Source organism: Paenarthrobacter sp. R1 (assembly GCF_030264015.1).
Classification (GTDB): Bacteria; Actinomycetota; Actinomycetes; order Actinomycetales; family Micrococcaceae; genus Arthrobacter; species Arthrobacter ureafaciens.
The window spans coordinates 4,165,562-4,223,232 of the sequence record NZ_CP127115.1 but is presented as its reverse complement, the minus strand read 5'-3'; the positions used below and the strand labels follow the sequence as shown (position 1 = coordinate 4,223,232).

The window sequence follows — 57,671 nt, the reverse complement described above, 5'->3', positions numbered from 1 at the left end:
GACGATCCGTCCTCGGCCGTTGCAGTGACCTTCAGCGTCTTGGGCGTGGTGCCGTTGTTGAGTTCGGTCACGCCCTCCACGGAGAAGGTCTCCGTACCGGTCAGGCCGAGGGTCGCAGCGGACTCCCCTGCGGGGAACTGCAACGGAAGGACGCCCATGCCGATCAGGTTGGAGCGGTGGATACGCTCGTAGCTTTCGGCGATGACTGCCTTGACACCCAGGAGCGCGGTGCCCTTGGCTGCCCAGTCACGGGACGAACCGGAACCGTATTCCTTGCCTGCCAGCACAACCAGCGGGGTGCCGGCTGCCTGGTAGTTCTGGGCTGCGTCGTAAACGTAGGCCTGGGGACCGCCGTCCTGGGTGAAGTCGCGGGTGAAGCCACCCTCGACGCCATCCAGAAGCTGGTTCTTGATGCGGATGTTGGCGAACGTACCGCGGATCATGACCTCGTGGTTGCCACGGCGCGAGCCGTAGGAGTTGAAGTCCTTGCGCTCCACGCCGTTAGCCAGCAGGTACTGGCCGGCAGGGGTGTCCGACTTGAAGGAGCCGGCCGGGGAGATGTGGTCGGTGGTGACCGAATCGCCGAGCTTCAGCAGGACGCGGGCGCCAGTGATGTCCTGGACGGGGTCCGGCTGGGCCTTCATGCCTTCGAAGTACGGGGGCTTCCGCACGTAGGTGGAGTCCTCTGCCCAAGCGAAGGTATCTCCGGCGGGGGTATCGAGGGCCTTCCAGCGCTCGTCACCTTCGAAGACACCCTCGTAACCCTTGACGAACATGCCCTTGTCGATGGAGGAGTCGATGACTTCCTGCACCTCGGTGGGGTTCGGCCAGATGTCCTTGAGGAATACCTCGTTGCCTTCGGAGTCCGTGCCAAGGGCATCGGTTTCGAAGTCGAAGTCCATGGTGCCGGCCAGGGCGTACGCGATGACCAGCGGCGGGGAGGCCAGGTAGTTCATCTTGACGTCAGGGTTGATGCGGCCTTCGAAGTTGCGGTTACCCGACAGGACAGCCGTAACGGAGAGGTCGTTGGCCTGGATGGCCTCGGAGATTTCCGGCTCCAGCGGGCCGGAGTTACCGATGCAGGTGGCGCAGCCGTAACCGACGATGTAGAAGCCGAGCTTCTCCAGGTACGGGGTCAGGCCGGACTTCTCGTAGTAGTCCGTGACGACCTTGGAGCCGGGTGCGACGGAAGTCTTGACCCACGGCTTGGACGTCAGGCCCTTGTCCACGGCGTTGCGTGCCAGGAGCGCGGCAGCAAGCATGACCGAAGGGTTGGACGTGTTGGTGCAGGAGGTGATCGACGCGATCGAAACGGCGCCGTGGTCCAGCTCGAACTCGCGGCCATCGGCCGTCTTTACCTGGACGGGCGACGACGGGCGGCCGTTCGCACCGTTGGCCGCGGAGGCGGCGCGTGCGGTCTCGGTGGTGTGCGAGTCCGCGTGCGTGAAGGACGGAGCGTCCGAGGCCGGGAAGGACTCGTCAAGCGCCTCATCCACGCTGCCGTCTTCGATGGTGACGTAGTTGTGGATGTCCTTGCGGAACTGCTCCTTCGCATCGCTGAGCTCGATGCGGTCCTGGGGACGCTTCGGTCCGGAGATGGAGGGAACCACGGTGGAGAGGTCCAGTTCCAGGAACTCGGAGAAGCGGAGTTCGCGGGAAGGATCGTGCCAGAGGCCCTGTTCCTTGGCGTACGCCTCAACCAGTGCGATGTTCTCTTGGGAACGGCCGGTCAGGCGCAGGTAGTCGAGGGTGACGTCGTCGATCGGGAACATGGCTGCGGTGGAACCGAATTCCGGGCTCATGTTGCCGATGGTGGCGCGGTTGGCCAGCGGCACGGCGGCTACGCCTTCACCGTAGAACTCAACGAACTTGCCCACAACACCGTGCTTGCGAAGCATTTCGGTGATGGTCAGGACGACGTCGGTAGCGGTGGCACCGGCGGGGATGCTGCCGCTGAGCTTGAAGCCAACGACGCGCGGGATGAGCATGGAAACAGGCTGGCCGAGCATCGCTGCTTCGGCCTCGATGCCGCCGACGCCCCAACCCAGCACGCCCAGGCCGTTGACCATGGTGGTGTGCGAGTCGGTACCAACGCAGGTGTCCGGGTAAGCGCGGAGCGCGCCGTCCACTTCACGGGTCATGACGGTGCGTGCCAGGTATTCGATGTTGACCTGGTGGACGATTCCGGTTCCCGGGGGAACAACCTTGAAGTCGTCGAACGCGGTTTGTCCCCAGCGCAGGAACTGGTAACGCTCACCGTTGCGCTGGTATTCGATCTCCATGTTGCGCTCCAGCGCGCCGGCGTTGCCGAAGGCGTCGATCTGGACGGAGTGGTCGATGACCATTTCGGCAGGTGCCAGCGGGTTGACGCGCTTGGGGTCGCCGCCGAGTTCCTTCACGGCTTCACGCATGGTGGCAAGGTCCACTACGCAGGGCACGCCGGTGAAGTCCTGCATGATGACGCGGGCCGGGGTGAACTGGATTTCCGTGTCGGGCTCCGCATTGGGGTCCCAACCGGCCAGGGCGCGGACGTGGTCAGCCGTTATATTGGCGCCATCTTCGGTCCGCAGGAGGTTTTCAAGCAATACCTTGAGGCTGAACGGAAGGCTGTCTGCGCCCTCTACGGAGTTCAACCGGAAAATTTCATAATCGGTGCCGGCTACATTCAGTACGCCTTTGGAACCGAAGCTGTCCACAGTGCTCATGGCAGGACTCCTCTCGCAACAGTTTCATCTTTGTCGCGTGGTTGGCCGCAGGCCAGTTAGGCAGCCCTAACTTGGTCCCGCGGCACGTGCTCTTGATCACCCCGGCCCGAAGGCCGGGATCCAACCGCGGCACTGAACGGAGCGGGACTACTTAAAGGCAATCGTAGTGGCTCGAATCACTATTGCCCCACTACTGTGCGGGCCTGTTGCCCCCGGACCTATGCTCCGGGGATGAGCAAGCCCACCGTTTCCATGTGATGGGTGTGCGGGTACAGGTCGAACGCCCGCAGTTCCGACAGCTGCCAGCCACCCCGCTGGAAGTAACCCAAATCACGCGCAAACGATGCCGGATCGCATGACACATAGGCAATTGCACGGGGGCCGCTCTCCATGAGCTGCCGAACCACGGCCTTGCCCGCCCCTGCCCGGGGCGGGTCCAGGATGAGGGCATCAAAGTTCCTCTGCCGCTGGTGGAGTACGCGCTCAACGCGCCCCTGCACGATTTCGACCTGGCTTTGGCCATGGAGGTTCTTCTTCGCGTCGCGGCTCGTTCCCGGCGAACCCTCCACCGAAAGCACCGAACCGGTAATTCCCACGGCATCAGCGAGGGGTGCCGTGAACAGCCCGGCACCGGCATAGAGGTCCGCGACGACAGCACCGGGCTGGAGGTAGACCCCGCCCGAGAGGTAGTCGGTGACCGCATTGACCAACGTGGCGGGTGCATCCTTGTGGATTTGCCAGAACCCCTCCCCCGTCACCCGGTATTCGTGGCCCGCCGCCGATTCCTGCACCCAGGTCCTGCCGCGGAGCCGGACCACCTGTCCGTTGGGTTCGAAGCCGGCAACCGACACGTCCTCCGGCAAGGCGGACGCTATGGAGTGCAGGCGCTTGGGGCTTGTCCCTTCGCGGGGAGCCAAGAGCACCAGAGGCCTCGAACCGTTGGCAGGCGCGGCGACTTCCACGCGCTCGATCCCGGTCAGGTCCACCTCCCACAACCGCAGCTGATTGATGCCGGGGTGGGCAAGCGGCATCTCCCGCACCGGAACCACAACGTCCGAACGGTGGGCGTGCATACCCAGCCGGCCGTTGTCCGTGACCGCAAAGGCGGCACGCGTACGCCAGCCGAGGCCGCCGTCGTCGTCGTTTCCCACAGCCTCGACAGGCACGGACAGTTCCACTCCCGCCAACCGTTTCAACTGTTCGGCGAGAACCTCGGACTTAAGTGAGCGTTGCCGCTCCAAGGCAATGTGCCCGAGCTCAGCGCCGCCCACGGGCGGGCCACCGCGCCGCCAGGCGGAGGGTGAATCGGCGCTCTTCCAGATGTGCGGCACGCGGTCGGGTGAAGGTTCCAGGACGTCGACGACGTCGGCACGCCAGAAGCGCGATTCCGCACCGGAGTCGGTAAGCCGGATACGTGCCTTTTCGCCGGGTATTCCGTGGCGGACGAAGATGACCCGCCCCTCATGCCGTGCCACGAAGTGGCCCCCGTGGGCAATAGGACCGATGTCCACCACCAGTTCTGTGCCTGGAGCGCGCTGGCTGCCCGCTTCGTGGGACCGGGTGGAAGTTTCCTTGGGGGTCATTGGGTATCCTGCAGTGCCTTTGCTTCTTCGGAGGACTTCAGCTGCCACGGAACGCTGGCGACCATGACACCGGGTTCGAAGTGGAGCCGCGTCTTGATTCTCAGTGCGGTTTGGTTATGGACCAGCTGTTCCCACCATTTGCCCACCACGTATTCGGGGATGTACACCACGATCAGGTCCCGCGGAGAGTCTTTCCGCATGTTCTTGATGTATTCCATGATGGGCGTTACCGTCTCGCGGTAGGGACTGGCGAGGACAGTCAAGGGTACGGGAATTTCCAGCTTCTCCCAATCCCGGACCGTATGCTCAGTCTCTTCTGCGTTGATGTCCACCGTGATGGCGTCCAGGCGGGAAGGACGGGATGCACGGGCATAGGCAAGCGCACGAAGCACCGGTTTACGGACATGGGAGACCAGCAGGACTGCGTGCACCCGTGTGGGCAGTGCGCGGGGCGAAGAGTCTTCGTCGACGGCCAGTTCCTTGGCGACGTTGTCATAGTGGGCCCGGATGCTCCACATGATCAGGAACAGGATGAACATGGCCAGGAGGGCGATCCACGCGCCCTGTTCGAACTTGGTGATCAACACGATCACCAGCACCAGCGCAGTCATGCCGAAGCCCACCATGTTGATGGTGCGTGATTTGATCATCCTCCGCCGGAGGGCTTTGTCCCGGACGAGTTTCAACTCGCGGCCCCAGTGCCGCACCATGCCCAGCTGGCTCGCCGTGAACGAGATGAACACGCCCACGATGTACAGCTGGATGAGCTTGGTGACATCGGCATCGAACGAAAGGATCAGCACCAACGCGCCCGCGGCCAATGCCAGGACGCCGTTGCTGAACGCCAGCCTGTCGCCACGCGTGCGGAGCTGCCTGGGGAGGTATCCGTCCTGGGCGAGGATCGAACCGAGGACCGGAAAGCCGTTGAAGGCGGTATTGGAGGCAAACACCAGGATGATGCCGGTGGCTGCAACCACAATGTAGAAAGGAATCGACCCTGCACCGAAGATCGTGTCTGCGATCTGGCTGATGGCAGGGTTCTGGATGTATCCCTCAGGGAGGGGCTTGCCGTCCACCAGGAACTCGGTTGCAGGGTCCAGGACGATGTGCACCTTGGTGGCATTGGCCAAATATAGGATGCCGGCCAGCATGGCTGCTGCGATGGCCCCCAGCAACAGCAGCGTCGTGGCTGCGTTCTTGCTCTTCGGCTTCTGGAAGTTGGGCACGCCGTTGCTGATGGCCTCGACGCCGGTCAGCGCAGCCGCACCGGAGGAGAACGCACGCAGGAGCAGGAAGGCGCCGGCGAGGCCCACCAGTCCTTCGTCGAATCCGGGCTGCGGAACAATCGTGAAGTTGGCTGAGGGAGCCTCACCCAGCTGCCCGGTCAGCGCCTGGAAGATGCCAACCACCGTCATGCCCAGGATGGAGGCCATGAAGATGTAGGTCGGCACGGCAAAGACGCTGCCGGCCTCCTTGACGCCGCGCAGGTTCACCAAGGCAAGGACCACGACGCCGACACTCGCAATGAGGGCCTGCTGGCCGTGCAGTGAAGGGATGGCAGTGGTCAGGTACGTGGCCGCCGATGACATGGACACGGCAACCGTGAGGACGTAGTCCACCAACAGTGCCGACGCCACGGTGAGTCCCGCATACTTGCCCAGGTTGACATTGGCGATCTCGTAGTCGCCGCCACCGGACGGGTAGGCGTGGACGTTCTGCCGGTAGGAAGCAACCACCGTGAGCAAGACCACCATGACGGCGAGTCCCACCAGCGGCGAAAAGGCAACGGCACTGACCCCGGCCAGGGCGAGGGTCAGAAGGATCTCATCCGGCGCGTAGGCCACGGAAGAAAGCGCATCCGAGGCGAAGACCGGCAGCGCAATGCGTTTGGGCAGCAAGGTGTGGGACAAGCGGTCATTCCGGACCGGCCGACCCACCAATACCCGCTTGGCCGCATTCAGTATTGTCAGCACTCCGCAAAGCTACTCTGAATCCCCGGCGATGTCATGACGGCAAACCCCGGCGGTGTCATGACTGCGGTAACGTCAACGCGACGTTCGCACCGGTAAAGTCATACGGAGCGGTTCGGATACATCAAAAAGGAGACACGGTGGCGCACTTCGTGATCATGGGTTGTGGCCGTGTTGGCGCAACCTTGGCACACACCTTGGAAGACTCCGGCCACTCGGTGGCCATCATTGACCAGGACGAGCGGGCCTTCCGCCGCCTCCGCAACACTTTTACCGGCCGCAAAGTAACGGGCGTCGGCTTCGACCGCGATACCCTCAAGCAAGCCGGCGTTGAAGAGGCCTACGCATTCGCGGCCGTTTCCAGCGGCGATAACTCCAACATCCTGGCCACCCGCGTGGCACGGGAAACGTTCCACGTCGCGCACGTTGTGGCCCGCATCTACGACCCCGGCCGCGCGGAAATCTACCAGCGCCTTGGCATCCCCACCGTGGCGGCGGTGCGGTGGAGCGCGGACCAGGTCCTGCGCCGCATCCTCCCCGAGCAACACCTTGCCGGTGACTACCGGGAACCGTCCGGCCGGCTGGTGCTGGCCGAAGTGGACCTCCACGACGGTTGGATAGGCCAGAACCTCGCCGCCATTGAGGCTGCAGCCGGCATCCGGATCGCGTTTCTCACCCGGTTCGGGGAAGGCCTCCTTCCCGGGCCCGGAACGTCCTACCAGGAGGGTGACACCGTCCACGCGATGATCAGCGTTGACAGGACAACCGAGATCAGCCGTGTCCTCGCCAAAGCACCTGCCAAGGAGTCGTAGTGAAAGTTGTCATCGTCGGCGCCGGCAGCGTTGGATCCTCCATTGCGCGCGAACTCCTGGCCCACAACCACCAAATACTCCTCATCGACCTGAAACCCGAGGTCATCGGCCGCAGCGGACTCCGCGGTGCCCGATGGCTGGTGGGCGATGCCTGCGAACTCAGCACCCTGCAGGACGCCAAACTGGAGGACGCCGACGTCGTGGTTTCCGCCACCGGCGACGACAAGGTGAACCTGGTGGTTTCCCTGCTCGCCAAGACCGAATTCGGCGTGGGACGAACCGTCGGCCGGGTCAACAATCCCAAGAACGACTGGATGTTCAACGACTCCTGGGGCGTGGACGTCGCAGTCAATACTCCGCAATTGATGACTGCGCTGGTTGAAGAGGCCGTCGAGATCGGGGACATCGTCCGGCTCCTGACGCTGCAGACGGGCGTGGCGTCGATCGTCGAGTTCACCGTGCCGCACGACTCGCACATCATCGGCAGCACGGTGGGAGACATCGAGTGGCCGGAAGACGCCACGTTGGTGGCCATCCTCCGCGATCAAGCCCCCATCACGCCGAGCCGCGACGACGTCCTGGACGGCGGCGACGAGCTCTTCTTCGTCACCACGATCGCGGCTGAAGACGGGCTGCGCGCGCTGCTCTCCCCGGGATCAACGGACGGCAGCGGCCATCGCGAGGGAGCAGTTCCGGTCCCGGATCAGTCCGTGGAGGATGACGGCTTCGACGGCTGAGGCGCAGGCTTGGTGACCAGCCAGGCAACCCACAGTCCCAAAATGTACAGCGGCGCGCCCATGAGGAGCCTCGTGGTGGCAAGCGCGGTCAGCCCTTCCTCACCCATGAGGTACAGCGGAACCTGCACTACAAGGCGCAGTGCCAGGACGGCCACCACAATCCATGTGCCCAGCTGATAGACCCGCAGGCGTTCGGGGTCCTTGCGCCAGTCCAGCCCTTCGTTCCGGACAAAGCCGAACAGCAGCCCGGCGAGGGGCCATTTGAGGATGATGGACAGGACCATGCCCGCTATGTAAGCGGCATTGGTCAGGAAACCCAGGACATAGAAGTCTTCGGCCTTGCCGGTGCTGTTGGCCAGCCACGCGGAAATACCGACGCCGACCACGCCGGCCAGCGCTTGGGTCAACGGCCGCTTTTGTACCAACCGCACCACCGTGAAGACGGCGGCAGCAGCCAGGGCGCCGACCAAGGAGAGGGTCAGGTCCCGGGTAATGGTAAAAGCCACCAGGAAGACCAGGCCGGGCAGGATACTTTCGGCAATTCCCTGGATTCCGCCGGCCGACTTCAGCATGTCAACATGGCCGGCGCTGTTGCGGTGCAGGCCCGCTTTTTGGGCGTAGCCCGCTGCGAGGTCCGCCACAGTAGGATTTGCGGTTCCGGGTTCAGGGGCAACCCGCCGGTGATCGGCAGCCGGGCCGGCCGAAGTGCCTTCGGAGGGCGGCTGTGGCGGGTTGCCGTCTTTAGGATCGGATCCGTTGGCCACGGTCATGGGTTCTCCTGACGGGAAAGTATTTCGTACCGGGGGTTGAACATGGTGGGAAGCCCGCCGACCGGGGCCACCATGCCGTTCAAACGCAGCTGGACACCGGCTTCGATGCCGGGCACCCGGGTGCGGCCCAACCACACGACGCGCAGCCGCTGGTAGGACTTCCGGGAACTGCCGCCCCTGCCCGCCAACAATGAGCCATGCTCCAACGCATCAACCACGATTGCGGAGAAGAACGGTTGCTCGCTGGGCGGCTGATGGGTGACGGACTCAATAAAACCCGTACAGGTGGCCCTGCCGCGGACCGGCAAGTCCTTAATGCCCTGACCGGAAGGCCCGGAGCGGCCTCCCCGGGGGGGCAGCCCTGGTGATTCAGCCAATCTGGGTGATCTCCGGGCCCCGTTCCGGACGCTGGACCCCGGGTCCACCCTGGGGCGCCGGCGGTTGGGCCGCGGCATCCTTGGGCAGGCGCAACTGGAGCAGTTCCCTTGGCGGCATCGGGTTTCCACCGCGGACCACCACCACTTGGCGGAAGAGATCCTCCAGCGGGGCAGCAGCCTCGCGCTCCAGGGCCGCAGCTCCGCCAAGAACGCCCCGAAGGAACCAGCGCGGGCCGTCCACTCCCATGAAGCGGGCAGCACGGTACCCGCGGCTGCCATCGGCGGCTTCGGCGGGAAGCTTGGCGACCAGTTCGATTCCGAAAGCGCCTTCGATCTCTTCCGATTCACCGCCCTGGCTGGCCACGGACTGGCTGATCTGCTCCCGGATCTCCTCCCAGAGGCCCTCGGAGCGTGGCGCGGCAAATGCCTGGAGCTGGAGGCTCGAACCGCCCAGGTCCATGGTGACTGCCACCACGCGCTGCGTGGCTTCCTCCACCTCGAGCCGCAACTGCAGGCCTTCGGTGGGAGCGATCAGGAGGGCGCCCAGGTCGACGTAGCCGTCGCGGTCCTCCACTTCGTCGATGTCCCACGGGCCCTTGCTCTGGCGGAGGTCGCCCTTGCCGGGTTCTCCCGCTGCGGAGCCGCCGGTGCTTTCCAGCTCGGAGTCTGCGGATTCAGGCCGGTCAGCCTTGGACTTCTTGCGCCCAAAAACCATGTGGGTTGTCTCCTTAGTAGTGGTCTATCCCCCAGTAAACCGCAACCGCGTCAAAGTACGGCAATGCCGGAGGGGCTGCTCTTTCACGCGTGAAATGTATGCCTTGGCGGGTCGCCTGCCCCGGATCAGGCGACGGGCGTGGCGAAGCCTCCGGTGGAACCGAAGCCACCGGCACCCCGTGCCGACCCGCTCAGTTCGTCGACGGCCACGAAGCGCGCGTACTCAACGCGCTGGATCACCATTTGGGCAATTCTATCGCCGCGCTTCAGTTCGATGGCCTTGTGCAGGTCCGTGTTCAGGAGCGTCACGGCGATTTCGCCACGGTAGCCTGCGTCCACGGTGCCGGGGGCGTTGACAACGGTCAGGCCGTGCTTGGTGGCCAATCCGGAACGGGGGTGGATCAGCGCCACGAAACCGTTGGGCAGGGCAATGGAAACGCCAGTGGGAACCAGCTTCCGTTCCCCCGGTGCAAGATAAACGTCTTCACGGGCGCGGAGGTCGGCGCCGGCATCACCGGGGTGGGCGTAGGACGGTGCTTCGAGTCCCTCGTCAAGCATCTTCAACCGGACCTCGAGCGTAGGAGCTCCATAGGTCCCATGGTTGTCGGTTCCCGCCCCGCTTGCGCCGGCGTCTGTGCTGAATACTGCGGTCTCGTTGCTCACAGTCGTCCATTCTACGTGGGTCCACGCCGACGGATAAGCTGGGTGCATGCCTACGCCTGACCAGTCCGCCTCCATGCCTGCCCGGAACGCTTCTTCGGCGCCGGAGTTCCTCTTCAAGGAAAAACTCTGGCCCTCGCCATGGATCTGGGTCATCTCCGTGGGGCTTTCGGGTGCGGGAATCCTGATGTTCTCCCCCATCAGCGCTGCCGCCGGCATCATCGCCGCACTGGTCCTGCTCACGATCATCGCCACGCTGCTGATCCTGTCGACACCCACTATCACCGTCTCCGGCACCAACCTGCGCGTCGGGCGGGCCAGCATCGAGCGCAAGTTCGTCGGGACCGTTGAATCCTTTCGGGGCGCCGAAGCCACCGCCGAGCGCGGCCCGCGCCTGAACGGACTCGCCTTTATGTGCTTCCGGGGCTGGATCGATCCCGTGGTGAAGATCCAGATCACCGATCCGGCCGACCGGACCCCCTATTGGCTCACGTCGTCACGCAGACCGGAAGAACTGGTGGCTGCCCTGACCGAAACCGGGGCCCTGACCGAAACCCGGGAACAGCGCCCTTAGCCCTCGCACTCCGTGCAGTAGAGGTGCCCGTTGCGCTCCGCAGCAATCTGTGAACGGTGCTTCACCAAGAAGCAGTTGAAGCACGTGAATTCGTCCGCCTGCGGCGGCATCACCTGGATGAGCAGTTCTTCGCCGGAAAGGTCCGCTCCGGGGAGTTCGAAGCCCTCGGCCAGTTCAGTCTCGTCGACATCCACCGCCGAGGATTGTTTTCCCGGCTGACGCGTCTTGAGCTCCTCGATGGAGTCCTCGCTGACGTCTTCCTCGGTCTTCCGAGGGGCATCGTAGTCCGTGGCCATGGTCCTTCTTCGTCCTTAATACAGGCAGTGGTTTTGGGCCGGGCAGTTCGCTGGGCGGCACGCCCGTATGTTCACATGTAACGCCGGGCACCGCGTTTTTGTGCCCGATTATCGGCCAGATTTTCCTCCTCCCGGCAGGCTTTGTCCATAGGGTCCGCAACCGGTCCGAGCACCCGGAAAAAACGGCGCACTTCGCCGCCAAGATCGACTCGATGGGCCGCCAATATCACCGCTTTGAGCGCCAATATCACGGCACGCCCTTTCTCCTAACAGGAAAAGGCCTGCTTGGGTGGCAGAGTTTCGAATGTCAGTTATGCCATGTGGTGGAGGGTGTTATGCAGGATCTACGGCTGGTAGGCGTCCACGACGACGGCGGGCATCTGCTCCTTAGCGGACCCGGCGGTGCGATGTTCCAGCTTCCGATCGACGAGGCCTTGCGTGCCGCGGCGAGCCGGACCCCTGCCCAGGTTGCCGCGCGGGCATCGATCACTCCCGTGGCCATGTCGCCCCGGGACATCCAGGCCCGGATCCGCAGCGGCGCCACTGCAGCAGAGGTCGCCGAACTTTCCGGCCTCCCCCTGGCCAACGTCCAGCGGTACGAAGGCCCTGTCCTCGCTGAGCGTGACTACGTGGCCCAGCAAGCCCGCAAGGTTGAAGTGGCTTCCCCGGTACCCGGCCACGACGCTTACCGCACTGCATTCGGGGACAACCCCGCCACCCTTGAAGAGATGGTCGGGCACCGGCTGTCGGCACACGGCATCGACCCCTCCACCGTTGAATGGGATTCCTGGCGCCGGGCAGACGGTTCGTGGACCGTCGTCGCGCGTTTCGAGGCCGTACCGGCCGCGGCCGGAAGCATCGGGGAGGAACCGCCGGCCATGTGGACTTTCAGTCCGCAACGGAAGGCACTGCAGAACGCCAACCGGTGGGCGCAGCAGCTCAGCGAACTCGAGCCCCTTGATGGCCCCGTCCCGGCCCGTCGCCTGACGGCGGTTTCGGACCGTCCGTTCGACTTCGAAGCCGATGCCCAGGCTGCCGGCCGCGCCGCGGCCAAGGATTCGGATAACCTCCTGGAGATGTTGCGCTCCCGCCGGGGGCAACGCCTGGGCGTGGACGAGGACGCGGACGACGCCCTGGCCGTGTTGCTCAGCAACGTGCCAGCGGCCCACCCGAGGCCCGAGGACGACGGGTCAGCCGAGGAAACCGGCCAGGACGCCGCCGTCGAAATCCCTGCCGAGTCTCCCCCTGCGCGCAAGGACAGCCGCCAGTCAATGTTGAGCAGGCTCAGCCTTGCGCCGCGGCATTCGGACGCGGACGACGCCGACGATTCCCTCCGGCTGCACGACGGCGTCAGTACGGAAACCCGCGAAATCACCGTGGTTGCCGGCCCCCTTCGTCCTGTGGCCCCTTTGGAGGGTCGCAAGGCCCCAAGCGAGCCGCACCCTGAAGAGGAAGCCAAGGACAGTGTCAAGCCTGCTGCTACGGTGAAGCGCCCCGGCCTGGATGAGCTGTTGGGTGGATCGGCCTCTGCGGAAAGCCGGACCTCACGCGTGCACACGGCAACAGAGCACCAGGACACCGAGGCGAAGGAACGCCCTGGAGCAAAAGGCGGCGACGCACCCGTGGAACGGCAGCCTTCACGCCCCAAGCGCTCCAGCATCCCCAGCTGGGACGAGATCGTGTTTGGTGCCCGCGGCGACTAAGCGTGGCGACTAAGCGCGTATGTCGCCCGCGCCGGGCCACAGGCACGCGTCGACGTCGAACGGCAACGTCTGGTCCGAGCCGGCCATGAGGTTGGCACCATGGGCCGTAACCCTCCGCATGTAGTGCCGCCGGCACAGGGTCTCGTACCCCACCAGGCCAGCGGGTTCCACGTCGCTCCCGCTGGAAGCGACGTCACCTACCATCACCTGTTCGCCTTCCACCACCATGATGCCGTTGACTGTCCTGGCGTTCTGGGTAGCACGGCGGCCGCACCAGCAGAGAGCCTCTACCTGCAGGACCTGGACCCTGTCGGCAAGCTCGATCAGCCGCTGGGACCCGGGAAACAGCTTGGTCCGGAAATCGGCGGTGATGCCGAACGCGAAGACGTCCACGTCCATCTCGTCCACGAGGCGCGCCAATTGCTCCACTTGCGCGGGGGCATAGAACTGGGCTTCATCACAGATGAGGTAGTCGACGCGGAGCCCGCTGGTTCTGCGGATTACTACCTCGTCCCAGAAGTCTGTGCTGCCGTGCACTTCAACGGCATCCGTCTGCAGGCCGAGCCTGCTGGAGATGGTGGAGTCACCGGCGCGGTCATTGCAGCTGAACCTCACCCCTCCCCTGCCCCTGGCCCGGTGGTTGTAATCCATTTGCAGGGCGAGCGTGGATTTTCCGCAGTCCATCGTTCCGGAGAAGAAAACCAGCTCAGCCACGGGCGCCTTTTCTGCCGGTCGCCGTAAAGCAAAGGAACGGGACTTCCCTTTCGGCTTTGGTCAGGGAACCATGCTGGCCCACGACTTCCATGGCGGCAGGGCGCACGCGCCGGGCATCGTAAAGAGCGAGGGTGTCCCGGGCCGCGATCATGACATCACCGATCCGGGGAGCAACCTGGGCCTGGACCTCGCCGAAAAGCCCGGCCGCTATGGCCTGCTCGCGGGTGAAGACCCATACGCGCTCCCCGAAGCGCTTCCGCCAGGCAGCGATGAGCTCTTCCTTTACGGTGTTCCCGGCGTCCGGTTCGAGGTACAGATGGACCATGCGGGGTTCGCCGGCTGTGTGCCGGACACCTGCCACCAGCGCGGGCTCTGCCGAATAGTCCAGGCGCTGCGACTCCGGGACATCGAGCATCCCGTGGTCTCCCGTGACCACAATGGTGGTACCGGCCGGCAGGGACGCCGACAGCCGCTTCACGGTGGCGTCGAGTTCTTCGAGCTGATGCTCCCACCGTGCGGACTGGCAGCCGTAGCGGTGGCCTGCCTTGTCCAGTTCATTGACGTAGAAGTACATCAGGGACCGGGGGCTGCCGGCCATCGCCTCGCCTGCGGATGCGGTGCGTGCATGCAAGGTGGTCCCGCCGACGAAGCGGCTGCCCCGCAAAGCGGCCTGGGTCATGGGTGAATTGCCAAACTGGGGCAGGCTCACGGTAACGACGTCGACCTCGTTGGCCACTTGCTCAAAGACCGTGCGGTGCGGCTGCCAAACAGCGGGATCAACCAGGGCATCCCAGTTGCCCAGCAAATTGACAACCTTGTCCTGTGCCGGGTCCAGGACGTCGTACCCCACCATGCCGTGGTGGCCGGCCGGCCTGCCTGTGCCCAGGCTGGCGAGCGATGCTGCCGTGGTGCTGGGAAAGGCCGCGTCAATCCAGGTTGGGACGCTCCCTTGGCCGGCCGCCACGACTGAGCGGAGGAAGGGCGTGTGTGAAGCCTTCTGTTTCAGGAGCCCGCGGCCCAAGCCGTCCGCCAGGACCACGCAAACACGGTCCGCCGCGGGAAGCTTGAGGTGGTTGCTGAACCCCGGTAGGCCCAGGCTTGCCGCCGCGCTGGTGAAGACTTCCGCTATGGATTTACTGCCGAAAAGGGGCGGTGAGGGAAGATCGGGCGCCGCAAGGGGATCGGGTTGGGCAGCCACGCTCAACGCTGGTGCCCGCGGCTAAGCCGGTTGCTGAAGACACCTGAGCGTGGCCGCGGAGCGGGGATGCCGGCGTGCGGAACCGGTGTTTGCTGGCCTGTATTGACAGCGCGCAAAGCCCTCGCGAAAACTTTCGCGTCCTGGACTGCCTGGAGCCCGTCGGCCTCTGCACTGATGCGCAAGACAATGTCCTCCTGGGCGATGGTGCCCGTGTAGCCGTGGTCCGCTTCGCACTGCGGATCACCGCAACTGGCCGGCCCCATGTCCAATCGCTGTCCGCCGGACCAGGCGATGGACACGGTCAGTTCCCGCACGGGGTCCGACGGTTTGTAGTCCTGCGGCTGGGCGTAGATGTAGCTCAGCACCACGGACCGGATTTGCGCCACGGGCACGGACTCCGTGGAAATCTGCGCAACAATCTGCTCACCGGCTTCGTCCAGCTGCTGGTCGTCCACATGGGTGATGACCAGCATGTCCTCGGTGAGCACCAGAACGGTGATGTGGCGCCTGACCTCGGCACGGTCGAAATGGGTTTCCAGGTGCACCAGGTGTGACAGGCAGTCCCTGCCATCCAGGGCGTCGTTCACGACGTCGGCCACAAGGCGGGGGTAGAAGCCCGCCTGCTGCAGCGCCTGGTCCAGGCTTTGTCCCTGTGAGCTGTGGTTATGCCCGGAATGGTGGCCGGTGTTGGACGGACGGGACTGAGGCGTCGGGGACTGGGTGCTCATTCCCTTATTTTCACAGATCGCCTAAGGACTTCCTAACCGTTGTCCCCACCCCCCTGGGCCCGCGCGTCTACCCGCGCATCAAGCAGCAGTCAGCCCCGCATCGCCCGGCGGGCACTGTCAGTGCGTTGGGCCGCGTTGGCGATCCACACATCGGCACCGAGGATGGTGGCACCTGTTGGGCCTGCAAGTACCGGGTTGAGCTCAACCAACGCGATCCCGGGATGGTCGTCCTTTAGCTTGGCCAGGCGGGCGGCGATGTCTTCCAGCGCGCCCACGTCCACGGGCGGCAGGCCTTGGTAGCCGAAGAGTTTCCGGGAGGCCCGCGGGGACCGGATGATGTCATGGAGGTCGGCGGCGGACAACGGGGGCACCCGGTGGGCCCAGTCTTCCAGGAGGTTCACCGCATCACCGGCCAATCCGAAAGACAGCACCGGACCAAGCAAGGGATCTTCCATGGCCCGGAAGGTGCACGCCTGGCCGACCGGCGCCATGGCCTGTAGTTCCAGGGACGGCGATCCGTAGGGCTTCAAAGCCCGGTGCATCTGGTCGATGTTCTGGCGGAGCGAGGCAGCGTCCTGAATGTCCAACCGGACGCCGCCGAGGTCCAGCCTGTGCCTTAGCGCCGGATCGGTCGTCTTGAGGACCACGGGCCAGCCGATCGATTCGGCTGCTGCCACGGCCTCCTCCGGCGTGCCAAACCCGAACGTGGGCACAACGTTGATGCCGTAGCCGGAAAGCAACGTTGCGGCAGCACCGGCGTCGAGCTTCCTCAGCTTTTCGCCTGTGACCCCTGACAGCATCGCGGCCAGTGTTTCCCGGGTCCCATCGGCATCGCACCCTTCGGGCTCGGCGAACAGGCCATGGTCCCTGCCCACCCACTGGGCATATTCGACGATGGCTGCCAGCGCTGCCACAGCCGAGCCCGAATTGGAGTAGCAAGGGAGCCGGGGCTTGCCGGGCCCGCCCACCAAGCCTTCCACATGGATGGAGGCGTCAAGGATTCCGGAGAACGCCGCGACCACAGGCTTGCCTGCCTCTTCGGCGCACTCCGCCAGGACACCGGCCAATGCTTCCACCGTCAATCCCCGCGCAGGCAGCAGCGCGGCCACCAGCGCATTGACGTGGTCGTCCGCCAGGACCGCCCGCACCCGCTCCCGGAAAGCCGGCAGCGCAACGGACATTCCGGCGTCGAGATCCACGTCCGTCACCGTCCGGACAATGTCCAGTCCGGCCGGAACGGCGGTATCGGCCACCACGGTGGCCAAGGCGACCGAATTGGAAAAGACCGCCACTCCGGGACCGTTGGGAAGGGGCTGCGTGGAGACCACTTGGGCAATGTCCATCAACTGTTCGATCGTGTCCACCCGGATGACGCCTGCCTGGCGCATCATGGCATCCAACGCGGCCGAGGGCGCCTGCGTAGTACGCACCTCATGACCCGGCGGGAGGCGGAGTCCGGTGACGTCCGACTTGGCGACGATCACCGGCTTGCTGCGGGACAACCGACGGGCCAGCCGGGAAAACTTGCGCGGATTGCCGATTGACTCGAGGTACAAGCCGACGGCGGAGGTATCGGGATCGTCTTCCCAGTACTGCATGGCGTCATTGCCGGAGACGTCGGCGCGGTTCCCCGCGGAAAGGAAGGAGGATATTCCGAGCCGCCTGCGGCTCGCCGCCGCGTACACGGCCACCCCGACTGCGGCCGACTGCGTGAACAGGCCCAACCCGCCCCTTGGCGGCATGGACGGCGCCATGGACGCGTTGAGGGAAACATCCGGGTTCGTGTTGAGCATTCCGAGGGATTCCGGGCCGACCACGCGCATGCCGTTCGCCCTGGCCTGCCGGACCAGCTCGTGTTGCCGCGCGAGGCCCCGTTCGCCGTCGTCGGCGAAGCCTGCCGTGGCCACGACGAGCCCTTTGACGCCGGCGGCAGCGCAGTCCGCCACCACTGCGGGCACTTCCTCGTAGGGCACGGCGATGATGGCCAGCTGCACCGGATCGGGAATCTCGGACAGCTTGCCGAATGACAGCATGCCCGCCAGTTCGAATGCTTCCGGGTTCACCGCATAAACCGGGCCCTTGAAGCCGCCCTCGATGATGTGCTCCAGCAGTTGGTAGCCGACTGTTCCCCACTTGCGGCTGGCACCGATGACGGCCACCGACGACGGCGCCAGCAAGTCGCGTACGCTGCGCGCCTCCGCGCGGTGCTCACGGGACTCCATGACGGCCCGGGATTTTTCGGTCGGATCGATGTTGAATTCGACGCTGACCACGCCATCGTCGAACTGCCGCGTGAGGTCGTACCCGGCGTCGGCGAAGACCATGAGCATCTTCCGGTTTTCCGGGAGGACCTCGGCGGTGAACCGCCGGATGCCGTTCTCCCGCGCAGCCACGGCAAGGTGCTCCAGGAGGATGGATCCAATTCCCCGGCCTTGGTGCTTATCCGAGATATTGAAGGCCACCTCCGCTTCAGCGGGATCATCGAGCCGGTCGTAGCGGCCCACGCCCATGATTTCTCCGCCGATGGTGATGACGAATGCCACACGATTGACGTGGTCGACTTCGGTGAACCGCCGGACTTCCTTGCCGGACAGCTTGGGCTTGAAGGAGAAGAACCTCATATAGATGGAGGCCTGCGACTGGCCGGCGTGGAATGCCTGCAGTGCATCCGCGTCCTCGGGTCGAATCGGACGAAGGTGGGCGGTTCCGCCGTCGCGCAGGACGACATCGGCCTCCCAATATTCCGGATAAATGCCGGCCCCGGGCTGATCCACCATAGGCTTAGCCTAGCTAAAACATCCGCAGTACACGTTTAAGGATCCACCTGCCCCATGGCCCGCAGCCAAACTTCCGCACGCAAAGGCGAGCCGCTCGGCGATTTCACCGAGACGATCGTCGACATTGACGTCACTTCCGAGATGGAGGGCTCCTTCCTGGAGTACGCCTACTCGGTCATCTACTCGCGGGCCCTTCCCGACGCCCGCGACGGACTCAAGCCCGTACAGCGGCGCATCCTCTACATGATGGCCGACATGGGCCTCCGCCCCGACCGCGGCCACGTCAAGAGCGCACGCGTGGTGGGTGAAGTCATGGGCAAGCTGCACCCGCACGGCGACGCGGCCATCTACGACGCCATGGTGCGCATGGCGCAGGACTTCTCGCTCCGGCTCCCCCTGATCGACGGCCACGGCAACTTTGGCTCGCTCGACGACGGCCCGGCGGCTCCCCGCTACACGGAAGCCCGGCTCGCGGCTGCGGCCCTGACCATGACCGACCACCTCGACGAGAACGTGGTGGATTTCGTTCCCAACTACGACAACCAGCTGACGCAGCCGGAAGTTCTTCCGGCGGCCTTCCCCAACCTGCTGGTGAACGGCACCACGGGCATTGCGGTGGGCATGGCCACCAACATGGCCCCGCACAACCTGGTGGAAGTGATCGCGGCTGCCCGCCACCTGATTGCCAATCCCGATGCCACCCTCGATGACATCATGCGGTTCATTCCCGGCCCGGACCTTCCCACAGGCGGCCGCATTGTTGGCCTGGACGGCATCCGTGATGCGTACGCCACCGGCCGCGGTTCCTTCAAGACGCGGGCCAAGGTGGAAGTGGAGCAACTCACGGCCCGCCGCACGGGCCTGGTGGTGACGGAGCTCCCCTACATGGTGGGCCCGGAGAAGGTGATCGAGCGGATCAAGGATGCCGTCAATGCCAAGAAGCTGACCGGCATCAGTGACGTGGTGGACCTGACCGACCGTAACCACGGGCTCCGCCTGGTCATCGAGTTGAAGAACGGCTTCAACCCCAACGCCGTGCTGCAACAGCTCTACCGCTACTCGCCCATGGAAGACTCGTTCGGCATCAACAACGTCACCCTCGTGGATGGACAGCCCCAGACGCTGGGGTTGGTGCAGCTCCTCCAGGTCTACGTGGACCATCGACTGGACGTCGTGCGGCGCCGGACCAGTTTCCGGCTCGGCAAGAAAAAGGACCGCCTCCACTTGGTGGAGGGCTTGCTCATTGCGATCGTGGACATCGACGAAGTCATCCAGGTCATCCGTTCTTCGGACGAAGCCGCGGCCGCGCGGGACCGTTTGATGTCCATTTACGACCTCACGGAAATCCAAGCCAACTACATCCTTGAACTGCGCCTGCGGCAGCTGACCAAGTACTCACGGATCGAGCTCGAAAAGGAACAGGAGGAGCTGCGCCGGGAAATCGAGGCACTGGAAGCCATTCTTGGTTCAGACCAGCTCTTGCGTGAGCTCGTCTCGGGAGAGCTGGCCGACGTTGCCGAGAAGTACGGGACACCCCGCAGGACTGTGCTCCTGGAATCCGAGGCGGTCTCCCCTACGGTCGCGGCGTCGATGGCTGCGCCCGGCCCCAAGGGCAAGGCAGCAGCACTGCCCCTGGAGATTCCGGATGATCCCTGCTGGGCGCTGCTCAGTGTCTCCGGACAGATCGCCCGGACCTCCAACCAGGAACCCCTGGCCGAGGCTGGTCCGCGCACCAAGCACGATGTGTTCCGCTCAGTGGTCAAGACCACCGCCCGCGGTGAAATCGGTGCCGTCACGTCCCTTGGCCGCATGCTGCGCCTCCAGGTAATGGACATGCCCGTCCTGCCGCCTGTCAACGGGCTGCCCAACCTCGCCGGGGGCGTACCGGCCAAGGAATTCATTACCCTGCTCAAGGGCGAGACGCTCGTGGCGTTCGTCCCGCTGGATGCGGTCCTGGCCATCGGCACGGTGCAAGGCGTGGTCAAGCGCGTCCAGCCCGATTACCCGTTGAACCGGGAAGACTGGGACATCATTTCCCTCAAGGACAAAGATGCCGTCCTCGCCGTCGAGCCCGCGCCGGAGGACGACACCGACCTCGTCTTCATCACCAAGCAGGCCCAGCTCCTGCGCTTCAGTGCCGCCAACGTCCGGCCGCAGGGCAGGACTGCCGGTGGCATGGCAGGCATCAAGCTTGCCGCCGGGGACGAGGTCATCCACTTCGGCGCGGTCCGCGCCGGCGATCCTGCCGCCGTCGTGGTGACCATTGCCGGCACCAACGGCGCCCTGCCGGGAACCGCGCCGGGGACCGCCAAGGTGACGGCTTTTGAGGAATACCCGGTGAAGGGCCGGGCCACTGGTGGCGTCCGCGCGCACCGGTTCCTCAAGGGCGAGGACACCCTGCTGCTTGCGTGGGCCGGGCATGGTCCGGCGAAGGCTTCCTCGGCGGCAGGCGTAGCCAGGGCCTTGCCGGTGGAGCACGGACGCCGGGACGGTTCGGGAGTTCCGCTGTCCCAGCCGGTGGAAGCAATCGGGCCGAGCATGGCCGGGGCTGAATCAGGGGACGCCGCCCACTAGGGCCCGAAGGATGCATGACTGTGGGGCCGGCACATCGCCGGCCCCACAGTCATTTCCGGCTAGCCGGTTTGGTTGATGCTAAGGATGTTCCCCTCGCTGTCCAGGAACCAGGCCGCGGCGCTGCCGTCGGGCATGGTGGCTATGCCGTTTTCCGTTTTCAATCCCGGGAAATCGTAGTCTTCGAAGACCACTCCTTTATCACGCAACTCGGCCACTGTGGCCGCCACGTCGCTGACCATCCAGCCTATTTGCGTGTTCTTGGCCGTTCCGGCGTTCGGTGTTTGATAAACAAGGAAGCCGGTTCCGCCGCCGCACGTGTACTGAAGGTTGTCCTCCGCCTCCGGGTTGTCGGGGTCAAGACCGAGTTTCTCGCTGTAGAACGCGCGGGCCCGGTTCAGATCCTGTGCCGGGAGAACGGCAGCAACTTGTTGATCCTTGAGCATGGTTTTCTCTTTCCGGCTCTCCCCCCGGAACGAACTCTACTCCTGCGGCCACACGAAGCAATCGGCATTGGGCTTGAAATTTTCCGCACTGAAACACCCGGGGCGGGGAAGCCGCATAGACTGTCCGCATGCCGATCATTCCGGATGAAAAAGACTGGACCTGGGTAACGTCAAAGCCCTGCCCCGAGTGCGGCTTCGATCCCTCCACGGTCACCCCTGCCACCGTCCCGGGGAGCGTCCTGAACATGCTCCCCCGCTGGCGTGCCGTCCTCCGGCGCGGCGACGCCATGGTCCGTCCCGACGATCACACCTGGTCCCCGGTGGAATACGCCTGCCATGTGCGGGACGTTTTCAGCCTCTTCAGCCATCGCCTTGACCTCATGCTCACCCAGGACGGCGCGGCGTTCGACAATTGGGACCAGGATCAAGCGGCCCTCGACGGCGACTACGCCTCAGCCGACCCCGCGCAGGTTTCGGATGAACTCGTTTCGGAAGGGGAACAGGCGGCGGAGGCATTCGCCCGGGTCACCCAGGACGAATGGCAACGAACCGGAACCCGGAGCAACGGTTCCGTGTTCACGGTGCTGACGTTCTCCCAATACTTCCTGCACGACGTCGTCCATCACCTTCACGACGTGGACGGCTAGGAACCTACAACTGCTTTTCCCACGTCATGCTGCGGTTCACCGGGGCATAGCCCATCCCTGTGTACAAGGCGAGCGCGCCCGTCGGATTGGCGGAGTCGACGTCCAGGGAGGCTACGTCCATTCCCGCCTCGGTGAAGCGGCGCATGGCTTCGGCCAGCAGAGCCTGGGCCAGTCCCTTGCCACGGTAGGCCCGCCGCACGCCCAGGAGTTCCGTGTACCCCTCCTTGAAGCCGCGGTCCTTTGCGGCGTCGGGGTCGTAACTGGCCAACTGGTAGGCTGCCACCTCGCCCGTGGCGGCGTCCAGGATCACTCCGCTCCAGTCATGCCGTGCCGTGGGCTCGTGCATGGTGAAATGCCACGACTCCTTGTCCCGTGGCTGACTCCCCCAGTGGTCCTGGAATGCCTCGTTGTGGGCCAGGCGGACGGACTCAAAGAGGGCCGGTTCCAGTACCTTGAACTCGAAGCCCGGGGGCACGGGGACGTCGGGCAGGGGGTGCGACAGGGGTCTGTGCATCTCATTGAACCAGCGGACGGTGCCGTATCCCAGGCTCTCCAGGAGCCGCGCCTGATGGCTGTGCTGTTCCTCAGTCCGGATCCGCAGCCGGGGGCGGCCAGTGGCGTGCCCGGCAGCCTTGTCCCGGTCAAAGCGTTTCCGCGTTTGCGCCTCCTGCCAGGCGATCACGGCCGTGCCAATTCCGCGGCGCTGCCACTCCGGGTCAACGCAGCCCATACCGGCTGCCTTGTCACCTTCCGGGTTTTTGGTGATGCGGCCATATGCCCTTGCCACGCCCTCGGTGTCGAGGCCGATCAAGGTATGGATCCTGGCCTCGTTGGTGGTGGACTCCAGGATGTGGACCAGGTCGCCGGGCTTTTCGAACCAGGAGGGATGCTCGACGGCGGCCGTCCGGGCGATGAGCGCGGCCCACGTCTCCAGATGCGCGGCGGAAGCAGGCTCCCAGCGCAGCCCGGTCGCGGCGGGGTCCGGAAAGGCATCGGCGGCAAGCTGTTGGTTGGGGACGGTCTGGGGCAAGGTCTCCTCGGGCATGGAAACAGGCTACTGACCAGTCGGGTGTCCCACCAGTTCCGCCGCGCTTTCACTGACGGTCTGCCGATCCGGCAGGTCAAGGCGGGCGTCGGCCGGATCGATGTCGGCCGGGTTATGGGTCACCAGAACCACGGTGATGTCCTTCAAACCCCGGCGCAGGGCAGTCATCATGGTTTCCGCGGACCCGGCGTCCAGGTGGGCCGTCGGCTCATCGAGCAGGAGGATCCTGGCACCGGTCAGGAGTGTCCGGGCCATGGCGAGCCGCTGCCGTTCGCCGCCGCTGAGGAACACGCCACCTGGCCCGATCCGCGTATCGAGTTTCCCGGGAAGGGTCTCCACGAGCGCATCCAGGCCAACATCCGCCAGCGCCCTGTACATTTCCGCTTCGCCGGGTTTGTTGGCGGCGGGCCTGCCGAGCATGAGGTTGCCGCGGATGGTGGAGTCGAAGAGATGTGCCTCTTGGGGGCACCATGCGACGGTCCCGGACAACCGGACAGTGCCTTCCGTGACAGGGAGGAAGCCGAGGAGCACGGACAGGAGCGTGGATTTGCCCGAACCCGACGGTCCGGTGACCGCAAGCCACCGTCCGGGCCTGGCCTCGGCCGAGACGTTGGAGAAGACCGTGGGCCCGTCGGGCCAACGGGCGGCAATGCCGTCCAACAGGAGTCCGGCGTGAGGAAGCAGGGCGGGCGCGACCGCGCTGCCGTCGTCGTGCGCTTTCCCTACTACTGGGCGCGGTTCCGTACCGGCCTCCGGCTCCTTGTCGAGTCCTCCCGCGGCGTCGAGTGCCCCCGCGGCACTGACCCGTTGAAGGACGGCTGCAAGTGCCGGGGCCTGCCGGACAGCCGTCACCACCCCGGTGTAGGGCTCAACAAGCGCCAACTGCATCAGGACGATCACTGCCACAAGTTCGGGCGGGACTGTTGTTCCGGCGGCAAGGGTGCCGGTCCACAGCGCGGCAAGGGAGCATCCAAGGACGGTGACCGCCTGCCCCAGCCCCTCGGCCCAAGCGGATCGCTGCGCTGCTGTGGTGGCGGCCCGGTCCTTGTCGCGGAGAACCTTGAGCAGCGGTCCGGCTACCCGGTTGGCCGTCAGGTCGGCACGGGCGTCAAGGGCGGCGGCCACGCCACCAAGCACTTGTGACCGCAGCCTCTGCTCGGCTTTTGCGGCGTTCCTGTCAGCCAGAAGGGACAGGGCCGGGGCTGCCAACAGGCCGCAGAGCACGGCAAGGATGGTGGCCGGCAGCGCACCCGGAAGCACTATGGAGGTTGCAATGACGGCGGCCGCGCCGACTCCGATTGCGGTCAGTGGCGGGAGGACCACGCGGGGCAGAAGGTCCCGCAGCGTGTCGACGTCGTCGACGACGGCGCCCAGGACGTTGCCTCCCTGCAGCAGGCGGCGGAGGGCAAGTGCCCGGCGGGACAGCGTTCCCCAGAGAGAACCCCGCAGGGTCGTCATGGCTGCGAAGATTGCGTCGTGGGTCAGCAATCGTTCGCAATAGCGAAGGACGGCCCTGCCGATGCCGAAGAACCGCACTCCCACAATGGCGCCCAGCAGGTAGAGGATGGGGGGCTGTTGGCTGGCCCGGATGATCAACCAACCGGAGAGGCCGGAGAGAGCCACGGCGAAGAGCGCGGCGAGGACCCCCACCGCGGCCGCAACGGTGAACTTCCAGCCGACCGGCTTCAGGACGGCTGCGAGCGCTGTGGTTGCGGCGAAGCGTCCTGAACCACCCGCGCCGAGAGCCGGGCGGGCGGGGGCGTCGTCGATCGCTGGGCGCGGAAACTCTGCCGGGGCAACCGGCAGGCCACCGGCGGGTGCGGCGGCGCCGATGTTCTCCGTCCCACGCTCACCGCCGGTTTGCCCGGACGGCCCCAGATGCACCGTGGTGTCTGCAAGTGCCTTGGTTGCTGCGTCGTGGGCAACAAGGATCACAGTCGCTGACCCGCGCAAGGACTCTATGGTGGTGCGCACCACCGAAGCGGTCAGGGGGTCAAGGTGGGCCGTTGGCTCGTCCAGCAGCAGGATGGAAGCGCCGGACCGGAGCCGGGCCAGTCCGCGCGCCAGCGCGACGCGCCGCAACTCACCGGGGCTGAGTTCGGCGGGATGCTTGGCCGCCAGGTGGCCGGCGGCCACTGCTTCGAGGATCCGGGCGACGGCGTCGTCATCGTCGCTCGCGCCCAGGTACAGTTCGATTTCCTCCTGCACGGAATCGCAGGCGATCACCGGATGCTGTGGCACCAGGGCGACGTCGTCGGGACCTGCCCCGGCCACTGTGCCCTCCACGCTGGCTGTGGCCCCATCCCCCACCAGTCCCGCGAGCACGCCCAGCACGGTGCTCTTTCCAGCACCGCTGGGACCGTCCAGGGCGGTCACCATCCGTGCAGGGGCCGTGAAGGACAAGGGCCCGACGGCGGCAACGTTCCGTCCCGCGAAACGGACGGAGAGGTCTCTGACCACAACCTCACCGGGTGCCGCGCTGTGGGCGGGGGCATCGGAAATTCGTGTGGACCGGGGCGCGGACAGGACTTCGGTGGTCGTTTGCAACGCCTCACGGCCGTCGTCGCTGGCGTGGTGCGCTGTTCCCAGTTCCCGGAGGGGCAGGTAGCAGTCGGGGGCCAGGATCAGGGCAAGGAGGCCTGCTTCGAGGGCCATGTCCCCGCCCACCAGGCGTACGCCGATGAAGACGGCTACCACGGCAACGGAAATGGTTGCGATGAGTTCAAGGGCGAGCGCGGAGAGGAACGCCGTCCGCAGCGTCACCATGGTCCGGTTGCGGTACTGTTCGGAGATTTCTTCCAGTGCTGCGCGTTGCTCGCTTGCCCGGCCCAGGCCAACCAGGACCGGCAGTCCCTTGGCGAGTTCGAGGATGTGCCCGGACAATCTGCGGAGCGTGCTTTGGGCGTCCTTGACATGGTCCTCGGTGTGCCGGCCGATGAGGACCATGAACAGCGGAACCAGGGGGACGGTCAGGACGATGACCGCTGCGCTGACCCAGTCCGCGAAGAGGATCCTGGTGCCCACCAGCAGGGGTATGGCTGCGCAGTTCACCAAGGCGGGCAGGTACTGCGTGTAGTAGTTGTCCAAGGCGTCCAGTCCCCTGGTCGCCAGGATGGCCAGGCCGCCGTCGTTGAGGCTGCCCGTGGTGGACCCGCCGTCGGACAGTGCCCGATCGATCAGCTGCGCCCGCAGTTCCTCTTTGACTCCCAGCGCCGCCCGGCGCGAGGCGATACCTTGGCCCCACACGGCGAGCGACCGGAGCACCGTGCCCGCCGCCCCCAGAGCCAGGCCACTCCTCCAGTCGGCACCGCCGCCGGCGATGCCGGCCAGCATCCCGGCCACAGCCTGGGCCATGAGGACCAACGCGAGGGCTTTGAGGGCAGCAAGCAGTCCTATGCCATACAGGGCTGACCGGGTTGCCTGGCCGGAGGGAAAAGCGGGTTTCATTGGCTTCCTACGCCCCGCTCCGCGGGGACTCGGGTCCCTTGTCTCCGGCAAGCACCTTTGAGGCGATGGCCGGAAGGAAACCGTGGGCTTCAGGGATGTGGGCGGCACTGACCCTGCGGCGGAAGACCCAATAGGTCCACGCCTGGTAGGCGATCACCAGCGGCAGTCCGAAGGCCGCAACGATGCTCATCAGCCCCAGGGTGTAGTCCGAGGACGAAGCGTTGGAAATGGTCAGATCGAAGGCAGGGTCGATCGTGGACGGGATGACCACCGGGAAGGCTGCCCCGAAGATCGACGCCGTGGCGCAGAGAACGAACGCACCTGTTGCCCCGAACGCCATGCCCTCCGAGCCGGCTTTCGCCGCACGCCACGCGATTCCGACGGCGACCGCAGCCGCTGCGACGAGGACCCACGTCCACGGCTTCCCGCTGAGGAACTGCACAGCCACCATCCAGCCCAGCATGGGCAGGACCGCGAAGGGAAGCAACCGCACAAACCAGCTGCGGGCACGGTGCCGCACATCGCCGTCGGTCTTCAACGCCAGGAACGCCAGGGCGTGGACGAGCGCAAAAGCGACTACCCCGAATCCGCCCAGCAGGGCGTGCCAGCTGAACCAGGACAGCGGTCCGCCGCTCCTGTCGCCGTTGGCATCGATCGGCAGGCCGGTGGTGGTCAACGCCAGGGCGGCGCCGATGCCGAAGGCTGCAACGAAGGATCCTATGGCTATTGCCCAGTCCCAGCTATTGCGCCACTTCTCCGTATCCACCTTCCCGCGGTATTCGAAGGCCACGGCGCGGAAGATCAACGCCACCAGCACCAGGAGGAGCGGTACATAGAGCGTGGAGAACAGAGAGGCGTACCAGAGGGGGAAGGCCGCGAACGTAGCGCCCGCCGCCGTGAGCAGCCAGACCTCGTTCCCGTCCCAGACCGGCCCGATCGTGTTGAGCAGGACGCGGCGATCGGTGTTGTTGCGGGCGAAGAGCTTCATGAGCATGCCGACGCCAAGGTCGAATCCCTCGAGGAAGAGGTATCCGGTCCACAGGACCGCGATGGCCACGAACCAGATGGTGGGCAACAGTTCCATGTCAGGTCTCCCGTTCTAGTAGGCGAATGCCAGGACGTCGTCGGACGTGTCCGGACCGGAGCCGCCGTCGCCCTTGCCGGAGTCCGGATCGTTGTCCTTTGTCTTTGCGGCGTGCGTGAGCTCCGGCATGGCGGAGGCGACGCCGCCCCGGACGTACTTGACGAGCAGCTTGACCTCGACCACCAGCAGGACGGCGTAGATGGCAGTCAGGACCACCAGGGACGTCATCAGTTCGCCGGCTGTGACACCGGGTGAGACGGCCGCTGCGGTGAACATGAATACCTGGTCGATCCCGTTCATGTCCGGGTTGGGCGCCACGACGAAGGGTTGGCGTCCCATCTCGGTGAAGATCCATCCGGCGGCGTTCGCCCCGAAGGGTGCCAGGATCCCGAAGACCGCCAGGCGCATGAGCCACTTGGATTCGGGCACCACGCCCTTGCGGGTCACCCACAGGGCAAGGAGGGCAGCCAGTGCGGCAATACCGCCAAAGCCGATCATCATGCGGAAGCCCCAGTAGGTCACTTCCATGACCGGTACGTACTGGATTTCCTGGCCGGCCCGCTCGCCGTAGAGGGGGTTGTCCGGGAGGTGCGTTCCGTACTTCTCCTTGTACTCGCCAAGGAGGCTGTTGACGCCTTTGACTTCGGTGGTGAAATCGCCCTTGGCCAGGAAGGACAGGATGCCTGGAACTTCAATGACGGCAACAATGTCATCGCAGTTGCTGGCACCAAGGTTGCCGACGCTCAGCACCGAAAAACCGGTTCCGTCGTGGCAGGCAGCCTCCGCGGCCGCCATCTTCATGGGCTGCTGCTCAAACATCAGTTTTCCCTGCAGGTCACCGGTGATCGCGGTTCCCGCGAAGGACACCATGGCCACCACGGCGCCGATGCGGAGCGAACGCATCCATACCGTGTAGTCGGTCTTGTCGCGGCCGGCGATGGCGGCCTCTCCGGGAACCATGGTGCCGTCCGCGCGGACGACGTCGATGCCGTCGTGGCGGCGGCGCCAGAGGTGGTACCAGGCAATGCCCAGCAGGAACGCGCCGGCTACGCCTAGTGCGCCGAAGAGCGTGTGCGGGACCGCTACCAGCGCGGTGTTGTTGGTGAAGACGGCCCACGCGTCGGTCATGACGGGACGCCCGTCCACCATTTCCACGCCCACCGGGTGCTGCATCCACGAGTTGGCCACGATGATGAAGTAGGCCGAGAACACTGAACCGATCACCGCGATCCACAAGCAGGCCAGGTGTACGCCACGCTTGAGCTGCTTCCATCCGAAGATCCACAGGCCCAGGAAGGTGGATTCGACGAAGAAGGCAAGCAGGGCCTCGAGGGCCAACGGTGCGCCGAATACGTCTCCGACGAACCTGCTGTACTCGCTCCACGCCATGCCGAACTGGAATTCCTGAACGATTCCTGTGGCTACGCCCATGATGAAGTTGATCAGGAACAGCTTGCCCCAGAATTTGGTCATCCGGAGGTACTCCGGCTTGCCCGTGCGGTACCAGAGTGTCTGAATGATGGCCACCACCAGGCCGAGACCGATGGTGAGGGGCACCATCATGAAGTGGTAGACGGTGGTGATTCCGAATTGCCAGCGTGCAATTTCCAAAGCTTCCATGGCTGTCCTTCATACGGCGGCCCTTCGAGGGCCTGCATAGTTCTACATCTCGTAGAAAACTAACTTCTACAAAGTGTAGAACAACTGTGGGCGCGTCAGTCCAATTGTTCAAGTGGCGTTAGACACCCGCAAGGGGCCGGGTCGGCACCGTGGCACGCCGATAGTTCTACTTCGCGTAGAATGAAAGACTGAAAAGCGGTAAATTTATCGTGGAATGTTGGATCATCGCTCCCCGTCGAAAGATGAGCGGGGCGCGGAAGGTAGGGACGTACACATGGCGAGTCTTGGGGAACTGGAACGGGCAGTAATGGACCTGCTCTGGGCGGGCCAAGAGGCGGCTACCGCGAACACACTGCGTGATTTGCTTGCCACGGACTCCGAAGCCGGCGACGGTTCGGCAGGCCACCAAGGCAAGGACCTGGCGGTCACCACCGTGCTGACCGTTCTCTCCCGCCTGGAAAAGAAGGGCCTCGTGGAGCGCGAACGCGGCACCCGCCCGCACCGCTACCAGGCCGTGTCCAGCCGTGCCGACCACACCGCGGAGTTGATGCACGAGGTTCTCGGTTCGGCACCGGACCGCGAAGCCGTCCTCGCCCGCTTCATCGGTTCCGTCTCGGAAAGCGAAGCTGCTGCCCTGCGCAAGATGCTCGGCTAAACTTAGCCACTATGTTCTGGACCTCATACTTCCTGGCGGTCCTGGCATTGATACTGGCGTGGCCTGTGCCCGTCCTGCTGTCGCGGGCACACTGGCCGGCACGCTCGCCTTTCACGGCCATGGTGCTGTGGCAGGCCATCGCCCTCGCAGGTGGCCTGTCCATGATCGGCGCAATGCTGGTCTACGGCCTGGAACCCATCGGCAACAACCTCTTGGCCGGGCTCAAAAGCCTTGCGGGGATGGTCCTGAACGACGAGCCCACCACTGCGCTGGGATTTTGGCACCTGTTCGCTTTGTCCGCAGCTGCGCTGCTTACTGCCCATTTGGTCTTCACCCTGTTGCTGACCTATTACAAGATCGAACGGCAGCGCCGGCGCCACCGGGAACTCCTGGCGCTCCTTGCCTCACCGTCGTCCGACGGATCAGCGACCATGGTCATCAACCACGACTCCCCCGTCGCGTACTGCCTTCCCGGCGGAGCCCGCTCGGTCACGGTACTTTCCGACGGGCTGATGGCGGCCTTGGAACCGGACGAACTCCGGGCCGTGGTCATTCACGAGAAGGCCCATCTTTCCCAGCGCCATGACCTGTTGCTGTGGGCGTTCGCCGCCTGGCGCCAGGCGCTTCCTTGGTTCCCCACCACCAAGCTCGCCCAAACAGCAGTGAACTCCCTGATCGAGATGCTCGCCGACGACGTCGCCCTGAGGACCGAAAGCAAAAGCACCCTCATCAAGGCCATCGCCATCGTCTCCAGCGGCTCAACCGCTCCGGCTCCAGGGTCCGCCCTCAATGCCTCCGCACTCCACACCGGAAGTGCCATCCTCGAGGGCGGCCGGGTCAGTGCCACCGGTGGAGCGGACTCGCCACGCACGACGGCGTCACGCGTCAGCCGCCTCCTCTCACCGGAGCCTCCCCTCAGCAAAGCACTGCGAAGCCTCGTCCTGGTGGCGTCCGCGCTTCTCCTGGCCGTCCCGACAGCCCTGCTGATCGTCCCCGGACTACTCGGCTAGCTCCGCCGACCCGGCTCCCTACGCGTCGATCCGCTCGCGGTCCAGCGTGGCAGCACCGGCGATGATGAACTCCTTGCGCGGCGCCACGTCCGATCCCATCAGGAGGTCGAACACTTCCTCGGCCCGCTGGGCGCTTTCGATCCCCACTTTGCGGAGGGTACGGTGCCTCGGATCCATGGTGGTCTCAGCCAACTGCTGGGCATCCATCTCACCGAGGCCCTTGTAACGCTGGATGGGCTCTTTGTAGCGTTTCCCTTCCTTGGCGAGCTTGGACAACAGCACATGGAGCTCCGCCTCGGAGTAGGTATAGATCATCTCGTTGGCCTTCTGGCCGGGGTTGATGACCTCAACGCGGTGAAGCGGCGGAACCGCGGCGAAGACCCTGCCGGCTTCAACCATCGGCCTCATGTAGCGGAAGAAGAGCGTCAGCAGCAGGGTACGGATGTGGGCGCCGTCGACGTCAGCGTCGGTCATGAGGATCACCTTGCCGTAGCGGGCAGCGTCCAGGTCGAAGCTGCGCCCCGAGCCCGCGCCCACCACCTGGATCAAGGCAGCACACTCGGCGTTGGACAGCATGTCTCCCACGGAGGCTTTCTGGACGTTCAGGATCTTTCCGCGGATCGGCAACAGGGCCTGGAAATCGGAGGAGCGTGCCAGCTTCGCGGTGCCCAGCGCGGAGTCGCCTTCCACGATGAAGAGTTCGGAACGGGCAACATCGTCGGTCCTGCAATCGGCGAGCTTGGTGGGCATCGACGACGTCTCCAGCGCATTCTTTCGCCGCTGCGTCTCCTTGTGGACGCGGGCCGAAATGCGCGACTTCATCTCGCTGACGATCTTTTCCAGCAGCAAAGCAGACTGCGCCTTGTCATTGCGGTTGGCCGAGCCGAGCTTCGCGGAGATTTCCTTCTCGACCACCTTGGCGACGATCGCGCGGACTGCCGAGGTGCCCAGGATTTCCTTGGTCTGGCCCTCGAATTGGGGCTCGGCCAACCTCACCGTCAGCACGGCAGTCAGTCCGGCAAGGACATCGTCCTTTTCGATCTTGTCATTGCCTGCCTTGAGCTTCCTTGCGTTCGCTTCCACGGTCTTGCGGAAGGTTTTCAGCAGGGCAGCCTCGAATCCGGCCTGGTGCGTCCCGCCCTTGGGCGTTGCGATGATGTTGACGAAGCTGCGGACAGTGGTCTCGTAGCCGATCCCCCAGCGCAGGGCGATGTCCACCTCGCAATCGCGCTCGACTTCGGCGATCTTGCTGTGGCCGTTCTCGTCCAGGACCGGAACGGTTTCCTTGAACTTGCCGGATCCGTGCAAACGCCAGACGTCCGTTACCCCGGAGTCCGAGGCGAGGAATTCAACGAACTCGGAGATACCGCCGTCGTGGTGGAAGACCTCCTCGTGCACGCCGTTCTCACCGGGTGTTCCTGCCAGCTTGCGTTCATCCCGGACGGTAATCCGCAGGCCCGGCACCAGGAAGGAGGTCTGCCGCGCCCGCGCCACGAGGTCGTCGTAGGAGAACTTCGCGTCCGGAGTGAAGATCTGGCGGTCCGCCCAATAACGCACGCGGGTTCCGGTCACCCCTCGTTTGGCCTTGCCGACGACATCAAGGACGGATCCTTCGACAAACGGTTCGAACGGCGAGTCGGGACCGGCCTTGCTGCCGGAGTCCTGGAAGCGTCCCGGCTCACCGCGCCTGAAGGACATCTGGTACGTCTTGCTGCCGCGGTCCACTTGCACGTCGAGGCGGCTCGAGAGTGCGTTGACAACGGAAGCGCCTACGCCATGGAGGCCGCCCGAGGCCGTGTAGGAACCGCCGCCGAACTTACCGCCGGCGTGCAGTTTGGTAAACACGACCTCGACGCCGGTCAGGCCCGTCTTCGGTTCAACGTCCACCGGAATGCCGCGGCCGTCGTCGTGGATCTCCACGGAGTTGTCCGCGTGCAGGATCACCTTGATGTCGTGGCCAAACCCGGCCAGTGCCTCATCCACCGCGTTGTCGATGATTTCCCAGAGGCAGTGCATGAGTCCCCGGGAGTCAGTGGAACCGATGTACATACCCGGACGCTTGCGGACCGCTTCCAGCCCTTCCAGGACGGAAAGATGCCGGGCGTTGTATTCAGAACTCGGTGCCACTCGCGGTGTGCTCCTTCGGGGTATAGCTCAGGGTGTTTCCAGCAGCTGTAAGCCAACGTGGTCAAGGCAAACACTGCCCATACTAGGTTAGTCGCGCGCGGCTGCCGGACCCGCCCGCCACACCCGAACGGGCGTCGAGGGCAAAGTTACGTTACGCACATGTGATACGCGGACAGCGAAAGTGACCCATCCTTGCCATGGTTCTGCCTCGAATGCTGGTTATATGGATGTACAGAACTACTAAGGAGGCCGACATGACAACAGCAGTTGCAGACCGCACGCTAAACGCAGCTGACCGATGCGATCGTTGCGGGGCTCAAGCATATGTCCGCGTTGTACTCGAGTCCTCCGGCGGTGAGCTGCTTTTCTGCGGCCACCACGCCCGCGCAGTCGAGGCCACGCTCCGGCCCCTGACCTCCGACTGGCATGACGAGACCGAGCGCCTCAACGAGAAGGCACCTGTTCCGGTCGACTGAGGGCACCACGCCTTGGTTGCGCAGATGAGTTGAGCAGATGAAAGAGCAAGGCCCCTCCCGGCGGGAGGGGCCTTGCTTCGTTAAGCACTCCCCGGTTCTTGGGCTCGGGGCCGGCACCGCACCCCTACGCGCCAACCGCACCCACTCCACGTCGACACCGCACCCCTACCCGCCAACCGCACCCACTCCACGTCGACACCGCACCCCTACCCGCCAACCGCACCCACTCCACGTCGACACCGCACCCCTACGCGCCGACCGCACCCGTAGCCGGGGCGCCTGGGGCGGGTAGTGATGCGATGAGGCAGTGCCTGGAACGACATCAGCCCGGCAGGAAATTCCTGCCGGGCTGATCACCGTGCATACGGACTTAGTCCAGGTAGTCCCTGAGGACCTGCGAGCGGGAGGGGTGCCGCAGCTTGGACATCGTCTTGGATTCGATCTGGCGGATGCGTTCGCGCGTCACTCCGTAGACCTTGCCGATTTCGTCTAAAGTCTTCGGCTGGCCATCAGTGAGCCCGAATCGCATGGCGACCACGCCTGCTTCACGCTCGGAGAGCGTGTCAAGGACGGAGTGGAGCTGTTCCTGCAAGAGGGTGAAGCTCACGGCATCCGCGGGTACCACGGCTTCGGAGTCCTCAATGAGGTCACCGAACTCGGAGTCTCCATCCTCGCCCAACGGGGTGTGGAGGGAGATTGGCTCGCGACCGTACTTCTGGACTTCCACAACCTTCTCGGGAGTCATGTCCAGTTCGAGGGCGAGCTCTTCCGGCGTGGGTTCGCGGCCGAGGTCCTGCAACATCTGACGCTGGACACGTGCGAGCTTGTTGATGACTTCGACCATGTGCACCGGAATACGGATGGTACGGGCTTGGTCGGCCATGGCACGGGTAATGGCCTGGCGGATCCACCACGTGGCGTACGTGGAGAACTTGAAGCCCTTGGTGTAGTCGAACTTCTCGACTGCACGGATGAGGCCAAGGTTGCCTTCCTGGATGAGGTCCAGGAACAGCATGCCACGGCCCGTGTAGCGCTTGGCCAAGGAGACCACAAGGCGGAGGTTTGCCTCCAGCAGGTGGTTCTTGGCCCTCTTGCCATCGTGGATGATGAACTCAAGTTCGCGCTTGAGCTTGGGGTCCATGGAACCGTCGTCGGCAGCGATCTTTTCTTCGGCAAACAAGCCGGCTTCGATCCGCAGGGCGAGATCGACTTCCTGCTCGGCGTTGAGGAGCGCTACCTTGCCGATCTGCTTGAGGTAGTCCTTGACGGGGTCCGCAGTGGCACCGGCTGACATGACCTGCTGGACGGGGGCGTCGTCATCATCGGCGTCGGAGTAGACAAATCCGGAGCCTGAGGGCGCAGGCTTGTCCTTGGAAGAGGCGACCTCTTCCACGTCGTCGTCGCCGACTTCCACTTCTTCAGCAGCCGAGGGGTCGAATTCCTCGTCCTCAACCGACTCTTCGGCGTCCTCTTCGGTATCCGGGGACTTGCCGGCAGCCTCGGCCGCGGCCTTGCCACCGGGCTTGGGCCCGCGCTTCTTGGGGGCCGGCTTGCCGGAGTCACCCTCTGAAGCTTTGCTGGCAGCGCGTGTCGCCGCACGCTTGGCCGGTGCCGCCTTCTTTTCCTCAGCGGACAGTTCGGCCTGGGCGGCGGGTTCCTTCTCGACGGAAGACGGGGTCACAGAAAACCTTTCTAGCGGCGGTCTGTGGAATCACCATGTGGGCAACACCACTATGACCCTGTCAAGTCCGCGATTAATTTCAAACGCAATCGCCGCCTGCAGAGTCTCTAGGTACAACTGCCGGCGCCGCCGTATTGTTCCCTGATTAAGGGGGCAATACGGGCATTCAAACGCGGACCCAACCGGGTCTCGGCATCCATTGTCTCACGGATTTGCGAATCGTACGCCTTTGTGGAGAGCGAAAGCGTCAGCCACCGTACGGAGCGACTAGTTGCGCGAGGCTTTGTAGGTGCCCCATGCCGACTCAGGCCGCCGCGCCCAGCCGCAGATGGTGCCTTGCCCCAATACATCGTCCAGCAAGTCAGCCAATCGATAGCCCGGATGCGCCGCAGCGGCACGGAGCAGGCTGGCATGGGCCAACGACCCGTTTCCTTTGGCCCACGCGACCCATCCCTGGAGCGTGAGTGCCGCCGCGGCGAGGCCACCCTCCTCATCGTCGTAAGAAAGGGCGGACAGGATCCTTCCCAAGGAGTCCAGCAGGCGCCAGTCGGGTATTTCAGGTTCCTCGCCGAGCAGGACTCCGCCGTAAGAAGGCACCCCGGGCATCCCGTCCAACAAGGTATCTCCGGTCTCCTCGGGACTGCGGCCGTTTGAAGCGGCGCCCGCAGCGGCCGCCGGTGGCATGGCAAGCCCCAGGGCCAGGGGGTCGAAAGGAAGCGAGCTGGAGTTATCACCGGAGAAGAGATCGAAGGCACGTCCACCGGCCTTCGCGGAGGCCACGTCCGCGGCTGCCATGACAATAACGGCGTCCCGCCAGGCAGGAACGGCGAGTGTCGCCCGGAGGAACCCCATCAGTTCAGATCCGGCCGGTCCCCCGAAAACGGCCCCGGCAATGTCCGATGGACCCAGCCCATCAGCCCGGGGACATCTTTCAAGGACCTGGGCCCAAGCATCGAGTACGGCATCAAAACAGCACTCACTGCGCCCTGACTCCAACAGCTGGTCCTCGAATCGTTGCTCAGCTTCAAGGACATCAACGGCGGGCCTGCCGGGGAGGGCTAGTTTGGGCGGATCCACGGTGCTGTCCGGGGCGGCGCCCACTGTGCTTCCCCGGTACACCATCTCAGCGCTGATCCTGCTGTTGTGGATGCGCTCCAAAGGGAGACCGGGAACCGGGCAGCAAGAGAGATCGGTGCAGAATGCACTGCGCCAATAGTCGTCACCGATCAGCCAGGCGTCACGGACGGTCAAGTCCACCGGGGCCAGGGCCTCTTGCAGGATCCCCAGCAAGGGCATGGTCCAGTCCAGGACTGAACCGTCATCCCAACCTGCTGCCGAGTACAGCGCCAGCAGGACGCCGTCGGCGCGTTCGTCCGCCAGCAGCTGGTTCCGCACGTACGCGGCAAAATCGGCCTGGGCGTGGGGGTTGTCCGCCGGCGGCAAGTCGACCCGCAGCGTTGCTCCCAGGGCCTTTCCCTGCATCGTGATTGCCACCAGGCTCTCCCGGGGCCAATAGCCCAGCAGGTGCGGGATATAGCCCAGGACGTCTTCGGGTTGATGAATGCTGAGTGTTTGCTTGATGGTCATGACTCAAGCTTGGTGTTGACCTGAAACGCCGGACAGTGGCTGTTGTGGCTATGTGGAAAACGCCGGACTGCCAGGTGCGTGCGGCTAGGTGCGCTCCTGGCGTGCAGCGCGCCTGCGCTCCATGCGTTCCCGGCGTTGCTTGGCCAGGGTGACCAACAGCGGTGGCACATGCACTCCCTGGGCCGCCATCTGCGCCCGCACCTTGCGTCGCGTGGTGAGGATCATCAGCGTGCCAAATCCGAGCAGCACGAACTGCACACTGAGGGCTATCCGGAACGGTGCCAAACCATACAGGTTGCCTCCGGAGAATCCGGAGCCATTCAAGAGGTCCAGCACCAGGCCGATCAGATAGATGGCTACGAGTGCCGCGATGAAGCCACCAACGTTGACGATGCCGGTTGCCGTCCCGATCCGGTGCGAAGGGTTGAACGTCCGGGCGAAATCAAAACCGATCATGGAACCCGGACCGCCGACCGCCAGCACCACGACGAGCACCACCAGCAACCACAGCGGCGCCCGGTCCGGCAGCGACAATACGGCGGCCCACACGATTGCGGTGGCAAGGACGATCAGCAGCACCATCGCCGAACGCCGCATCGGGTGCCTGGAGACAAAGCGTCCTACGCCGGGACCGGACACGATCGCCGTGGCAACAAACAGCGCCATGAGCCCCGACACTGTTGCCCCGTCCAGGCCTTGGGCGGACAGAAGGAACGGATAACCCCACGTCATGGCAAAGAGGTTGCCGCTGAATTGGACGGTGAAGTGGCTCCAGAGGCCCAGCCGCGTCCCCGGCTGCTTCCAGGCACGCGACAGGGAGATGCCGGTCGCTTTGAGCCCCTGCGCCGCGTTCTGCGGGGAATGTCCCGGCGGGACATCACGCAGGAGGGCAAGGACCAGGACGACGGCGAGGACGGACAGGCCCGCCAGGGACAGGAACGCCGGGGTCCAACCCGCGGATTGCAGCATCAACGCGAACGGGACGACGCTGAAGAGTTGGCCCAACTGGCCGCACATCCCCGTCAGTTGGGTCACCAGGGGCACCCGGGCGGGAGCGAACCACAACGGTACAAGCCGGATGACGGAGATGAAGGTCATGGCGTCACCGGCGCCAACCAGCACCCTGCCCAGCACTCCCCCGGGGACACTGTCCGCGAAAGCCAACTGTAACTGGCCCAACCCCATCAACACGGCCCCGCCTGCCACCATGACGCGTGAGCCGAAACGGTCCACCAGCACACCAACGGGTATCTGCAGTCCTGCGTAGACCAGCAGCTGGAGGACCGTGAAGAAGGAAACAGCTGCGGCACTGGCGTGGAACCGCTCAGTGGCCTCAAGGCCCGCGACCCCGAAAGATGTCCGCTGCGCCACGGCCACCAAGTAGGCGAAAACGCCGATCGTCCAAATGAGCCAGGCGCGTGGAGAGTTCACCCTTTAAGTATGCCCGCCACAGGCATCAAAGCAGATTTATTGAGGCGCATCCTTGCGTGCGAGGTAGGCCTCCACGGCTGCTCCGAGGTCCTCGGCATTAGGCAGCTCGTCATTCTCGTCGGCCAGCAACGAGCGGCGGACCATGCCTTCGGACTTTTCGTCGTAGCGGGCTTCGAGGTTGGAGACTACCGCCTGCACTTCCTGGGAAGCTTCTATTTGTTCGGCGATCTGACGGACCACTTCCCGCCCGGACTCGCGCAGCCGGTCGGTGGGGAGCATGAGCGAGGCAGCAGCCCCAAGGTATTCGAGCCCTGCCACCGCGGCCTGCGGATATTCGGCCTCGGAAAGGTAATGCGGAACGTGAATGACGTAGCCGGCAACATTGCGTCCGGCCTCTATGAGCCGGAGCTCCAGGATGTGCCCGATCGCGGCAGGCACTTCCACTGTAGGTTTCCAGCTCGAGATGCCGTCGATGAGTTCGGGCCTGTTTCCGTGGACGGTAACTCCTACCGGCCGCGTATGCGGTACCGGCATGGGAATGGAATGGATCCACGTGACCAGGTTGACGTCCAGTTTCTCGACGATTCCGACGACGGCACGCGAGAAACGTTCCCACTGCAGGTCCGGCTCAAAACCGGCGAGCAGGAGGAAAGGCTGGCCCAGCCCGTCCTTAAGCTTGTACAGCCCAAGCTGCGGGGGCTGGTAGTCCTGCAGGTGGTCCTCAACGAAGCTGATGTGCGGGCGGCGCGAACGGTAGTCAATGAGCTGGTCGGCGTCGAACATTGCCACCACCTCGGCGTCGAGCTGGTCCAGCAACTCCGCGTTGATCTGCCGCACTACTTGTCCGGCGTCGGCGAAACCGGTGAATCCCATCACCAGGTTCAAGCCCCGCAGTTCGGGGCTGTGGAAGATCTCGATGTTGCTGGCATAGAGCGCCTCGGGGTCCAGGAGGGAGCCGGATATCCGTTCAAACACGGCATGTTCCTTTCGCTGTGGCAAAGTTTCACGGGGCCGGCCGTGAGGGGAGACCCCAAGGCGGCCGAAGACCATTCCCCATGGTCCGTATTCATACAACGCCGCACGTCGGGCTGGCATTCCTGCCTGCCCGTGTGCCGCAGCTCTCATTTAATTGCCGTCCGCAGCCCGCAAGAGACTACGATCGAAACGGGCCGGCATCCTTTTCGTTAAGCTGGCCCTAGACCAAGGCCGCCGTCGCAAGAGGACGTCGGGCGCGTACCGGGGCAGGGCGCCAAACATGCGGTCCCGCCATGCAATGCAGAGAGAAGTGAGGAAACATCCTCGTGGTCAAGACTACTGACATCATCCTCGGCGTGATTGCCAAGGACCTCAAGAAGTCCCCCAGCGACGCCCTCGTGGTAGGCGTAGCGCAAGGTGCAGACGGTCCCGTGCTGCTCTCCAATCCCTTGAGCGCGAAGGCTGCCGAGTCCATCGCGGGTTCCTTGAAGGTCCTGGGCATTACGGGAGCAGCGGACCAGGTTCACCGCCTTCCGGGCCTGCCGGAGACGGGCTCGGAACTCCTCGTGCTCGCCGGGCTCGGCAAGCCGCAGGCAGACGGCAGCTTCACCGGCGAAGCACTGCGTCGTGCAGCCGGCTCCGCGGTCCGCCAGCTTGCGGGCCTGGCGTCGGTGACGTTGGCGTTCCCGACGACGGCCCTCGCCGACGTCGCTGCCGTGGCCGAAGGCGCAGCCTTGGGTGCCTACTCCTACACCGAGCACCGCTCCAGCAAGGACGGCTTGAAGGCGCCGGTAGCCAAGGTTTCGATCTTCACAGCCGTGGATGCAAAGGAAGCGCAACCGGCCCTTGACCGGGCGATCGTCCTCGCCCGGGCCGTCAACGCCACGCGCACGCTGGTCAACCAGCCGCCCAGCCACCTCTTCCCCGAATCATTCGCCGAAGCCGCGAAGGAACTTTCCAAGGGCCTCCCCGTCAAGGTCACGGTCTGGGACGAGAAGCGCCTGGAAAAGGAAGGATTCGGCGGCATCCTCGGCGTTGGCAAGGGATCCACCAGACAGCCGCGCCTCGTCAAGGTTGAATACGCCCCGGCCAAAGCTGCCCGCAAAATCGCACTCGTGGGCAAGGGCATCACTTTCGATACCGGCGGTATCTCCATCAAGCCGGCCCTCGGCATGGGCGACATGAAGAGCGACATGGCCGGTGCCGCCGTCGTACTTAATGCCGTCCTGGCCATCGCATCCCTTGGACTGCCCATCAAAGCAACCGCGTGGCTCTGCATAGCGGAGAACATGCCCTCCGGTGCGGCGCAGCGGCCCGCGGACGTCCTGACCGTCTACGGCGGGAAGACCGTGGAGGTCCTGAACACCGACGCCGAGGGCCGGCTGGTCATGGCCGACGGCATCGTGGCGGCCAGCGAAGAGAAGCCCGACGCGATCATCGACGTCGCCACCCTGACCGGTGCGCAATTGATCGCACTTGGCCTGCGCACAGCCGGCGTCATGGGGACCGATTCGGTCACCTCGGCACTGAAGTCCGCAGCCGACCGGGCCGGTGAATTGGTCTGGCCGATGCCGCTGCCCGAGGAACTGCGCCCGAGCCTGGACTCGCAGGTGGCAGACCTGGCAAACATTGGAGAGCGCAATGGCGGCATGATGACTGCAGCCGTCTTCCTGCGCGAATTCGTTGGCAAGAACGGCAACGGTGAACAGATCCCGTGGGCCCACGTGGACATCGCCGGGCCGTCGTTCAACAACGGCAGCCCGTACGGATACACCCCCAAGCAGGGAACCGGATGCACCGTCCGGACCCTCGTGGCGTACGCGGAAGACCTGCTGACCGCCTCCGCCTAGATCCGCTACCCGCTCCACCAAAGCTTCCGTGGGCCGGCCGGGAACACTCCGGCGGCCCGCGGAAGCCCGGAATCATGCGGCTGATAGCGCTGTGTCACACGCGAACGTGAGTCTCGACACAAGCGCTCCACATTCGCCCGCGGAGGGTGGAGCATGGGTAGGTGGTTCGCTAAGGTGAACTCGATAGTCACAAATGCAAGAGAACTTACGTGCTGGCATAATCGCGGCAGTACAAGTTCCAAAGACCAGATGGCACGCACACCCGTGTCATCATTCACGCGAGGGAGCGTTTTAGTGGCCGATCAGGCAACTGCGCAAGAATTCGACATCCTGGTACTCGGTGGCGGCAGCGGCGGCTACGCCACGGCCCTGCGGGCCGTACAGCTTGGGTTCACCGTTGGCCTTGTGGAAAAGGCAAAGCTCGGCGGAACCTGCCTGCACAACGGTTGTATCCCCACCAAGGCCCTCCTGCACTCTGCCGAACTGGCAGACCATGCACGTGATTCCGCCAAGTACGGCGTGAACGTGACGCTTGACGGCATCGACATGCCGGCCGTCAACGCCTACAAGGACGGCATCATCGCCGGTAAGTTCAAGGGCCTCCAGGGACTCATCAAGTCCAAGGGCATCACGGTCATCGAAGGCGAAGGCAAGCTCCAGGGCACCGACACCGTCGTGGTGAACGGTACCGCCTACAAGGGCAAGAACATCGTGCTGGCCACCGGCTCCTACTCGCGTTCACTGCCCGGCCTGGAAATCGGCGGCAAGGTCATCACCTCGGACCAGGCCCTCACCATGGACTACATCCCCAAGAGCGCCATCGTGCTCGGCGGCGGCGTTATCGGTGTCGAGTTCGCATCCGTCTGGAAGTCGTTCGGCGTGGACGTCACCATCGTCGAAGGCCTCCCCTCCCTCGTGCCGAACGAGGACGCCACGATCGTGAAGAACCTCGAGCGCGCTTTCAAGAAGCGCGGCATCAAGTTCAGCACCGGCATCTTCTTCCAGGGCGTCGAGCAGGACGAAAACGGCGTCAAGGTCACCTTGGTTGACGGCAAGACCTTCGAAGCCGACCTCCTCCTGGTAGCCGTCGGCCGTGGCCCTGTCACAGCAAACCTCGGCTACGAGGAAGCCGGCCTCACCATCGACCGTGGGTTCGTCATCACCAACGAGCGCCTCCACACCGGCGTGGGCAACATCTACGCCGTCGGTGACATCGTCCCGGGCGTGCAGCTCGCCCACCGCGGCTACCAGCAGGGCATCTTCGTCGCCGAAGAGATCGCCGGTTTGAACCCCGCAATCGTCGAAGACATCAACATCCCCAAGGTCACCTACTGCGAGCCCGAGATTGCCACCGTTGGCTACACGGAGAAGGCAGCCAAGGAAAAGTTCGGCGAAGACCAGGTCCAGACCCAGGAATACAACCTTGCCGGTAACGGCAAGAGCTCCATCCTGGGCACCGGCGGCATCGTCAAGCTCGTCCGCCAGAAGGACGGCCCCGTTGTGGGCGTCCACATGATCGGTTCCCGTATGGGTGAACAAATCGGAGAGGCCCAGCTCATTGTGAACTGGGAAGCCTACCCGGAAGACGTGGCCCAGCTGGTCCACGCCCACCCCACGCAGAACGAAGCCCTGGGCGAAGCCCACCTTGCCCTCGCGGGCAAGCCGCTCCACGGCTAAGTCCCCACCAAGACAAACGGAACGGGCGTCTGCGGCATCATTGGCCGCTCACGCCCGTTCCGGACCAGCAGAACTCATCCGCACAAAAGATCAATAAGGAGAACGGGGACGACATGTCTGAATCCGTTAACTTGCCCGCCCTCGGTGAGAGTGTCACCGAAGGAACCGTCACCCGCTGGCTCAAGCAGGTTGGTGACCGGGTAGAGATCGACGAGCCGTTGCTCGAGGTTTCCACCGACAAAGTAGACACCGAAATCCCTTCTCCGGTCGCTGGCGTTATCGAAGAAATCCTCGTCGCTGAAGACGAGACCGCGGAAGTCGGCGCCCCCTTGGTCCGCATCGGCGATGGCTCCGGTTCGGGCTCGACCGGGGAGGCACCTGCCCAGGAAGCTCCCGCTGCTGAAGCACCGGCTGAGCAGCCGGCCCAGGAAGCTCCCGCCGCTGAAGCACCGGCTGAGCAGCCGGCCCAGGAAGCTCCCGCCGCTGAAGCACCGGCTGAGCAGCCGGCCCAGGAAGCTCCCGCTGCCGGCGGCGAAGGCCACGAGGTCACCCTCCCGGCCCTCGGCGAGAGCGTCACTGAAGGCACCGTTACCCGCTGGCTGAAGGCCATTGGCGACACCGTTGAAGTTGATGAGCCCCTGCTGGAGGTCTCCACCGACAAGGTCGATACCGAGATTCCTTCCCCCGTAGCTGGAACTTTGCAGGAAATCCGCGTCAGCGAGGACGAAACAGCTGAGGTCGGATCGGTCCTGGCCGTCATCGGTTCAGGCGCAGCCGCACCTGCTGCGGCTCCGGCACCCGCTGCGGAAACGCCTGCCGCAACCGAGGCTCCCGCCGCTCCTGCTGCCGAGGAAGCTCCGGCTCCCGCAGAGTCCCCGGCCCCGGAGGCACCGGCTGCCCCGGCTGCTCCGGCCCAGGAAGCTGCACCCGCTGCTTCTGCCCCTGCAGCAGCCCAGTCCGAGTCCGGCAGTTCCTCCGAGTCCGGCTACGTCACCCCGTTGGTGCGCAAGCTCGCAAACCAGCACGGCGTAGACATCGCCTCCGTCTCCGGCACCGGCGTCGGCGGCCGCATCCGCAAGCAGGATGTGCTCGCAGCTGCCGAAGCAAAGCAGGCTGCTGCAGCACCGGCACCGGCCGCTGCTCCTGCTGCCGCCCCCAAGGCTGCTGCTCCGGTTGTTGCTTCGTCCCTGCGCGGTACCACCGAGAAGGCACCCCGCATCCGTCAGGTCATCGCCCGCCGCATGCGCGAGTCGCTTGAGGTCTCCACGCAGCTGACGCAGGTGCACGAAGTGGACATGACCAAGATCGCCAAGCTTCGCCTCAAGGCCAAGAACAACTTCCAGGCCCAGAACGGCGTCAAGCTCACGTTCCTGCCGTTCATCGCCAAGGCTGTTGCCGAAGCCCTGAAGCAGCACCCCAAACTCAACGCTGCCTACGACGAGTCCAAGCAGGAAATCACCTACCACAACGCCGAGCACCTCGCGATTGCCGTGGACACCGACAAGGGCCTCCTTGTTCCTGTCATCGCAGACGCGGGCAACCTGAACCTCGCCGGTCTTGCCAGCAAGATCGCCGACGTCGCAGGCCGCACCCGTGATGGCAAGATCGGTCCGGATGAACTGTCAGGCGGCACGTTCAGCATCACCAACATCGGTTCCGTCGGCGCGCTGTTCGACACTCCGATCATCAACCAGCCGCAGGTCGGCATCCTGGGAACGGGTGCGATCGTCAAGCGCGCTGTAGTGGTAGCTGACGAGAACGGCGACGATTCGATCGCCATCCGCTCCATGATGTACCTGTCGCTGACCTACGATCACCGCCTGGTGGACGGCGCCGACGCCGGCCGCTTCCTCCAGACCCTCAAGGCCCGCCTTGAGGAAGGTGCGTTCGAAGCGGACCTGGGCCTCTAAGCCCGGTCACAGCACACCATAGATAAAAAGAGGGGCAGGTTCTCCGGGTAGGCCCGGAAAACCTGCCCCTCTTCCGTGTTCCGGTCGCCACGCCCCCTGGACAAGCACGTTTCTGCTACGTGATGTAGAAGAAACTGGCTAAGCTTGGCTCATGAGTATCCTGTACAGCATTCTGGTGTTCCTGCACATCGTCGGCGCCGCCATGATCGTGGGCTACTGGATCGCCACCATGAAGACGCCCACTGTGCATCCCCGCCAGCGGGACGGTGCGTTCCTTCAGCTCCTCACCGGCATCGCCATGATGGGCCTTATTCCTTTCATGGATGACAAGGACCCGAACTACGTCAAGCTCGGTATCAAGTTCGCCATAGCGATTGTGGTGGCAGTCCTGGCAGTCATCGGCTCCCGCAAGGTCAAGAAGGGCGAGCCTGTCTCCACCGGCCTGGCTCACGGAGTCGGCGGGCTGGCGCTGGTCAACATCGCTCTAGCCACCCTCTGGAACTAAGGGTTCCGGAACCACCTACTGCGGAACCATCTACTGCACGTCCCAGTCGCGCCAAGCACCGACACCGGTCAACAGCCGTCCTGCCCATGGCAGGGCGGCTGTATTTTGTCCGGCGGCCTGCTGGCCGGGGGTCACAATCCACTGACAGCGGAATGTCCGTGCACGTCCTCCCCCGAATCCATAGGATTGGACACGGTGGCAACCCGCGAAGGCGGGTGCCGGCTCACAACTACCCAAGGAGTGGATATGGCAGCAGTACGCACCGCACACACCGTCTGGAACGGCAACCTGATGGAGGGCTCCGGCAACACCACGCTGGACAGCTCGGGACTCGGCACGTTCGACGTCACCTGGAAGGCCCGCACCGAACAGGCCGGCGGCAAGACCAGCCCCGAAGAACTTATTGCAGCGGCCCACTCTGCGTGCTTCTCCATGGCATTCAGCCACGCCTTGGCCGGAGCCGGTTACACTCCGGAAGAAGTCCAGACCAAAGCGGACGTGACCTTCGTTCCGGGTACCGGCATCACGGGCAGCCACCTGACCATGAGCGCCCGTATCCCCGGCATCTCCGAAGAAGAGTTCCGCCGTATCTCGGAGGAAGCCAAGACCGGCTGCCCCGTGTCCGGCGCGCTCTCGAGCATCGACATCACCCTGGATGCCACCCTCACCGCCTAAGCCGGCAAGTTTCCCCCACGGACTGTCCGCTTGAGGACAATCCTTTCCGGAACAAACCATCCGGTAATACGGGAAAGGCCCTGCACTTGAAGAAGTGCAGGGCCTTTCCCGTATTCCTAGCGGGCCTGGGGGCGGGCCGGCAACGCGCCTGGCCGGACGCTCCTGTAGCCCTCCCGGAGCGGAGGCCGGTCCGTAGGCAACTCCTGGATCATTTCCTTGAGCGCGCCGATGCCGTACTCCAGCTGCGGATCAATGCCCGCTGCGTACGCGTGCGGAGGGAACAGTACCTCGATGTCCGGTTCCACGCCGCGGTTTTCCACGTCCCAGCCGATGCCTCCGCCGAACCATGTGGCGTACCGGGGCTGCGTAACGCCCGTCCCGTCAGCCAAGGCAAAGCGGTTGTCAATGCCGACCACCCCTCCCCAGGTCCTGGTGCCGATCACGGGACCGATGCCACGCAGCTTCGAAACCTGGGTGATGATGTCGCCGTCGGAACCGGCAAACTCATCGGCCAGGATGACCACCGGCCCCCGGGGTGCATGATGCGGATAGGTCCGCGGTTTTTCGCCCCGGGGCATGCTCCAGCCTGTGACTTTCCGGCCGATCAGCTCGGCCACCAACTGCGAGGTATGGCCGCCACGGTTCCGCCGAACGTCAACAATCAACCCGTCCAGGGCGGTTTCGGTATCCAAGTCACGGTGCAGCTGCGCCCATCCGTTGGCCATCATGTCCGGAACGTGCAGATAGCCGAACTTACCTCCGGACGCCTCGCGGACAGTGCGGCGGTTGCCGCGCACCCAGTCCTGGTACCGCAGCCGTTCCTCGTCCCGTACGGGCACCACGGCAACCCGCCGCTGGACCCCTGCTGCGATGCCATGGCCCGGGCCATTCACCAGGGTCAGCTCCACCGTGCGGCCTGCCGCACCGACCAACTGCATCGCCGGGGTCACGGCGGCAGAAAGCCCGACGCCGTCAATCGCCAGAAGCACGTCGCCCACCTTCGCGTCCGCTCCCGGACGTGTCAGGGGTGAGGTGGCGAGGGGATCGGAGGATTCGCCGGCCAGGATGGCGGTGATCTCCCAACCGTGTTCTCCCAGCTGGAACTCGGCTCCCAGCCGGCCCTGGCCGTTCCGGCCCGGCTCACTGACAGCAGCCGGCTTGACGTAAGCGTGCGAGGTCCCCAACTCCCCGTGGATCTCCCAGAGAAGATCCACCAGGTCATCATGCGAACCGAGCCGCTCCACGATCGGGCGATAGCGCCGATGCACGGACTCCCAATCCTGGCCTGCCATGTCCGGTGCCCAGAAGAAGTCCCGCTGGAGGCGCCAGGCCTCGTCGAAGGCCTGGCCCCACGCCGCGACGGGGTCCAGGATGACGCGGATCCTGTTGAGTTCAACCTTCACCAGGTCGCCGGACTCTTCGTCGACTTTCTTATCAGCCGGAACTGACGTCACCTGCTGGTCCAGCACGTAGACGATCCGTTGCCTGTCGCCGCTGAGCCGGTATCGGTCGGCGGCCTTGACCAAGGTGGTCTCCTGGCGCTTTGCAAGGTCGTAGCGGATCAGTGCCGGAGCGGGCTTCTTGTCCTGCAGCGTTCCTTTGCCCTCTCCCGTGACGCCGGACAACTCCGTGTCCAGCCAGAGGAGGGATCCCTCGCCCGCCGTCAACGCGGAGTAATTCCCTTGCGGCACAGGCACGGCAATGACGCGGTGGGCGAGTCCCTCCGCATCCACCCGCACGACGGGAGCGTCGACGTCGTCGTTCTTCCCGGCGTCGGCGGGATCGTCTTCAAGGGTGTCGATGGAGGGCCCGAACGGCGACGGCGTATCCGCAGCCAGCGCTACGAGGTACGGCTTGATGGGGCTTGGGAAGGACAGGTCAAAGGAGTGTCCGTCATAAACGGGGTCGAAGCTCCGGTTGGAAAGGAACGCAAGGAATTTGCCGTCCGGAGTGAAATGCGGCGATTCGTCGCAGAACCGTCCGTCAGTGACGTCGATGATGTCGGTTGCATCCCCGCTGGGCTTGGCGATCCTCAGCTTGCTGCGGGTCCCGAACGACGTCACCGGCTCGGACCAGGCGAGCCACTGCGAATCCGCCGACCAGGCCAACTGTTCGACGCTGCCTTCACCGATGCTGACCAGCCGGGACAAGGCTCCGGACGCCGCGTCCGCCACAAACACGTCACCGAACGCAGTTCCGATGGCCAACCAGCGGCCATCGGGGCTTGCTTCCAGCGCGCTGACCCTGGCAGGCGCCGGAAGTTCCACCCTGACTTCGCCGTGGTGCTTCGCTTCGGGGGCAGCAGTGGGCTCCGCCGCCGCAGCCGCCGTGTCCGGTGACGGAGCTCCGGTGTCCGCTTGCGCTGTTCCCGCGCTTGCCGACGCGGGGTCTCCGGCCTTGGGTTCCTGCGGGGCTCCCGCCGCTGATTCGGGTCGACCCACAACGCGGGATACGGCCACCGGCTTCGGGAGGACTCCGTCCGGCGCTTCGCTGGCTTCTTCCGGCGACGGCTCCGCGGCGGACTGGCCCGTCACAGCCTGTGCCGTCGCAGGCTTTGCGGGAGGGGCCAAGCGCGCGGCAATACGTTTGATGTAGAGGGCTTCGACGCCGTCGTGATCGGCTACGTAGGCAATCCTGCCGTCCGTCAGGGGACGCGGGAGGCGCGCACGCACGCCGGGCGTCGCTTCGACCACGCGGGACGGGCCGTCCTTATGGCGCAACCAGTGGATCGTGCCGTGGGTTTCAACGGCGCTGGCGGTTCCGTTGATGTTGGGAACCACGTCACCGAGGTGGCCCGACACCTTCAAGGGGGCCGGGCGACGAGCCGCTGAAGCGGACCCGAGCGTGATCTCCAGTTTGGTGGCTACAGCCTCGGAATCCAGTGACGGAAGGATCCACAGCTCCCCCGCGGATTCAAACACCACCCTTGTACCGTCCGTGCTTGCGTGCCGGACGTAGAAGTCCTCGTGGTCGGTATGCCGGCGCAGATCGGAACCGTCCGGGCGGACCGAATACAGGTTGCCGTATCCCTCATGGTCGGAGAGGAAGGCAATGCGGTCCTTGATCCACAGGGGGTCGGTAAGGTTGCCGTCGAGCTCCGGGACCAACCGCTCGTACTCACCGTTGCCGTCAGCATCGATCCACAACTTCCCTGCCGTACCACCCCGGTACCGCTTCCACCACGCAGGTTCCCGGGACAGGACGCTCGCCAGGACAACCGGCCGCTCATCCCCAACCTCCGGGCCGAATGCGACACCCTCCACAGGTCCGAAAGGAAGTTCGACGGCGGCGCCGCCTTCCAGCGGCAGGCTATAGGCGTGGGTGTGCCGGCTTTCGGCCTTCTGGAAGGCGCTGGTCACCACGATGTGGCCCGATGGGTTGAACCCCTTGGCTTTGGTAGTGCTGTGCCCGAAGTAGCTCAACTGTTTGTATCCGGCACCGTTGATATCGGCAGTCACCACTTCCGGCGCCGTTCCCACCACCGTTGTCCACACGAGCCGCTTGCCGTCCGGGGTGAACCTGGGATTCCGTGCCGGCAACTGCTGGGAGGAAACCCGCCAGGCGCGGCCGCCCGTGACGGGAGCAATCCAGATGTCGTCTTCGGCCACGAACGTGACAAGGTCGCCGTGCACATGCGGAAAGCGGAGGTAACTGGAAGAGGTCATTGTTCGATCATAGTCAGAAGGTGAAACACCGTCGCCGCTGTTCAGCGGCGTTTCCAGCATGCACCGGCCCGTGATGAGATGGGTCATGAGAATCGTGATGTCCGGAGCTTCCGGAATGATTGGCACCGCGTTGTCCAAGCTGCTGGAGTCCCGTGGGGATGAGGTGATCCGGTTGGTGCGCAGGCCTGCGGCCAACAACAAGGAGTGGTCCTGGGATCCGTCCGCAGGTGTCCTGGACGAAGCGGTCTTGGACGGTGCCGACGCCGTAGTGAACCTTTCCGGCGCGGGGATCGGTGACCGTCCCTGGACGAAGAACAGGATCCGGGTCCTGCACGAATCCAGGCTCCAACCTACCCGGACCCTGACGGCGGCAATGGGCAGGCTCGGTTCCCCGCCACGCGCCTTCGTCAGCCAGTCGGCGTCGGGGTATTACGGAGCGTCCCGCCGGGAAGTCCTTCATGAGGACTCAGCCCCCGGCGAAGTCGGAGTGTTGGCGCCATTGTGCGTGCAGTGGGAGGAAGCGGCCAGGACGGCTCCCGACGGTGTCAGGGTGGTGACTCCCCGGACCGGCGTCGTGCTGAGCACCCAAGGCGGGGCGCTGGGTCCGTTGCTTCCACTCCTCAAAGTTGGCTTGGGCGGCCCCTTCGGCAACGGCCGGCAGTACTGGCCGTGGATCACCCTGGCCGACGAGGCCTCGGCGCTGGCGTTCCTTGTGGATTCGCAGCTTGAGGGCGCCGTGAACCTCTGCGCTCCGGGCCTCGCGGACGTCAACACAATCGTTGCCCGGCTGGCCGAGGGCTTCCACCGGCCGGCATTCCTGCGGGTACCCCGGCCGGCCCTCAGGCTTGTCCTGGGCGGACTTGCCGATGAGCTGGTTATGGCAGACCAAGCGATGTATCCAGGCAAGCTGGCCGGGGCGGGCTTTACGTGGCAGCATCCCGAACTGCGTCAGGCAGTGGCTTGGCTGACGAGCCGGCCTGGCCGGTAAGTCCAACAGCCTCAAAGCCCGACCCACTCACCGGCCGGAAGCCCTCACTGGTCCGAAGCCAGGATTTCGACGATGCGCCATGCCCCTTCCGTCCGTTTCAAGACGAGCCGCAGGTCCTGGGGTTTGCCTGCCGGCTGCCGGTGCATGACCCGGCCCGCTGCGTCCCTCTCTTCGTAGTCGGAGGTGGTTGCTGTCAGTTCCACTTCGGCGCTGTTTCCATCCTTGCTTCGCAGGGAAACGTTGGCCACCTCGGTGGACAAGCCGCCCAGCCGGATGCCTTGCGAGGCGAGGTGCCCGGATAAGTCCTTATCTGCAGCCTCAGCCGGCGAGCCGGGACCATTGACCAGGGCCAGCAGCTCCGGGCGTCCTTCGCGCAATGCAAGGTCCCGCACTCGTGACAGGGCCGGGAGGGCGGCCTCGGGTTCGGTCGCCTTGAGAGCTTGGGCGAGGTCGGCCGGGAGGTCATGGCTGAATGGTGTGGTCCCGGCGACTGGAACAGCGGACCGCTCCCCCGTCGAAACAGCGGTGGCATCAGGGGTCTGCTGCGAGGGGGATCCGTTGGGCCACAAGTAGGCCCCGGCCGCAAGGAGCGCCAGACCGGCTACGCCGATCGTTCCGGCCTTTATGATGCCTCCCCGAACGCCTTTGCCGGAGGACCGGCGGCCAGCGGCACGCAGGGTCCCGGAGGAGATTACATCACTTTCCCAAACCAATGGCGTGGCCCGCTTGCGGCGCCACGGGAGCCGCCGTCGTCGTGTATCCGCGTCCCGCCGGCGGGTCAACAGCTCTGGAATGACGGACGGGTGGACCGCCCCGGCAAGATCCACCGGATGCGCGGCCGCGCTTCGGTGCACGGCCGTACCGAACTCTTTGGCAGTGGGGCGGGCCTTCGGATCGGGATCGAGCCCGGCCTCGAGGGCCGCGGCAAGGCCGGAAGGAACCCCCGGAACCAACAACGGCAACGGGGGCCGTTCGGGGCCAGGCTCAGGAGCGTGGCCGGTGAGGCAAAACCAACCCAACGCAGCCAATGAGTACACATCGCGGGCAGGTTGGAGGATCCTCCTGCCCGCCCGGCCAGTGGAAAAACTGTCCGCGAAGCCTTCGGTCCCCGCCGGGTGGGAATCCTGGACTTCTCCCAGAAGGCTTGCCGTTCCCAGATCTGCCAGCAAGGGCTTGCCGTGGGAGGTGAAGAGGACGTTACCGGGCGAGATATCACCGTGCACAGTGCCCTCACCGTGCAGATAGGACAGTGCATGCGCCAGCGGAACCAGGACGGTCACCGCCTCGCCGATGCCGAGGCTGCCGCGTATCGCGACGAGGGCGGCCAGTGAGCCTCCGGCGGCGTAGTCAAGGACGAGTCCCACGCCGTCGGAACCGTAGCCACTGAACTGCACGACGTCGTGCACCCTCAGCAAGTGCCCGTGCCGGAGCGATGACATCACTGCCACCTCCCGGGACGCGCCGTCCACCATGGGTACGTTCCCGGCATCCTTCTCCGGGACGGCGATGCACTTGATGGCGAACCTTGAGCCGGCCCCGTGCCCCGGGCCGTGGTCCTTTTCAGCCAACCAGACTGTGGAGGATGCACCTCGACCCAGGAAACGGTGGACCCGATAGCCGGGAATGGCAGGCGGAGATGAAGGAGATTTATCCGGAGAACCCATGTCAAAGGTCTACCCCACGCCGGGTTTTCCTGCAGAAGTTATCCACAGGCTCCAAGGCCATCGCCCGATCCGCCCGACGCCGCACGGATGCGACTGAGAGGTTCACCACAAAACCATGGGCACCGTTCCACGGGGTCTAAGCTTGAAGTCATGACTCTTGAGTTCTCACAGCTGGGTCTTGCCCCTGATTTCGTTGACTACATGCAGGGCTGGGACCTGCAGCGCGAAATCCACAACAAAGTTGTTGCGGGCGAGAAACCCAGTACCGTCCTGCTTCTGGAGCACGCAGCCGTCTACACGGCCGGCAAACTCACCGAAGACCATGAGCGCCCCTTCGACGGTACCCCGGTGGTTCCAGTGGACCGGGGCGGCAAACTGACCTGGCACGGACCGGGACAGCTCATCGCCTACCCCATCCTCAAACTCAAGAACCGCGCAGGCATCCGCGACTACGTTGAGCGCCTGGAAGCCATCATGATCGCGGTCATGGAGGATTACGGGATCAAGGCCGTTCGGATCAAGGGCCGGGCCGGCGTCTGGGTCCTAGCGGATGACAAAGGACCGGACCGGAAGATCGCAGCGATCGGCATCCGCGTCCTGGATGGCGTCACCATGCACGGTGTTGCCATCAACTGCAGCAACGATCTCACCCCGTACGCACAGATCATCGCTTGCGGAATCACGGACGCCAGCGTCACCACCATGTCGCTGGAAACCGGCCGGACCATCAATCCGGCGGACATCGTTGACAGGTTTGTGGAAGAGTTCCGCAAGCATGAAGAAGCACTTGTTGCAACACCAGAAGGAGCACTCCAGTGACCCTGGCACCTGAAGGCCGTAAGTTGCTGCGCGTTGAGCAGCGTAACGCGGCGGTCCCGGTTGAGCGTAAGCCTGAGTGGATCAAGGCGAAGGTCCAGATGGGCCCTGAGTTTGTTGGGTTGAAGAACCTGGTGAAGAAGGAAGGCCTGCACACGGTGTGTGAGGAGGCCGGGTGCCCGAACATTTTCGAGTGCTGGGAAGATAAGGAAGCGACGTTCCTGATCGGCGGGTCCGAATGCACGCGGCGCTGTGATTTCTGCCAGATCGATACCGGCAAACCCTCCCCGCTGGACCGCTTCGAACCCACGAAGGTGGCCAGGAGTGTGCAGGCGATGCAGCTGCGCTACGCGACCGTGACCGGCGTGGCCCGTGATGACCTCGAGGACGAGGGCGTGTGGCTGTACGCCGAAACGGTCCGGAAGATCCACGAACTGAACCCCGGCACCGGGGTGGAACTGCTGATCCCGGACTTCTCCGGCAAACCCGAACACATCGCCGCGATCTGTGAGTCCAAGCCCGAGGTGTTCGCGCACAACGTCGAGACCGTGCCCCGGATTTTCAAGCGGATCCGTCCGGCGTTCCGGTACGAGCGTTCCCTGGACGTGATCACCCAAGGCCGGGATCTGGGCATGGTGACCAAGTCCAACCTGATCCTGGGCATGGGCGAGACCCGCGAGGAAATCTCCGAAGCCCTCCGGGACCTGCACGATGCCGGGTGTGACCTGATCACGATCACCCAGTACCTGCGCCCCTCCGAGCGGCACCTGCCCGTGGACCGGTGGGTCAAGCCCCAGGAATTCGTGGACCTCCAGCACGAGGCCGAAGAGATCGGCTTCCTCGGCGTCATGTCCGGGCCCCTGGTGCGCTCCTCCTACCGCGCCGGGCGCCTCTGGGCAACCGCGATGCGGAAGAAAGGCTGGGCCATCCCCGAAGCCCTTTCCCACATCGAATCCTCCGGCACCACCCGCCAGGAAGCCTCCACCATCCTCGCCGCCCACGGCTAAACCAGCCCGCGGCTAACCAAACACAGCACCCAAAACAGAAGACGAACCAAACCATCGGAGCCTCCGGCGCCTGTAAGAACACTTACCGGTGCCGGAGGTTCCGGTGCTGGTGCATGCATCACGTAGAATTAAGGCACTATGGCGAAATCCCCTGACTCCAGCAACTCGACCCCTTCGGCCGACGCTCCCAAGCGTGGCCTGTTCCAGCGCAAGCCCAAAGAAGCCAAGGCCAAAAAGCCCAGCCAGCTGAAGCAGATCGCCGAAGTCTTCAAGATGACCCGGCGCAATGATCCACAGGTTGTATGGATCATGGTGTTGGCGTTCCTTGCCGTGGTAGCCGTTGCCTTCCTTATCGGCTTCCTTCTGGAAAACTGGGTCACCGGCCTCATTATCGGCATTCCGCTGGGACTGCTGGCCGCGGTCTTCATCCTTTCCCGTAGGGCTGAGCGCGCAGCCTTCGCCCAGATCGAGAACCAGCCGGGCGCCTCGGGTGCCGCATTGGGCACGCTTCGCCGCGGGTGGATCACTCAGGACCAGCCTGTTGCCGTGAACCCGCGCACCCAGGACGCCGTCTTCATGGCCATCGGTCGTCCCGGAGTTGTCTTGGTCAGCGAGGGACCCAGCCATCGCGTCAAGACCCTGGTGGACGGAGAGCGCAAGCGCCTGACCCGCATTCTCCCCAACGTCAGCGTCCACGTGATTGAGTCCGGCCGCGGCGAAGGCCAGGTGCCGCTGAACCAGATTGCCAAGACCATGGGCAAGATGAAGAAGGAACTGACCAAGGTGGAAGTGAACGCCGTGTCCAAGCGAATCAACTCCCTGGGCAACCGCCTTCCGATCCCCAAGGGCATTGATCCCTACAAGGCCCGTCCGGACCGCAAGGCTGCACGCGGCCGCTAAAGATCCGAAACTAAAAAGCCGCCCCGGCTCCGAGTGATCACATCACGCGAAGCGCCGGGGCGGCTTTTTGTTGGGCAGGGTTTGGCTACATCCGGATCAGGGTTTGGCTACATCCGGATCAGTGCCTGGCTACATCCGGATCAGGATGGTATTCATGGCTTTGTCATGGAGACCTCGCTGGTCCGGATCGAAGACCACCGCGGGAATAACCAGGCACAGCAGCACGGTGCGGACCAGTGCGGCCAAAGGGCCGGCCGGTTTCCCGCCGAGGCGTACAACATGGATTCCGGCCACTCTGTGGCCAATGCTGTATCCGAGGGTACCGATGAGGAGTATCTGCTCTGCCGCGAAAACGGCCAGGGTGGCCCATTGGTTGCCACCGAACGCGAAGTTACTGATGACCAACGCTATGGTCCAGTCGATCACGATGCCCAGGATGCGCCGACCGGCCCGGGCGATGGAGCCTGGCCCGGACTCAGGAAGTCCCAATCGTTCACCGGGATATTTGGAGATGCCGGATGTGTCCGGTCCACTGAGCCAGGAGCCTATGTCTTTGCGATCAACCACCCCATAAGCTTAACTGTTCGAACGTCGCCGGGGTGCCGGCCTGCACCTGCACGGCGCTGTGGAATCCGTTGGCCGTGTTCAGCCAGCGGACCTGGTGGACCTGACACCCGCAAGCCGACTACCGTTTACACAACAGATGATTCTGTAACCTCCCGGAAACAATACTGACATTCCCGGGAAATCCCGTCTCCCTAAGGTGATAGGAGTTGCCAGCCACCGAGGCAAGGGGAGTTTCTGCGTCTCCAGATCCCCGGCCCGGGCTGCACCACGCGGCCTTCCCGGCCTGTTACTTGATATGCATAAGGAGCATAGATGTTCAAGACTGCGGACGAAGTCCTCAAGTTCATCAAAGAAGAAGACGTCAAATTCGTCGATATCCGCTTCACCGACCTCCCCGGTGTCCAGCAGCACTTCAACGTGCCGGCCAAGAGCGTCGACCTCGACTTCTTCGTGAACGGTCAGCTCTTCGACGGTTCCTCCATCCGCGGCTTCCAGGGCATCGCCGAATCCGACATGCAGCTCATCCCGGACGTGACCTCGGCCTTCGTTGACACGTTCCGCATCGAGAAGACCCTGGCTTTGAACTTCTCCATCGTCAACCCCCGTACGGGTGACCCCTACCACCGCGACCCCCGCGGCGTGGCGGAAAAGGCTGAGGCCTACCTGGCTTCCACCGGCATCGCCGACACCGCGTTCTTCGCACCCGAGGCTGAGTTCTTCGTTTTCGACAACATCCAGTACGAGTCCTCACCGCAGGGCAGCTTCTACAAGATCGACTCCGAAGAAGCACACTGGAACACCGGCCGCAAGGAAGAGGGCGGCAACCTCGGTTACAAGACCCCCGTCAAGGGTGGCTACTTCCCGGTCTCCCCCACCGACAAGCAGGCTGACCTCCGTGACGCCATGTGCGTTGAGCTGGACAAGGCAGGCCTCGAAGTTGAGCGTTCGCACCACGAAGTAGGTTCGGCGGGCCAGGCTGAAATCAACTACAAGTTCACCACGCTGACTGCTGCTGCCGATGACCTGCAGAAGTTCAAGTACGTCATCAAGAACACGGCTGATGCCTGGGGCAAGTCGGTAACCTTCATGCCGAAGCCGGTCTTCGGTGACAACGGTTCGGGCATGCACTGCCACCAGTCCCTGTGGAGCAACGGCGAGCCGCTGTTCTACGACGAGAAGGGCTACGCAGGCCTCTCCGACACCGCCCGCTGGTACATCGGCGGCCTGCTGAAGCACGCTTCGGCTGTCCTTGCCTTCACCAACCCGACCGTCAACTCCTACCGCCGCCTGGTCAAGGGCTTCGAAGCTCCGGTCAACATGGTCTACTCGCAGGGCAACCGCTCCGCCGGTATCCGTATCCCGATCACCGGTTCCAACCCGAAGGCCAAGCGCATCGAGTTCCGCGCGCCGGACCCCTCCTCCAACCCGTACCTGGCGTTCGCAGCCCAGCTGATGGCCGGTATTGACGGCATCCGCAACCGAATCGAACCCCCGGCTCCGATCGACAAGGACCTCTACGAGCTCCCCGCCGAGGAAGCCAAGGACATCCCCAAGGCTCCGGGTTCCCTGGAAGAAGCACTCGAAGCCCTCCGTGAGGACAACGAGTTCCTCCAGGCCGGCGGCGTCTTCACCCAGGACCTGATCGACACCTGGATCGAGTACAAGTACGAGAACGAGATCCGCCCGCTGTCCCTGCGCCCGAACCCCTACGAGTTCGAGCTCTACTACGGCGTCTAGTCTCTACGCAATGACAAAGGCCGCTCCCGGATCACCGGGAGCGGCCTTGTGCTTGTTTCAGGAAGAATCCGGACGGAACCTACTCGGATTCCTTCTGGTCCCGGTCACGGATGTTCCGGCCGAACTCGTCCAGTTTCTCCTTGACGGCTTTCGCAGCTTCGGCGAAGCCCTTCTCGGCGCTGCTCAGCGGATCCAGTTGCAGGTAGACCTCGTGATCGATCGTCAGATCGTACTCATCCTTCAAATGGGTGCCGCCGGACACCCCTGCCAGGGACAAGTACACCAAGGCCTCGGTCCGGGCAATGCCGGCAATGGTACCGAACACCACAGTGAAGTCATTCGGCTGGAAGCTCACCGATTGACCGACGTGGCGCCGATCGAGGTCGCCCGCCCGCACGGCCCGCTCTGAAGGGCTTGCGTTGTAATCCATGTACTTCCCCTTTCCTTGAGAACATCTACCCGATGAGTCTATAAGGGGACTTATGAATTTGCCGCACTTCAGTGTTTGATGGTTGGCGACTTTCCCGGCTCTTCAGGGGCCGCACAGTCACTGCAGAACACCTTGTCCGTTTCCTCGCCGCAGCATTGGC

Annotated in this window: 45 protein-coding genes (1 of these 45 cut by a window edge); 19 read left to right on the top strand and 26 right to left on the bottom strand. The window is 64.4% G+C overall.

The window, feature by feature from the left end:
- The 3 genes from acnA to QN084_RS20055 all read right to left on the bottom strand — a co-directional run.
- On the bottom strand, nt 1-2,705 hold the 5' portion of the coding sequence (gene acnA / locus QN084_RS20065) for an aconitate hydratase AcnA (RefSeq protein WP_285750635.1). Its footprint begins 103 nt before the window's first position; the window shows 2,705 of its 2,808 coding nt (coding positions 1-2,705); its start codon is at nt 2,703-2,705; its stop codon lies beyond the left edge, outside the window.
- Between the two features lie 218 nt (nt 2,706-2,923).
- Nucleotides 2,924-4,288, bottom strand: a complete 1,365-nt coding sequence (locus tag QN084_RS20060) for a class I SAM-dependent RNA methyltransferase (RefSeq protein ID WP_069695714.1) — start codon at nt 4,286-4,288, stop codon at nt 2,924-2,926.
- Entirely contained in the window at nt 4,285-6,261 is a 1,977-nt protein-coding gene (locus QN084_RS20055) for an APC family permease (RefSeq protein ID WP_069695715.1), read from the bottom strand. The genes QN084_RS20060 and QN084_RS20055 overlap by 4 nt, the downstream gene beginning before the upstream one ends.
- Before the next feature lie 137 nt (nt 6,262-6,398).
- Between QN084_RS20055 and QN084_RS20050 the strand changes: the two genes are divergently transcribed.
- On the top strand, nt 6,399-7,070 hold the full coding sequence (locus tag QN084_RS20050; protein ID WP_021473101.1) for a potassium channel family protein: 672 nt from the start codon (nt 6,399-6,401) through the stop codon (nt 7,068-7,070).
- Complete coding sequence (locus QN084_RS20045; protein WP_021473102.1) at nt 7,070-7,807, top strand: potassium channel family protein; 738 nt, start codon at nt 7,070-7,072, stop codon at nt 7,805-7,807. The genes QN084_RS20050 and QN084_RS20045 overlap by 1 nt, the downstream gene beginning before the upstream one ends.
- Here QN084_RS20045 and QN084_RS20040 read toward each other — a convergent pair.
- The 4 genes from QN084_RS20040 to dut all read right to left on the bottom strand — a co-directional run bounded on the left by QN084_RS20040 (nt 7,774) and on the right by dut (nt 10,331).
- Nucleotides 7,774-8,577 carry a DUF3159 domain-containing protein gene (locus QN084_RS20040; protein WP_069695716.1) on the bottom strand — a complete coding sequence of 268 codons (804 nt, stop codon included), beginning with the start codon at nt 8,575-8,577 and terminating at the stop codon, nt 7,774-7,776. The genes QN084_RS20045 and QN084_RS20040 overlap by 34 nt on opposite strands.
- On the bottom strand, nt 8,574-8,954 hold the full coding sequence (locus QN084_RS20035) for a hypothetical protein (protein WP_242703102.1): 381 nt from the start codon (nt 8,952-8,954) through the stop codon (nt 8,574-8,576). Before QN084_RS20035 ends, QN084_RS20040 begins: the two co-directional genes overlap by 4 nt.
- Nucleotides 8,947-9,669, bottom strand: coding sequence for a DUF3710 domain-containing protein (locus tag QN084_RS20030; protein ID WP_021473105.1), 723 nt, complete (start codon nt 9,667-9,669; stop codon nt 8,947-8,949). The genes QN084_RS20035 and QN084_RS20030 overlap by 8 nt, the downstream gene beginning before the upstream one ends.
- A 125-nt stretch (nt 9,670-9,794) precedes the next feature.
- Nucleotides 9,795-10,331 carry a dUTP diphosphatase gene (dut, locus tag QN084_RS20025; protein ID WP_021473106.1) on the bottom strand — a complete coding sequence of 179 codons (537 nt, stop codon included), beginning with the start codon at nt 10,329-10,331 and terminating at the stop codon, nt 9,795-9,797.
- A 73-nt stretch (nt 10,332-10,404) separates the two neighbouring features.
- On the opposite strand from dut, the gene QN084_RS20020 reads away from it, so the two are divergent.
- Nucleotides 10,405-10,902 carry a DUF3093 domain-containing protein gene (locus QN084_RS20020; protein WP_052474229.1) on the top strand — a complete coding sequence of 166 codons (498 nt, stop codon included), beginning with the start codon at nt 10,405-10,407 and terminating at the stop codon, nt 10,900-10,902.
- Here QN084_RS20020 and QN084_RS20015 read toward each other — a convergent pair.
- Complete coding sequence (locus tag QN084_RS20015) at nt 10,899-11,198, bottom strand: DUF4193 domain-containing protein (RefSeq protein ID WP_021473108.1); 300 nt, start codon at nt 11,196-11,198, stop codon at nt 10,899-10,901. The two genes, QN084_RS20020 and QN084_RS20015, sit on opposite strands and share 4 nt — an antisense overlap.
- A gap of 335 nt (nt 11,199-11,533) precedes the next feature.
- Here QN084_RS20015 and sepH point away from each other — a divergent pair, with 335 nt between their 5' ends.
- The gene (sepH, locus tag QN084_RS20010; RefSeq protein WP_021473110.1) at nt 11,534-12,901 is read left to right on the top strand and encodes a septation protein SepH; all 1,368 of its coding nucleotides are present in this window, start codon (nt 11,534-11,536) and stop codon (nt 12,899-12,901) included.
- A 9-nt stretch (nt 12,902-12,910) separates the two neighbouring features.
- Here sepH and QN084_RS20005 read toward each other — a convergent pair whose 3' ends face one another.
- The 4 genes from QN084_RS20005 to QN084_RS19990 form a co-directional block, all read right to left on the bottom strand.
- Nucleotides 12,911-13,615, bottom strand: coding sequence for a thymidine kinase (locus QN084_RS20005; RefSeq protein ID WP_021473111.1), 705 nt, complete (start codon nt 13,613-13,615; stop codon nt 12,911-12,913).
- The gene (locus QN084_RS20000; protein ID WP_043427171.1) at nt 13,608-14,819 is read right to left on the bottom strand and encodes an alkaline phosphatase family protein; all 1,212 of its coding nucleotides are present in this window, start codon (nt 14,817-14,819) and stop codon (nt 13,608-13,610) included. The genes QN084_RS20005 and QN084_RS20000 overlap by 8 nt, the downstream gene beginning before the upstream one ends.
- Complete coding sequence (locus tag QN084_RS19995; RefSeq protein ID WP_021473113.1) at nt 14,816-15,541, bottom strand: DUF5998 family protein; 726 nt, start codon at nt 15,539-15,541, stop codon at nt 14,816-14,818. Before QN084_RS19995 ends, QN084_RS20000 begins: the two co-directional genes overlap by 4 nt.
- An 89-nt stretch (nt 15,542-15,630) precedes the next feature.
- Nucleotides 15,631-18,318, bottom strand: a complete 2,688-nt coding sequence (locus tag QN084_RS19990; protein WP_069695717.1) for a bifunctional acetate--CoA ligase family protein/GNAT family N-acetyltransferase — start codon at nt 18,316-18,318, stop codon at nt 15,631-15,633.
- A 54-nt stretch (nt 18,319-18,372) separates the two neighbouring features.
- Between QN084_RS19990 and QN084_RS19985 the strand changes: the two genes are divergently transcribed.
- Nucleotides 18,373-20,892, top strand: coding sequence for a DNA gyrase/topoisomerase IV subunit A (locus QN084_RS19985; RefSeq protein ID WP_062096176.1), 2,520 nt, complete (start codon nt 18,373-18,375; stop codon nt 20,890-20,892).
- Nucleotides 20,893-20,951: 59 nt separating this feature from the next.
- Here the strand turns inward: QN084_RS19985 and QN084_RS19980 are convergent, their stop codons facing one another.
- On the bottom strand, nt 20,952-21,335 hold the full coding sequence (locus QN084_RS19980) for a VOC family protein (RefSeq protein WP_021473116.1): 384 nt from the start codon (nt 21,333-21,335) through the stop codon (nt 20,952-20,954).
- Nucleotides 21,336-21,463: 128 nt separating this feature from the next.
- Here QN084_RS19980 and QN084_RS19975 point away from each other — a divergent pair, with 128 nt between their 5' ends.
- A complete protein-coding gene (locus QN084_RS19975; RefSeq protein WP_021473117.1) occupies nt 21,464-21,982 on the top strand; it encodes a DinB family protein in 519 nt (172 codons plus the stop codon).
- Between the two features lie 4 nt (nt 21,983-21,986).
- On the opposite strand, the gene QN084_RS19970 is transcribed toward QN084_RS19975, so the two are convergent.
- From QN084_RS19970 to QN084_RS19955, 4 genes are read right to left on the bottom strand one after another with little or no spacing between them, the layout of a single operon-like run.
- Nucleotides 21,987-23,027: a GNAT family N-acetyltransferase gene (locus QN084_RS19970; protein ID WP_069695718.1), complete on the bottom strand. Its 1,041-nt coding sequence runs from the start codon at nt 23,025-23,027 to the stop codon at nt 21,987-21,989.
- A 9-nt stretch (nt 23,028-23,036) separates the two neighbouring features.
- Nucleotides 23,037-26,474 (bottom strand): thiol reductant ABC exporter subunit CydD, encoded by a 3,438-nt coding sequence (gene cydD, locus QN084_RS19965; protein ID WP_069695719.1) that lies wholly within the window; start codon nt 26,472-26,474, stop codon nt 23,037-23,039.
- Between the two features lie 7 nt (nt 26,475-26,481).
- The gene (gene cydB, locus QN084_RS19960; protein ID WP_021473120.1) at nt 26,482-27,558 is read right to left on the bottom strand and encodes a cytochrome d ubiquinol oxidase subunit II; all 1,077 of its coding nucleotides are present in this window, start codon (nt 27,556-27,558) and stop codon (nt 26,482-26,484) included.
- Between the two features lie 15 nt (nt 27,559-27,573).
- Nucleotides 27,574-29,178: a cytochrome ubiquinol oxidase subunit I gene (locus QN084_RS19955; protein WP_062096171.1), complete on the bottom strand. Its 1,605-nt coding sequence runs from the start codon at nt 29,176-29,178 to the stop codon at nt 27,574-27,576.
- Nucleotides 29,179-29,452: 274 nt separating this feature from the next.
- Between QN084_RS19955 and QN084_RS19950 the strand changes: the two genes are divergently transcribed.
- Entirely contained in the window at nt 29,453-29,833 is a 381-nt protein-coding gene (locus QN084_RS19950) for a BlaI/MecI/CopY family transcriptional regulator (RefSeq protein WP_069695720.1), read from the top strand.
- 11 nt (nt 29,834-29,844) lie between these two features.
- The gene (locus QN084_RS19945; protein ID WP_021473123.1) at nt 29,845-30,843 is read left to right on the top strand and encodes a M56 family metallopeptidase; all 999 of its coding nucleotides are present in this window, start codon (nt 29,845-29,847) and stop codon (nt 30,841-30,843) included.
- A gap of 18 nt (nt 30,844-30,861) precedes the next feature.
- Here the strand turns inward: QN084_RS19945 and QN084_RS19940 are convergent, their stop codons facing one another.
- The gene (locus tag QN084_RS19940) at nt 30,862-32,970 is read right to left on the bottom strand and encodes a DNA gyrase/topoisomerase IV subunit B (RefSeq protein ID WP_021473124.1); all 2,109 of its coding nucleotides are present in this window, start codon (nt 32,968-32,970) and stop codon (nt 30,862-30,864) included.
- 254 nt (nt 32,971-33,224) lie between these two features.
- Between QN084_RS19940 and QN084_RS19935 the strand changes: the two genes are divergently transcribed.
- Entirely contained in the window at nt 33,225-33,446 is a 222-nt protein-coding gene (locus QN084_RS19935) for a DUF7455 domain-containing protein (RefSeq protein WP_021473125.1), read from the top strand.
- A 370-nt stretch (nt 33,447-33,816) separates the two neighbouring features.
- Here QN084_RS19935 and QN084_RS19930 read toward each other — a convergent pair whose 3' ends face one another.
- The 4 genes from QN084_RS19930 to QN084_RS19915 form a co-directional block, all read right to left on the bottom strand.
- Nucleotides 33,817-35,127: an RNA polymerase sigma factor gene (locus tag QN084_RS19930; protein WP_021473126.1), complete on the bottom strand. Its 1,311-nt coding sequence runs from the start codon at nt 35,125-35,127 to the stop codon at nt 33,817-33,819.
- 267 nt (nt 35,128-35,394) lie between these two features.
- Nucleotides 35,395-36,714, bottom strand: coding sequence for a DUF4192 domain-containing protein (locus QN084_RS19925; RefSeq protein ID WP_069695721.1), 1,320 nt, complete (start codon nt 36,712-36,714; stop codon nt 35,395-35,397).
- 84 nt (nt 36,715-36,798) lie between these two features.
- Entirely contained in the window at nt 36,799-38,145 is a 1,347-nt protein-coding gene (locus tag QN084_RS19920; RefSeq protein WP_069695722.1) for an MFS transporter, read from the bottom strand.
- A 36-nt stretch (nt 38,146-38,181) separates the two neighbouring features.
- A complete protein-coding gene (locus QN084_RS19915) occupies nt 38,182-39,120 on the bottom strand; it encodes a proteasome assembly chaperone family protein (RefSeq protein WP_021473129.1) in 939 nt (312 codons plus the stop codon).
- Between the two features lie 326 nt (nt 39,121-39,446).
- On the opposite strand from QN084_RS19915, the gene QN084_RS19910 reads away from it, so the two are divergent.
- The 5 genes from QN084_RS19910 (at nt 39,447) to QN084_RS19890 (ending at nt 45,737) form a co-directional block, all read left to right on the top strand.
- Complete coding sequence (locus tag QN084_RS19910; protein WP_062096164.1) at nt 39,447-40,970, top strand: leucyl aminopeptidase; 1,524 nt, start codon at nt 39,447-39,449, stop codon at nt 40,968-40,970.
- Between the two features lie 294 nt (nt 40,971-41,264).
- On the top strand, nt 41,265-42,647 hold the full coding sequence (lpdA, locus tag QN084_RS19905; RefSeq protein ID WP_021473131.1) for a dihydrolipoyl dehydrogenase: 1,383 nt from the start codon (nt 41,265-41,267) through the stop codon (nt 42,645-42,647).
- A 113-nt stretch (nt 42,648-42,760) separates the two neighbouring features.
- On the top strand, nt 42,761-44,557 hold the full coding sequence (gene sucB / locus QN084_RS19900) for a 2-oxoglutarate dehydrogenase, E2 component, dihydrolipoamide succinyltransferase (RefSeq protein ID WP_069695723.1): 1,797 nt from the start codon (nt 42,761-42,763) through the stop codon (nt 44,555-44,557).
- Nucleotides 44,558-44,708: 151 nt separating this feature from the next.
- Nucleotides 44,709-45,062 (top strand): hypothetical protein, encoded by a 354-nt coding sequence (locus QN084_RS19895; RefSeq protein WP_021473133.1) that lies wholly within the window; start codon nt 44,709-44,711, stop codon nt 45,060-45,062.
- 246 nt (nt 45,063-45,308) lie between these two features.
- A complete protein-coding gene (locus tag QN084_RS19890; protein ID WP_021473134.1) occupies nt 45,309-45,737 on the top strand; it encodes an OsmC family protein in 429 nt (142 codons plus the stop codon).
- Nucleotides 45,738-45,853: 116 nt separating this feature from the next.
- On the opposite strand, the gene QN084_RS19885 is transcribed toward QN084_RS19890, so the two are convergent.
- On the bottom strand, nt 45,854-49,402 hold the full coding sequence (locus QN084_RS19885) for a S41 family peptidase (RefSeq protein ID WP_069695728.1): 3,549 nt from the start codon (nt 49,400-49,402) through the stop codon (nt 45,854-45,856).
- An 85-nt stretch (nt 49,403-49,487) separates the two neighbouring features.
- Between QN084_RS19885 and QN084_RS19880 the strand changes: the two genes are divergently transcribed.
- Nucleotides 49,488-50,390, top strand: a complete 903-nt coding sequence (locus QN084_RS19880; protein ID WP_069695724.1) for a TIGR01777 family oxidoreductase — start codon at nt 49,488-49,490, stop codon at nt 50,388-50,390.
- Between the two features lie 44 nt (nt 50,391-50,434).
- On the opposite strand, the gene QN084_RS19875 is transcribed toward QN084_RS19880, so the two are convergent.
- Complete coding sequence (locus QN084_RS19875; RefSeq protein WP_264398824.1) at nt 50,435-51,958, bottom strand: serine/threonine protein kinase; 1,524 nt, start codon at nt 51,956-51,958, stop codon at nt 50,435-50,437.
- Nucleotides 51,959-52,204: 246 nt separating this feature from the next.
- On the opposite strand from QN084_RS19875, the gene lipB reads away from it, so the two are divergent.
- The 3 genes from lipB to QN084_RS19860 all read left to right on the top strand — a co-directional run bounded on the left by lipB (nt 52,205) and on the right by QN084_RS19860 (nt 54,777).
- Complete coding sequence (gene lipB, locus QN084_RS19870; protein WP_062096152.1) at nt 52,205-52,873, top strand: lipoyl(octanoyl) transferase LipB; 669 nt, start codon at nt 52,205-52,207, stop codon at nt 52,871-52,873.
- The gene (gene lipA / locus QN084_RS19865; protein ID WP_182264059.1) at nt 52,870-53,877 is read left to right on the top strand and encodes a lipoyl synthase; all 1,008 of its coding nucleotides are present in this window, start codon (nt 52,870-52,872) and stop codon (nt 53,875-53,877) included. Before lipB ends, lipA begins: the two co-directional genes overlap by 4 nt.
- 138 nt (nt 53,878-54,015) lie before the next feature.
- Nucleotides 54,016-54,777 (top strand): DUF4191 domain-containing protein, encoded by a 762-nt coding sequence (locus tag QN084_RS19860; RefSeq protein ID WP_021473339.1) that lies wholly within the window; start codon nt 54,016-54,018, stop codon nt 54,775-54,777.
- A 129-nt stretch (nt 54,778-54,906) separates the two neighbouring features.
- On the opposite strand, the gene QN084_RS19855 is transcribed toward QN084_RS19860, so the two are convergent.
- Complete coding sequence (locus QN084_RS19855) at nt 54,907-55,344, bottom strand: RDD family protein (RefSeq protein ID WP_021473340.1); 438 nt, start codon at nt 55,342-55,344, stop codon at nt 54,907-54,909.
- A 312-nt stretch (nt 55,345-55,656) separates the two neighbouring features.
- On the opposite strand from QN084_RS19855, the gene glnA reads away from it, so the two are divergent.
- A complete protein-coding gene (glnA, locus tag QN084_RS19850) occupies nt 55,657-57,081 on the top strand; it encodes a type I glutamate--ammonia ligase (protein ID WP_021473341.1) in 1,425 nt (474 codons plus the stop codon).
- Between the two features lie 79 nt (nt 57,082-57,160).
- On the opposite strand, the gene QN084_RS19845 is transcribed toward glnA, so the two are convergent.
- Entirely contained in the window at nt 57,161-57,511 is a 351-nt protein-coding gene (locus QN084_RS19845; RefSeq protein ID WP_069695358.1) for a hypothetical protein, read from the bottom strand.
- Nucleotides 57,512-57,671 lie beyond the last annotated feature (160 nt).

What these genes read in the sequence shown, in the direction of transcription:
- QN084_RS19995 (WP_021473113.1), bottom strand. Translation starts at nt 15,541, where the DNA reads ATGAGCACCCAGTCCCCGACGCCTCAGTCCCGTCCGTCCAACACCGGC.
- QN084_RS19925 (WP_069695721.1), bottom strand. Translation starts at nt 36,714, where the DNA reads ATGACCATCAAGCAAACACTCAGCATTCATCAACCCGAAGACGTCCTG.
- cydB (WP_021473120.1), bottom strand. Translation starts at nt 27,558, where the DNA reads ATGGAACTGTTGCCCACCATCTGGTTCGTGGCCATCGCGGTCCTGTGG.
- QN084_RS19990 (WP_069695717.1), bottom strand. Translation starts at nt 18,318, where the DNA reads ATGGTGGATCAGCCCGGGGCCGGCATTTATCCGGAATATTGGGAGGCC.
- QN084_RS20015 (WP_021473108.1), bottom strand. Translation starts at nt 11,198, where the DNA reads ATGGCCACGGACTACGATGCCCCTCGGAAGACCGAGGAAGACGTCAGC.
- QN084_RS19955 (WP_062096171.1), bottom strand. Translation starts at nt 29,178, where the DNA reads ATGGAAGCTTTGGAAATTGCACGCTGGCAATTCGGAATCACCACCGTC.
- QN084_RS19975 (WP_021473117.1), top strand. Translation starts at nt 21,464, where the DNA reads ATGCCGATCATTCCGGATGAAAAAGACTGGACCTGGGTAACGTCAAAG.
- QN084_RS19860 (WP_021473339.1), top strand. Translation starts at nt 54,016, where the DNA reads ATGGCGAAATCCCCTGACTCCAGCAACTCGACCCCTTCGGCCGACGCT.
- QN084_RS19945 (WP_021473123.1), top strand. Translation starts at nt 29,845, where the DNA reads ATGTTCTGGACCTCATACTTCCTGGCGGTCCTGGCATTGATACTGGCG.
- QN084_RS19950 (WP_069695720.1), top strand. Translation starts at nt 29,453, where the DNA reads ATGGCGAGTCTTGGGGAACTGGAACGGGCAGTAATGGACCTGCTCTGG.
- sucB (WP_069695723.1), top strand. Translation starts at nt 42,761, where the DNA reads ATGTCTGAATCCGTTAACTTGCCCGCCCTCGGTGAGAGTGTCACCGAA.
- QN084_RS19885 (WP_069695728.1), bottom strand. Translation starts at nt 49,402, where the DNA reads ATGACCTCTTCCAGTTACCTCCGCTTTCCGCATGTGCACGGCGACCTT.
- QN084_RS19970 (WP_069695718.1), bottom strand. Translation starts at nt 23,027, where the DNA reads ATGCCCGAGGAGACCTTGCCCCAGACCGTCCCCAACCAACAGCTTGCC.
- glnA (WP_021473341.1), top strand. Translation starts at nt 55,657, where the DNA reads ATGTTCAAGACTGCGGACGAAGTCCTCAAGTTCATCAAAGAAGAAGAC.
- QN084_RS19895 (WP_021473133.1), top strand. Translation starts at nt 44,709, where the DNA reads ATGAGTATCCTGTACAGCATTCTGGTGTTCCTGCACATCGTCGGCGCC.
- QN084_RS20060 (WP_069695714.1), bottom strand. Translation starts at nt 4,288, where the DNA reads ATGACCCCCAAGGAAACTTCCACCCGGTCCCACGAAGCGGGCAGCCAG.
- QN084_RS19980 (WP_021473116.1), bottom strand. Translation starts at nt 21,335, where the DNA reads ATGCTCAAGGATCAACAAGTTGCTGCCGTTCTCCCGGCACAGGATCTG.
- lipB (WP_062096152.1), top strand. Translation starts at nt 52,205, where the DNA reads ATGACTCTTGAGTTCTCACAGCTGGGTCTTGCCCCTGATTTCGTTGAC.
- QN084_RS19935 (WP_021473125.1), top strand. Translation starts at nt 33,225, where the DNA reads ATGACAACAGCAGTTGCAGACCGCACGCTAAACGCAGCTGACCGATGC.
- cydD (WP_069695719.1), bottom strand. Translation starts at nt 26,474, where the DNA reads ATGAAACCCGCTTTTCCCTCCGGCCAGGCAACCCGGTCAGCCCTGTAT.
- sepH (WP_021473110.1), top strand. Translation starts at nt 11,534, where the DNA reads ATGCAGGATCTACGGCTGGTAGGCGTCCACGACGACGGCGGGCATCTG.
- QN084_RS20020 (WP_052474229.1), top strand. Translation starts at nt 10,405, where the DNA reads ATGCCTGCCCGGAACGCTTCTTCGGCGCCGGAGTTCCTCTTCAAGGAA.
- QN084_RS19890 (WP_021473134.1), top strand. Translation starts at nt 45,309, where the DNA reads ATGGCAGCAGTACGCACCGCACACACCGTCTGGAACGGCAACCTGATG.
- QN084_RS19845 (WP_069695358.1), bottom strand. Translation starts at nt 57,511, where the DNA reads ATGGATTACAACGCAAGCCCTTCAGAGCGGGCCGTGCGGGCGGGCGAC.
- QN084_RS20030 (WP_021473105.1), bottom strand. Translation starts at nt 9,669, where the DNA reads ATGGTTTTTGGGCGCAAGAAGTCCAAGGCTGACCGGCCTGAATCCGCA.
- QN084_RS19880 (WP_069695724.1), top strand. Translation starts at nt 49,488, where the DNA reads ATGAGAATCGTGATGTCCGGAGCTTCCGGAATGATTGGCACCGCGTTG.
- QN084_RS20040 (WP_069695716.1), bottom strand. Translation starts at nt 8,577, where the DNA reads ATGACCGTGGCCAACGGATCCGATCCTAAAGACGGCAACCCGCCACAG.
- QN084_RS19985 (WP_062096176.1), top strand. Translation starts at nt 18,373, where the DNA reads ATGGCCCGCAGCCAAACTTCCGCACGCAAAGGCGAGCCGCTCGGCGAT.